This is a genomic window from Nonomuraea sp. NPDC050202, assembly GCF_040656115.1.
In the GTDB taxonomy this organism is placed as follows: Bacteria; Actinomycetota; Actinomycetes; order Streptosporangiales; family Streptosporangiaceae; genus Nonomuraea.
Map to the genome: position 1 here is coordinate 55851 of NZ_JBFALF010000031.1, position 57671 is coordinate 113521.

At 68.2% G+C, this 57671-nt stretch carries 42 protein-coding genes (2 of these 42 cut by a window edge); 23 read left to right on the forward strand and 19 right to left on the reverse strand.

All coding sequences use genetic code 11. The features are described from left to right. The 3 genes in view from AB0I79_RS47365 to AB0I79_RS47375 are tightly spaced (each overlapping or abutting the next) and all read right to left on the reverse strand, a layout consistent with a single transcriptional unit that may run on beyond the window. A protein-coding gene (locus AB0I79_RS47365) for a thiamine pyrophosphate-binding protein (protein ID WP_357888294.1) crosses the window boundary here: on the reverse strand, positions 1-312 show its start. Its footprint begins 1323 nt before the window's first position; only the first 312 of its 1635 coding nucleotides appear in the window; it begins with the start codon at positions 310-312; the stop codon falls past the left edge of the window. Next, the gene (locus tag AB0I79_RS47370; RefSeq protein WP_357888296.1) at positions 309-581 is read right to left on the reverse strand and encodes a hypothetical protein; all 273 of its coding nucleotides are present in this window, start codon (positions 579-581) and stop codon (positions 309-311) included. Before AB0I79_RS47370 ends, AB0I79_RS47365 begins: the two co-directional genes overlap by 4 nt. Beyond that, a complete protein-coding gene (locus AB0I79_RS47375; protein WP_357888299.1) occupies positions 578-2137 on the reverse strand; it encodes an MFS transporter in 1560 nt (519 codons plus the stop codon). Before AB0I79_RS47375 ends, AB0I79_RS47370 begins: the two co-directional genes overlap by 4 nt. 447 nt (positions 2138-2584) lie before the next feature. On the opposite strand from AB0I79_RS47375, the gene AB0I79_RS47380 reads away from it, so the two are divergent. Continuing rightward, positions 2585-3391, forward strand: coding sequence for an SAM-dependent methyltransferase (locus AB0I79_RS47380; RefSeq protein WP_357888302.1), 807 nt, complete (start codon positions 2585-2587; stop codon positions 3389-3391). A gap of 8 nt (positions 3392-3399) precedes the next feature. On the opposite strand, the gene AB0I79_RS47385 is transcribed toward AB0I79_RS47380, so the two are convergent. Then, positions 3400-6258: a BTAD domain-containing putative transcriptional regulator gene (locus tag AB0I79_RS47385; protein WP_357888305.1), complete on the reverse strand. Its 2859-nt coding sequence runs from the start codon at positions 6256-6258 to the stop codon at positions 3400-3402. Between the two features lie 323 nt (positions 6259-6581). Here AB0I79_RS47385 and AB0I79_RS47390 point away from each other — a divergent pair, with 323 nt between their 5' ends. Then, positions 6582-7541 carry a hypothetical protein gene (locus tag AB0I79_RS47390; RefSeq protein ID WP_357888308.1) on the forward strand — a complete coding sequence of 320 codons (960 nt, stop codon included), beginning with the start codon at positions 6582-6584 and terminating at the stop codon, positions 7539-7541. A 662-nt stretch (positions 7542-8203) separates the two neighbouring features. On the opposite strand, the gene AB0I79_RS47395 is transcribed toward AB0I79_RS47390, so the two are convergent. Then, positions 8204-10309: an NB-ARC domain-containing protein gene (locus tag AB0I79_RS47395; RefSeq protein ID WP_357888311.1), complete on the reverse strand. Its 2106-nt coding sequence runs from the start codon at positions 10307-10309 to the stop codon at positions 8204-8206. 157 nt (positions 10310-10466) lie between these two features. Here AB0I79_RS47395 and AB0I79_RS47400 point away from each other — a divergent pair, with 157 nt between their 5' ends. From AB0I79_RS47400 to AB0I79_RS47440, 9 genes are all read left to right on the forward strand, one after another. Further along, complete coding sequence (locus tag AB0I79_RS47400; RefSeq protein ID WP_357888314.1) at positions 10467-10907, forward strand: hypothetical protein; 441 nt, start codon at positions 10467-10469, stop codon at positions 10905-10907. 233 nt (positions 10908-11140) lie between these two features. Beyond that, complete coding sequence (locus AB0I79_RS47405; RefSeq protein WP_357888317.1) at positions 11141-12463, forward strand: Scr1 family TA system antitoxin-like transcriptional regulator; 1323 nt, start codon at positions 11141-11143, stop codon at positions 12461-12463. A 90-nt stretch (positions 12464-12553) separates the two neighbouring features. After that, complete coding sequence (locus tag AB0I79_RS47410) at positions 12554-13363, forward strand: SAM-dependent methyltransferase (RefSeq protein ID WP_357888320.1); 810 nt, start codon at positions 12554-12556, stop codon at positions 13361-13363. 872 nt (positions 13364-14235) lie between these two features. Then, a complete protein-coding gene (locus AB0I79_RS47415; protein WP_357888443.1) occupies positions 14236-14379 on the forward strand; it encodes a pentapeptide repeat-containing protein in 144 nt (47 codons plus the stop codon). Continuing rightward, a complete protein-coding gene (locus tag AB0I79_RS47420) occupies positions 14379-14675 on the forward strand; it encodes a pentapeptide repeat-containing protein (RefSeq protein ID WP_357888323.1) in 297 nt (98 codons plus the stop codon). Before AB0I79_RS47415 ends, AB0I79_RS47420 begins: the two co-directional genes overlap by 1 nt. A 539-nt stretch (positions 14676-15214) precedes the next feature. After that, positions 15215-16048 carry a hypothetical protein gene (locus tag AB0I79_RS47425; RefSeq protein ID WP_357888326.1) on the forward strand — a complete coding sequence of 278 codons (834 nt, stop codon included), beginning with the start codon at positions 15215-15217 and terminating at the stop codon, positions 16046-16048. 102 nt (positions 16049-16150) lie between these two features. Then, a complete protein-coding gene (locus AB0I79_RS47430; protein WP_357888329.1) occupies positions 16151-16432 on the forward strand; it encodes a hypothetical protein in 282 nt (93 codons plus the stop codon). A 405-nt stretch (positions 16433-16837) separates the two neighbouring features. Beyond that, positions 16838-17392, forward strand: a complete 555-nt coding sequence (locus tag AB0I79_RS47435) for a hypothetical protein (protein ID WP_357888332.1) — start codon at positions 16838-16840, stop codon at positions 17390-17392. Between the two features lie 1615 nt (positions 17393-19007). Then, entirely contained in the window at positions 19008-20510 is a 1503-nt protein-coding gene (locus AB0I79_RS47440; protein ID WP_357888335.1) for a helix-turn-helix domain-containing protein, read from the forward strand. A gap of 1532 nt (positions 20511-22042) precedes the next feature. On the opposite strand, the gene AB0I79_RS47445 is transcribed toward AB0I79_RS47440, so the two are convergent. The 3 genes from AB0I79_RS47445 to AB0I79_RS47455 all read right to left on the reverse strand — a co-directional run bounded on the left by AB0I79_RS47445 (position 22043) and on the right by AB0I79_RS47455 (position 26496). After that, the gene (locus AB0I79_RS47445; protein ID WP_357888338.1) at positions 22043-23065 is read right to left on the reverse strand and encodes a hypothetical protein; all 1023 of its coding nucleotides are present in this window, start codon (positions 23063-23065) and stop codon (positions 22043-22045) included. After that, entirely contained in the window at positions 23066-24151 is a 1086-nt protein-coding gene (locus AB0I79_RS47450; protein WP_357888341.1) for a ParA family protein, read from the reverse strand. A 1547-nt stretch (positions 24152-25698) separates the two neighbouring features. After that, positions 25699-26496 (reverse strand): hypothetical protein, encoded by a 798-nt coding sequence (locus AB0I79_RS47455; RefSeq protein WP_357888345.1) that lies wholly within the window; start codon positions 26494-26496, stop codon positions 25699-25701. Between the two features lie 175 nt (positions 26497-26671). On the opposite strand from AB0I79_RS47455, the gene AB0I79_RS47460 reads away from it, so the two are divergent. From AB0I79_RS47460 to AB0I79_RS47470, 3 genes are read left to right on the forward strand one after another with little or no spacing between them, the layout of a single operon-like run. After that, the gene (locus AB0I79_RS47460) at positions 26672-27829 is read left to right on the forward strand and encodes a TniQ family protein (RefSeq protein ID WP_357888348.1); all 1158 of its coding nucleotides are present in this window, start codon (positions 26672-26674) and stop codon (positions 27827-27829) included. Next, positions 27795-28343, forward strand: coding sequence for a hypothetical protein (locus AB0I79_RS47465; protein ID WP_357888351.1), 549 nt, complete (start codon positions 27795-27797; stop codon positions 28341-28343). Before AB0I79_RS47460 ends, AB0I79_RS47465 begins: the two co-directional genes overlap by 35 nt. A 10-nt stretch (positions 28344-28353) precedes the next feature. Continuing rightward, on the forward strand, positions 28354-34608 hold the full coding sequence (locus tag AB0I79_RS47470; protein WP_357888354.1) for a tetratricopeptide repeat protein: 6255 nt from the start codon (positions 28354-28356) through the stop codon (positions 34606-34608). Here the strand turns inward: AB0I79_RS47470 and AB0I79_RS47475 are convergent. Further along, the gene (locus tag AB0I79_RS47475; RefSeq protein ID WP_357888357.1) at positions 34605-34844 is read right to left on the reverse strand and encodes a DUF664 domain-containing protein; all 240 of its coding nucleotides are present in this window, start codon (positions 34842-34844) and stop codon (positions 34605-34607) included. The genes AB0I79_RS47470 and AB0I79_RS47475 overlap by 4 nt on opposite strands. A 969-nt stretch (positions 34845-35813) precedes the next feature. Next, positions 35814-37283: an FAD-dependent oxidoreductase gene (locus AB0I79_RS47480; RefSeq protein ID WP_357888446.1), complete on the reverse strand. Its 1470-nt coding sequence runs from the start codon at positions 37281-37283 to the stop codon at positions 35814-35816. A gap of 373 nt (positions 37284-37656) precedes the next feature. Between AB0I79_RS47480 and AB0I79_RS47485 the strand changes: the two genes are divergently transcribed. Together AB0I79_RS47485 and AB0I79_RS47490 are read left to right on the forward strand one after the other, a co-directional pair. Next, complete coding sequence (locus AB0I79_RS47485) at positions 37657-40398, forward strand: AAA family ATPase (RefSeq protein ID WP_357888360.1); 2742 nt, start codon at positions 37657-37659, stop codon at positions 40396-40398. 131 nt (positions 40399-40529) lie between these two features. Then, positions 40530-41153 carry a TetR/AcrR family transcriptional regulator gene (locus tag AB0I79_RS47490; protein WP_357888362.1) on the forward strand — a complete coding sequence of 208 codons (624 nt, stop codon included), beginning with the start codon at positions 40530-40532 and terminating at the stop codon, positions 41151-41153. A 145-nt stretch (positions 41154-41298) separates the two neighbouring features. Here the strand turns inward: AB0I79_RS47490 and AB0I79_RS47495 are convergent, their stop codons facing one another. Then, positions 41299-42180 (reverse strand): SDR family oxidoreductase, encoded by an 882-nt coding sequence (locus AB0I79_RS47495; RefSeq protein WP_357888365.1) that lies wholly within the window; start codon positions 42178-42180, stop codon positions 41299-41301. A 227-nt stretch (positions 42181-42407) separates the two neighbouring features. Between AB0I79_RS47495 and AB0I79_RS47500 the strand changes: the two genes are divergently transcribed. Then, positions 42408-42542, forward strand: a complete 135-nt coding sequence (locus AB0I79_RS47500) for a hypothetical protein (RefSeq protein ID WP_357888368.1) — start codon at positions 42408-42410, stop codon at positions 42540-42542. 100 nt (positions 42543-42642) lie between these two features. On the opposite strand, the gene AB0I79_RS47505 is transcribed toward AB0I79_RS47500, so the two are convergent. The 5 genes from AB0I79_RS47505 to AB0I79_RS47525 all read right to left on the reverse strand — a co-directional run bounded on the left by AB0I79_RS47505 (position 42643) and on the right by AB0I79_RS47525 (position 48075). Beyond that, positions 42643-43005 carry an SPW repeat protein gene (locus AB0I79_RS47505; RefSeq protein ID WP_357888371.1) on the reverse strand — a complete coding sequence of 121 codons (363 nt, stop codon included), beginning with the start codon at positions 43003-43005 and terminating at the stop codon, positions 42643-42645. Between the two features lie 812 nt (positions 43006-43817). Beyond that, positions 43818-44201 (reverse strand): DUF6009 family protein, encoded by a 384-nt coding sequence (locus tag AB0I79_RS47510; RefSeq protein WP_357888374.1) that lies wholly within the window; start codon positions 44199-44201, stop codon positions 43818-43820. Beyond that, positions 44198-45727: a phage/plasmid primase, P4 family gene (locus tag AB0I79_RS47515; protein WP_357888376.1), complete on the reverse strand. Its 1530-nt coding sequence runs from the start codon at positions 45725-45727 to the stop codon at positions 44198-44200. The genes AB0I79_RS47510 and AB0I79_RS47515 overlap by 4 nt, the downstream gene beginning before the upstream one ends. Continuing rightward, on the reverse strand, positions 45724-46920 hold the full coding sequence (locus AB0I79_RS47520) for a bifunctional DNA primase/polymerase (protein ID WP_357888379.1): 1197 nt from the start codon (positions 46918-46920) through the stop codon (positions 45724-45726). The genes AB0I79_RS47515 and AB0I79_RS47520 overlap by 4 nt, the downstream gene beginning before the upstream one ends. A gap of 1029 nt (positions 46921-47949) precedes the next feature. After that, positions 47950-48075, reverse strand: a complete 126-nt coding sequence (locus AB0I79_RS47525; RefSeq protein WP_357888382.1) for a hypothetical protein — start codon at positions 48073-48075, stop codon at positions 47950-47952. Between the two features lie 104 nt (positions 48076-48179). Between AB0I79_RS47525 and AB0I79_RS47530 the strand changes: the two genes are divergently transcribed. The 4 genes from AB0I79_RS47530 (at position 48180) to AB0I79_RS47545 (ending at position 51945) form a co-directional block, all read left to right on the forward strand. Then, on the forward strand, positions 48180-48467 hold the full coding sequence (locus AB0I79_RS47530; RefSeq protein WP_357888449.1) for a GNAT family N-acetyltransferase: 288 nt from the start codon (positions 48180-48182) through the stop codon (positions 48465-48467). Positions 48468-48836: 369 nt separating this feature from the next. Then, on the forward strand, positions 48837-50024 hold the full coding sequence (locus AB0I79_RS47535) for an MFS transporter (protein WP_357888385.1): 1188 nt from the start codon (positions 48837-48839) through the stop codon (positions 50022-50024). A 198-nt stretch (positions 50025-50222) separates the two neighbouring features. After that, on the forward strand, positions 50223-50972 hold the full coding sequence (locus AB0I79_RS47540) for a hypothetical protein (protein ID WP_357888388.1): 750 nt from the start codon (positions 50223-50225) through the stop codon (positions 50970-50972). 271 nt (positions 50973-51243) lie between these two features. Then, positions 51244-51945 (forward strand): TetR family transcriptional regulator, encoded by a 702-nt coding sequence (locus AB0I79_RS47545; protein ID WP_357888390.1) that lies wholly within the window; start codon positions 51244-51246, stop codon positions 51943-51945. Here the strand turns inward: AB0I79_RS47545 and AB0I79_RS47550 are convergent. After that, on the reverse strand, positions 51932-53152 hold the full coding sequence (locus tag AB0I79_RS47550; protein WP_357888393.1) for a cytochrome P450: 1221 nt from the start codon (positions 53150-53152) through the stop codon (positions 51932-51934). The two genes, AB0I79_RS47545 and AB0I79_RS47550, sit on opposite strands and share 14 nt — an antisense overlap. 108 nt (positions 53153-53260) lie before the next feature. Next, on the reverse strand, positions 53261-54361 hold the full coding sequence (locus AB0I79_RS47555; protein ID WP_357888396.1) for a pyridoxal phosphate-dependent aminotransferase: 1101 nt from the start codon (positions 54359-54361) through the stop codon (positions 53261-53263). 331 nt (positions 54362-54692) lie between these two features. On the opposite strand from AB0I79_RS47555, the gene AB0I79_RS47560 reads away from it, so the two are divergent. Further along, positions 54693-56264: an alpha/beta hydrolase gene (locus AB0I79_RS47560; protein WP_357888398.1), complete on the forward strand. Its 1572-nt coding sequence runs from the start codon at positions 54693-54695 to the stop codon at positions 56262-56264. A 131-nt stretch (positions 56265-56395) separates the two neighbouring features. Here the strand turns inward: AB0I79_RS47560 and AB0I79_RS47565 are convergent, their stop codons facing one another. Further along, positions 56396-57343 carry an alpha/beta fold hydrolase gene (locus tag AB0I79_RS47565; RefSeq protein WP_357888401.1) on the reverse strand — a complete coding sequence of 316 codons (948 nt, stop codon included), beginning with the start codon at positions 57341-57343 and terminating at the stop codon, positions 56396-56398. A gap of 89 nt (positions 57344-57432) precedes the next feature. On the opposite strand from AB0I79_RS47565, the gene AB0I79_RS47570 reads away from it, so the two are divergent. Next, a protein-coding gene (locus AB0I79_RS47570; protein WP_357888404.1) for a TetR family transcriptional regulator crosses the window boundary here: on the forward strand, positions 57433-57671 show its beginning. It continues 541 nt past the right edge of the window; only the first 239 of its 780 coding nucleotides appear in the window; its start codon is at positions 57433-57435; its stop codon lies off the right edge, out of view.

Sequence of the window (57671 nt, forward strand, 5' to 3'; positions counted from 1 at the left end):
GAGCAGAGGGGTGCGGCTGGTGACCGCGTCCAGGATGCCGGGCAGTGCGACAGCCAGCGCATCGCTCGCCGTCAGCACCAGCACCGCTGGCCGCCTTCCGCTGGCCAGGGTGGAACCGCCGGCCATGGCCACGGCTCCGGCCTCCTGCCGGGCGGCCACCACCCGTACGCGCTGCGGAGTCAGGGCGGCGGCCAGAGCGGCGGTGTCCTCTCCCGCCGTGGTGAACACGTCGGCGATGCCGAGGCTGGCCAACGCGGCGCCGAACGCCGCCGCCGGGAAGGCGGGCTCGCCGTGGACGGAGTGGCTGCTCATCGCGCCGGGTCCTGCCCTGCGGCTGCCGGGGAGGGCGGGTTCAGCGCGGCGATGAGGGCATCCAGGTCGGCGATGCCCTGCCGGGCGTAGGCGATGATGGCGCGCAGCCGCTCCATCGAGCGGATGTCGGTGGTGCGCAGCATCGGCAGGGTATCGAGATGGGCGTCCCAATGTCCGTGCCGCTCGGGTCCGGACGTGCCGGCCACGCGCCGCTGGTAGGGCGGCCGGTGGAGCGATCGTGGCGGCGATGCGGTGTCGGTGATCGTCATGCGAGTCCTCCAGGGGGCGGGACGAGGGGGGCCAGGCTGGATCGGGCAGCCCACATGGGGTTGTGGGAACGGGGGCCGGTCAGGCAGGCCAGTTCGGCCTCGGCCGCGCTGGCGATGGCCTCCAGGCGAGCGCGCTGGCGCAGCAGCGCTGCCCGCAGCTGGTCCGCGTCCACCGGTACGGGGGGCATCGCGTTGGTGGACGCGGACGACGGGAGGGCAGGCGCCGCCGCGGCGGTCCTGGCGGCTCTCGGCCCGGTCCGCAGGCGACGCACCAGGCCGGCCAGCGCCAGCAGCAGGGTCACGGCGGTGACCCCGGCAAGCACGTCGGGGTAGCGGGCGGACAGCTCGCCGGGGTAGCGGCCCAGGTAGGCGAGCGCGACCGCAGGGCCGATCGCTCCGCCGAGCATGCGGGCGGTGGTGAGGGAGCCCACTGCGAGCGCGAACCGGTCGGCGGGTACGCCGGATGTGCCCGCGATGGTCGCGGTCGTGGACAACACACCGAAGCCGCAGCCCAGCAGCGTTAGCCCGGCCGCTGCCGCAGCAGAGGCTGGCGGCACGACGTAGAGGGCCAGCAGCGCCGCCGCACTGAGGTAGCCACCTACGTAGATCGTCCATGAGGTGCCGACGCGACGGGCCAGCTTCCCGGTCAGCATGCTGACCACGGCGACCGCGGCGGACAACGGCACGAGCGCGAGCCCCGCCTGTGTGGGAGACATCCCCGTCTCGCGCAGCAGCAGCGGAGCCACCGCGAGAACTGGGAACGCGGTCAGCCCGTACAGCAGCGAGGTCGCCATGCCCCACCCGAATCCAGGGCTGCGCCACAAGCCGGCGTCGATCGCGCCGGCGGGGTGCCGCCGGGCGTGGACCGCGGCCAGAGCGAAACCGGCCGCCGTCACCGCGGCGGCGGCCGCCGCCGCGGGCGAGGTCCACCCCCACTGGCCGCCCAGGGAGATGAGCAGCACCAGGCCGGTGGTGCCGGCGACAAGCGCGGCCATGCCCGGCAAGTCCAGGCGAGAACGGCGTGACCGGGGCCGTGACCGAGGTACGCCGACGGCCAGGAGGAGCAGTGCGGCGGCGGTGGCGGCCAGTGGCAGGTACAGCGCGCGCCAGCCGTGGCTGTCGAGCATCCAGCCGCCCAGGCCATGCATCAGCAGGCCGCCGCATCCGGTGGCCGCGCTCCACAGCGCGGCAGCGCCGCCGCGCCGGCGCGTCTCGGCAAGGCTGGCCAGGAGCAGCCCCAGTGCCGACGGCAGCATCATGGCCGCGCCCACCCCTTGGGCCGCCCGCCCGGCCAGCAGCACGGGCCAGGAGGGGCCAAATGCCATCGCCGCGGCACCCGCGGAGAACAGGGTCAGGCCCGCGACCAACACGCAGCGCCGGCCGAGCAGGTCTGCCAGCCGCCCTCCGGCGACCAGCAGCCCGGCGATCGCGGCCAGGTTGATTGTGGTGAGCAGGCCCAGATGCGGCAGCGGGACTCGGACGGCGATGGGGTCGCGGCTGAGGACCGGAAGCACCAGCGTGGCCGCCAGGGTATCGGCCATGACCAGAGCGGTCACGGCCGCGCACACCATCTTGGTCAGAAAGCCTGAGGGGCGGCGATGCGAGAGGGCCATCTCAGGCTGGGACGGCGCGGCCACGGTCATCGTGCGCCCGCTCCCGGCCACCGCGGAAAATCTCCGCGCAGACGCTCCTCTGCCGCGCGCGTGCCACGAGGACACATGACCGGTCGCCCCTCAGGGGGCACGACCGCGGGGGCGTGCCACAGTGAAAAGATCACCGCCGCACCGTAATCGCCAGGGGTGTGAGTGGAGTTGCGATCCGGTGTTGACAGGGGTCCATGTTCGGTGAGAACTCGACGAGATTGGTCAATTCCATGGATTCGCCCGACTACGCGAGCGCCATGCGCCGGCAGGCCGCCTTCGGCCCTGGCCAAGCCACCGCCAGGACTCTACGATCATGAGCCGGGTCCAAAGATCAGCAAAGCACCGTCACTAGGGAGCACCGTGGCTGACGATCCCGTCTCCGAGCCAGCGCCGATGTCCGTCTCGCCTGCCCGGCTTTACGACTACCTTCTCGGTGGCACGAACAATTACACGGTCGACCGCAGGGCGGCGGAGGAGGCCCTGAGACACAACCCGAGCCTCGCCACGCTTGCCCGGGCCAACCGGGCGTTCCTGATCGAGACCGTGCGCTTTGTCGCCCAGCAGGGCATCCGCTACTACCTGGATGTCGGTTCGGGCTTGCCTACCGAGCTGAACGTGCATGAAGTCGCGCAGAGTGAACAGCCGAGCGCCCGCATCGTCTACGTCGACAACGACCCTGAGACCCTTGCCCACGCTCAAGCGTTGATCGAGGGCGATGAGCAGACCGGGTACATCCTGGCCGACATGCGCGACCCGCATGGTGTCCTGACCCATCCCGAAGTGGTGCGGCACCTCGATCACGCGCAGCCGTGGGCTCTGGTGTTGTGCGCGGTGCTGCACTTCGTTGCCGACGCCGACGACCCCTACGGTGTGGTCTACCGGTACATGAGCGAAGCGCCCCCCGGCAGCTACATGGTGTTCTCGCACGTCAGCACCGATATCGACCCGGACCTGTTCGAGATCATGAAAGCCTCCAACTCCAGCCTGCGGGTTCCCTACAGCTACCGCACCGTTGAGGAGATCGCCCGCTTCTTTGCCCAGCCCGGCTGGGAACTCGTCGAGCCGGGCCTGGTGGATGTGCAGAGGTGGCGCCCTGGGACAGCGCTCGAGAACTACCCCCGCTACGGTGCGCGTGTTCTGGGAGGCGTGGCGCGGAAGGCGGCGTGACGGGCGGCTCAGCAGGTCGTGCGCACCGGAGCAGGACGGGCCGAGAGCTTGGCGCGGCATCGACCGGCGTGCTCGCTCCTGCCCTCGGCGTCGCACAGCGCGGCGGCCCGGGCGTAGTGCTCGTCGGCGCTGTCGTGGCGGTTCATGGCTGCCATGGCGTCACCTGCACCTTCCTCGGCGTGGGCCTGGCCAGCCCGGTGCCGCGCTCGGCGGCTCAGCTGGGCGGCACGTTCGAACAGCGCGAGTGCCTCGCGCGGGCGGTGGGCGGCGAGCGTGACCTGGCCCAGGGCGAGCAACGCCATGGCCAGGTAGCCCTGATGGACGGGCCTCGCGGCCAGCTGTTCAGCCGCGGCTAGGGCCTGGCCGCCGACGTCGAGCGCCCGTTCATGCTGCCCTTGATCCCGGGCGGCCAAGGCCAGGGCTCGCAGCGCCAGCAGTTCTGCGTGGGCATTCTTGGCGGTCCAGGCGATGTCAAGTCCCCACTCGGCGTCGGCTTCGGCCTTGGCCAGGTACTCAGCACGTCGATCGCCGGCATCAGTGGCGACGGCGATGCGGCGCCAGCAACTGGAGCGCAGCGCCAAGGAGCGGGCCAATCCGTGCCGGTCGGACATGGTTTGCCAGACGGACACACACTGATCCAGCAAGGGCAGCGCGCGGAAGACGCCGCCGGTGCGGTGCAGGATCAGCAGCGCGAGACGGTGGCGTGCCTCCGTCGCCCAGCGAGCGTTGACCGGTTCGACGACCTGCAGGACTCGCCGCCACATGTCCTCGGCTTCGTCATGGCGACTCTGCCGAGACAGATACGAGCTCACACGCAGAGCCAACCCCATCGCGTGCAGGTGCAAATGCTGATCGCAGGCGATGCGGACCGCGTTCAGCAGGTTGCCGACCTCGACAGCCAGCCAGCTGTCCGCATCTTCCATGATCAGCCGTCGCGCGGGCTCGGGACCGAACATCGACAGGGCTACCGTTGAGGACAAGGGCGGATGACAGGGTGCACGAGCGATGTGAGCGTCAGCCAGGCTGACCAGTTCCAGCCAGCCCAGCAGCAGGCGATAGATCGCAATATCGTACTCGTCGGGCAGGGCGGCCAACCGCTCAGCTCCGAAGGCACGCAGCAGATCGTGTTGGCAATAGCGCCTTTGCCCCAGCGCGTCGGCTGCGACGGTGGTCAGCAGGCTCTGGCGGGTCAGCATGCCCAAGACTTCCTCCACCTCCTCCACGTCGCTGCCCGGCCCCAGCATCAGCATCGCGACCTCCCAGCTCGCGAATCCAGCGGGCCCGAGGAGGGAGACCAACCGGAAGATGCGGCGGGCCTGGTCCGGCAGCGCGTCGTAGCTGTCGCTGATGCTCGCCTCGACCGCCACCTCCTCGGTGGCGAGCATGGACATCCGGCGTTTGCGGAGCTGGTCGGAGAAGGTCCGAAGCGGCCAGTCCTGCTGGGCCGACAGACGAGCTCCCGCGACTCGGACGGCGAGAGGAAATCCGCTGCACAGGTCCGCGATGTCGGCGGCCGCCGCAGGATCGGCCTGCAGGCGGTCGGCGCCGATGATGTCGCCGAGCAGGCTGAGCGACTCGTTCTGGTTCAGCGGGCCCAGCCGGACCGTACGGATGCTGATTGTCGCGGTCAGATGCGAACGGCTGGTGAGCAGGACGGCGCAACCCGGGGTGCCCGGCAGCAGCGGGTGAGCCTGGTGCATGTCGCGGACGTCATCGAGTACCACCAGAACGCGGCGGCCGGCCAGGAGCGAGCGATACAGGGCGGTCCGGCCGCTGACCGTGGCGGGCAGCGTGTCCGGGGAGGCGCCCAGCGCGGCCAGCACCTCCGCTTGGACCTCTGCGGTGTCACGAGGTCGCTCCGAGGTGCCAGCCATGTGCACGTAGATCTGCCCGTCGGGAAAGGCGGGCCGCAGCAGGTGCGCGACCTGAAGCGCAAGGGTGGACTTGCCCACCCCAGGTGGTCCCCAGATGGAGGCGAGGGGCACGCCCGTCGCCGTCGCCGACAAATGCCCCTTCAGGAGCTCGATCTCCGGGACGCGGCCGGTGAAGTCCGTCACGACCGGCGGCAGCTGGGCGAGCGGCAGGTCAGCCGCCGGCGCCGACGGGCAGGGTTCAAGGCTCACAGTCGGGACGGGCGCAGTCAGCTTGTCCGCTGCGATATCGTCACGCAGCTGACGAAGTCGCGCCCCGGGTTCGGCTGCGGTATCTCGTGCCAGCAACGTCGCGATGGTGTCGTAGCGGTGGAGAGCCTCCACACGGTAGCCCGCCCGATACAGCGCCGTCATCAACAAGGCGTTCAGCGGCTCCGACAGCGGGTCCTCAGCCAGCTCCTTGCGGATCTCCGGCAGTAGCTGGTGGTGCTCGCCCAGCAGTAGCCGCGATTCGAGCAGAAGCTGTTGTGTCACCTTGCGCTGCCACAACAGTTCCTGACGCCAGGTCGCCAGGCGGAGCGGATCGTCGGGCACGTCCGCCAGCGGCGGATCCCCCCACAGATCAAGGGCCTTGCGCAGACAGGGCACCGCGGACCGGTGATCACCTGCCGAGATGAGCTCTCGGCCCTGTTCGGCCAGCCGGCGATACTGCTCAAGATCGAAGGTGTCGGCGGGGTTCAACTCGATGCGGTAGGCGTGCGCCCTGGCCGGAGGAACCCGACCGTTCAGCAGGCGGCGAAGCTGCGACAGGGCGGTCTTGAGGCTGTTCTCCCGTCCCACGGCATCTCCCCAGACCGCCTCCATGAGCGTTTCTGCTGACACCTCGCCGGGCCAGGCCAGCAGCAAGGCGGCCAGCAGCGGACGCCGGGTCCGCGGGATGGGAACAGGTGCTGCGCCGCCGTGGACGCGCAACGCTCCCAAGATCGCAAACTGCATGTCGCCCTCCTTCCGCGCACGTCGGGGCGCCGCTGTAGGCATGGCATCCGCGTCCGGGAACACCCCGGCGTTGAGCCGCAAAAGCACGCCGGCCTCAGGAGCCGTCGATTGCGAGCAGGCATGAAGAAGTCGATGTGACCACTGTTGTTCCGGAGGCTACAGGGGTCCTTGTTTTACGCTCCTAGAATTGTCGTCAGGCGATCTCGTGTCAACTATTTGACAATAGATCATTCACGCTTTTGAATCGAAGCCGGGAAGCACCGCATGCCGCTGTCCCGCCGGGCCGGGCGAGGTTCCGGCCGGCAGCGCAGGAGGAGAGTTCCATGACGGTTCACGATCGGTCCGACACGTTCGTCCTACCTCGTCTGAGCTGCCCCTTCCCTGTGGCCATCAGCCCCCACCTGACCACCGTACAGACCGGCACGCAGCAGTGGATCGCCACCTATGAGGTCCTGTCGGCCTCGCAAATGCGTCATTTCACCCGCGCGCTCTACGGTGAGCTGGCCGCGCGTGTCTACCCGTATGCGCGCCTGCCCCTCCTGCAGCTATGCAGCGACTGGCTCGCCTGGCTGTTCGCCGTCGACGACGTCATATACGAAACCGACGAGCTCCGCACAGTGACCTCCATCCCGGAATGTCTGCAAGTGTTGAGCGGCGAATCGTCTGGCCGATCGGGATTCGGACGGGCCCTGGCCGACGTCCGTACCCGCATCGCCTTCGTGGCCACCCCAAGCCAGGTACACCGGTGGGTGGCCGCCACCCGCGAGTACCTGCTGGCCCAAACGTGGGAACTGGCCACCCGAACCTCCGACCACGTGCCCTCGCTGGAGGCGTACCTGACCATGCGGCGCCTGACCGGCGCGATGGCCACCGTCTACGCACTGATCGACGTAGCGGCCGAAGCACCCCTCGACGCCGAGCTGTGGTCCGAGCCGATGGTGCGCTCCGTCCGCCACCATGCGATCAACGTCGTGGCGTGGGACAACGATTTGATCAGCTGGCGCAAGGAGAAGAACGCCGCCAACGGCGTCAACAATCTCGTCGCGGTCATGGCCGCGACCGGAGGGCTGAGCATGCCGGACGTCGTGGACAGGATCATCGCTATGCGCGAGAAGGCCGTGACGGGTGTCGTCGAGCTGGGTCAGCTCCTGATCAGTCGGCAGGAGGCACCCTTGACCGCCTTCGTCCACGGATTACAGGCCTGGATCAGCGGGTCGCTGGCTTACTCCATGCACAGTCCGCGGTACATGTCCGACACTGCGCCAGCCGGGGACGTCGCCTGATCAGACGCGCCTCTGAGACCGCGAGAGGCCCTGTCTTGCAACGTCAGGGAGGGGATTCCACGATCGACCAGGGCGTGTCGATCAAGATCTCGAACTGCCACTAACGAGGCGGCTGTCACCGACCGCCATTCGTTGGGTCGGTTAGAACATGGCGGAAAAGGTCGGACGCGATAACGCGACGTTCGCTGTTTCCGCAGGTGGCGGTGCCCGGTAAGTATCCCTGGCAGCCAACTCTTGGTGCTGCTGGCGGCGTACGGCCAGCAGCAGCGTCACCGCGGCGCCGACGCCAGCACCGGCCGCCAGCGTGGTCCGTACGGCCTCGATCTGCGTGGAGACCTGCTTGTCGATGTCCAGTCAGCCCACGTCCTGTAGCAGCCAGGCGCTGGCGCCCCAGACCGCCGCGCCGACCAGCAGCGCGGCTGGAAGAGCCCACCACCACATCGAGCGCGGCAGCCGCAGGTCTGGTGGGCGGGCTGACGGCTTTGGAGAGCGAGAGAAGGCCCATAACCCATTCCACCCCGCCGGACCACGCTTGCCGAGGCGAACGCTCAAACCGTGAACAGCCACGAAATGGCGGCTGGTGAATGCCGCGTTACCGGCACCCCATCTCCCACCGAGCGATCACTTTCATCGCCGCCAGGGCGTCCCCGGCTGGCACCTTCTCAGCGGGAGATAAGATCGAGAACATCGACTGATGTGGGTGCGCCAGCCTCTCCCAGCGCAAAGCCGATCCCGTCGGTCAGGCTCAGCGAGGCACCGTAGGAGCGGGCACGCTGGTAGGCCTCCTCCCCAATGAGACTCTTGACCAGCAGGGTGCAGCGGGTGTGATCGTCGGTAAACGGGGGCGATCCCATCATGGGCAGGCCGTACTCCCGCCAGGAGACGTCGGCGACGCCTTGCAAGACCGCGGCCGTGGACGGCGGGTATCCCGCGTGAACCACCAGCTGGGACAGCGCCTCCAGGCACAACACGATCCCGAGCACATCCTGGAATCGCTGCTTGATCTGCAGCGCGGCGTGCAGCGAGACGATCGCGTCGTTCGTCCGATCGAGGGATCGGTAGGCGAGCGCCCGCACGTACAGAGCGTAGGACCTGAGCCACAGTTCCCCGGTGTCCTGGCAGTGCCGCAGACACTGGGCCAGCAGCGGCAGCGCCCTCTGTGGATCATCCCGCATGATGATCGACAGGGCGAGCTCGACGACGGCCGGCAGCAGACCGGGGTTGAGATGGCCGAGGTCGCCGCGCAGGTACTCCAGCGCCTGGCCCAGATACTGCCCGGCGCTCTCAAGGTCGCCCGCCAGCAGCGTCGCGGTCCCGAGCATCTTCGTGGCGACCACAACCCCTTCCGGGTAGCCGATGGCGATGGCCTCCTCCCGGCATCGCACGGCGGCCGCGGTGGCCCGGCCGAGATCGCCCTGGGCGTTGGCGAGGTAGGCCTCCGTCCACAGCACGGCGCAGCGTGTCGTCGATGGCACGCTGTTGACCGCCAGGGCGTGCTGGAGGTGATGCCGCCCCTCGGCCGAAAAGCCGCAGGCGACCCAGAGCCACCACAGGCTACTGACCAGCTCCAGCCCACCGGCCGCCTCGTCCGGGCTCGTCAGGCTCCAGTCCACTGCCACGCGAATGTTGGACAGCTCCGCACGCATGCGTTGAAACCAGTGCACCTGCCCGGACCCCGACCACGCGACCTCACCGCGGCGGGCCAGATCCAGGTAGTAGTCGCGATGACGGCGGTGGACCTGGTCGCTCTCGCCGAGCTCGCGCAGCCACATCGCGCCGTAATCGCGTACGGTGTCCAACATCTGGTAGCGACCGCCGCTGTCGTGCCGCAGGATGCTCTTGCGAACCAGCTCGCCGAGCACGCCGGCGATGAGCTCGGCCGATGGCCTGCCCCCGCAGACCGCCTGAGCGGCGTCAGCGTCGAAGCCGCCGGCGAACACCGACAGCCGGGCCCACAGCAGCTTCTCAGCCGAGGTGCACAACTGGTGGCTCCAGCCCAGAGCGGTGTACAGGGTGCTGTGCCGATCTGCGACGTTCTGGTCGACCTTGTGCCACACCTGGCCGCGTCCGATCTGGGCAAGGATCTCTGGCAGTGACAGCTGCTGCAGCCGCGCGGCGGCCAATTCCAGAGCCAGCGGGACGCCCTCGAGACGCCGGCACACCTCGCGAGCCACCGGCATCTCGCGCGGGCTCACCTCCACGCCCACCTGGCGGGCCCGGGCGATGAACAGCTCCAGCGCCTCGCCCGCGTTCTCGTCCGTCTCGCTGATGCACATCGGCCCGACCGCGACCAGATGCTCCTCAGCGAGCCCAAGAGGTACACGGCTGGTGGCCAGGATCCGCAGGCCCGGCGCCGCATCAAGCAGCGGGGCGACGAGGTCGGCGACGGTGGGGTGCAAGTGCTCGCAGGTGTCCAGGACCAGCAGCAGGTGGCGCTGGCGCAGGTACTCGATGAGGACTTCGTGTACCGCCCGGGCCGAGACATCCGCGAGCCCGAAGGCCTCGATCACCGCAGAGGTGAGGAGGTCGGGATTGTCCAGGGCCGACAGCTGCACCAGCCAGACACCATCGGGGAAGTCGGCGCGCAGCGCGTCCGCGACATGCAAGGCGATGCTCGTCTTGCCCATGCCCCCGAGGCCGTAGGCGGTGACCACACGCGATTGCCCGATGGCGCGGGCGGCGCGGGCGCATACCTTGCCGCGGCCGATCAGTGCCGGGACCGGGCGCGGCAGATTGCCCTGATGGCGATCCAGCCATTGCAGCCCCATGGGCGAGCACCTCCCGTACGGTTGGAGCCGTCGCACCTCACCCGGCGAAACGGACGTAATGAACCGAAGCGATCCCTTTCGAGGCTGGCAAGATCACCGGTAAAGCGCTAAGTTGCGGATCAGGGACCGTACATGCTGACGCAGGAGGAGCCCCCCGATGGCCGTACCGGTGTCGCCTGCGCGCATGGCGGCGTGGCTGGACGACCTCATGGGCGATGACTGGGACAGTGTGCGCGCCCTGTCGGAGGCGATCAAGAGCGACAACGGCGGCCAGGGCCCCAGCCACCAGACCCTCATGAACCTGCTGGATCCCAACCGGACGACCAGGGTGGAAGAACACACCATCGCCGCCATCGCGGCCTTCTTCCGGCAAGATCCCCACAGCGTGGAGCGGGCACTCGGCATCACCTTGAGCCCCAGCAGCCAGGTCGTGCTGCAGGTCAATCGCATCGAGGGCCTGCGCGAACTCGCGATCCTGGCCGCCCAGCTGCCGGCCTGCCAACTCCTGGAGATCCAGGAGAAGATCCGCCAAGCGGTGGCCAACGGCGCGAACCAGGAGCCCGCCTCGACCGCGCCCGTGCCGCGCGACTCCGCCTGACGCGCCCCTTGACATCCTCAACTTGATCTCAGGCAGGGGAGCGATCTGGCCGATGCCGTGGCAACAGGTCACCAGACTCTCCCTTGAGACGGGCGGACAATTCGGTTCTTTACGCTCTTGTCAAGGCGATTCGATCGTGCCGTCCCAAGGTTTGTCAACCCATAGAAAACAGTGTTCACTGAACGTGCGGTCGGTTCACCTGTTCGCATTCCGCAGAGAGCCTTGGAGGCGTCGTGGGCACCTTCGCCGAACGGTTGGATCACGCTCTCAGTAGCTGCGAGTTTCCGGCCCAAGAAGTGCTGCGCCAGCTCGAACTCCGTCACGACCTCGTCATCAGCAGGAGCTATCTCAGCCTGCTCCGCCACGGGCACCGGAAAACACCCAGTCCGGAACTCCTCAAGGCCCTTGCACAGACGTTAGACGTGTCCGTGGGCTGGCTTGTCGGAGACGACGTACCGCGCGCGCGAGCACCGTTGCCACCGCCCGGAATTGCCTCCGCGGAACGCATCGCCGCCGACTACATGAGGTTGTCCACCACCTCCCAGCGCGCGATCGGCCACATGCTGCAAATGATGGGCCTGGCCGAAACCGGTCAGCCCCTACCTCCACCCGCCGGCGGACGGGCGCCATCGCCGGTCACCACCAAGGCGGTGCCACACCACGTTCCAGGAGTCCATCCCTTCTCCCCGCTGGAAGCGCACCAGGCCCGCATACCACCTCAGCTGGGCAACCTCCTTGGGCAACGACTTCTGCACCTGCGCCTCAGAGTTGAAGCGTCGATGTCGGACGCTGCAGCGGTGCTCGGAACGACCGCCTCAGTGATCGAGGAGTTCGAGGCCGGGACGCAGGCCGTTCCGCCACACGACCTGGAGGTGCTGCTGACACGGTACGGCGTCACCAGCAGGCCGGAGCGCCGACTGGTGATGGAGGTGGCGCGCGGCAAGCACGGCGGGGCCTGGTGGCTTCCCGCATTCAGCATCATGCCGCTGTGGTTCGTTGCCATGCTGGCCGCGGAGAGCGACGCGCGTGTCATCCGCGGATACGGCGCGGAGGGTGTGCCAGCCCTTCTGCAGACCGAGGACTACGCTCGGGCCGCACGGCAGGCGGCACACCACCCCGAGCCCGCGACCGAGCAGGTCGAGTTGGCCGTGCGGCTCGTCATGGAACGCCAGAGCCGCACCATCGACTCAGGCGAGACCAAGCTGTGGATCATTCTCCGCGACACCGCGCTGTACCACATGCCTGGCGGGCGGGACATCCAGGTTGACCAGCTCACTCACCTCATTCACCTGGCCAAGCAGCCGCGGATCGCCTTGAGGATCAACGGGCGAGGCCGCGGCCGGTATCATCCTCGCGGAGGATCGTTCACGATCTACCAAGGGCCTGGCCCGGTTCAGGTGTATGTGACGGAGCTGCATCGAGATTCCGTGTTCGACGACCTGGCCGATGTCGATCCATTTCTGGCCGCGCATTATCGACTCGACATGTCGGCCGAATCGCCCGAACGCACGATTGATGTGCTCAGTGGAATTCGTGATCAGATTTCCCGCTGGTGATCGGATACTTTTGCTGCCCCGGGCAATCGATCATGCAGGTTGCGCCCCCGCAGCGCACATCAGGAAACCCGACGATTCCTAAGGACCCCCATGACGCAGCCACCATGGACCGAAGCCATCAAGCCCCACCAGCCCAGCGTCGCGCGCATCTATGACCTCTTCCTGGGCGGTAAGGACAATTTCGCCTCTGATCGCGCCGCCGCTGAAGCAATCAAGGAGAAGGTGCCCTATTTCCAGCCGACGGTGAGGGAGAACCGACGCTTCCTGCAGCGCGCCGTCCGGTTTCTGACCGACGCGGGTGTGCGGCAGATCCTCGACATCGGCACCGGCCTGCCCACCGCGGGAAACGTGCACGAGATCGCCTCACAAGCCCGCGTCGTCTACGTGGACTACGACCCCATCGTCGTCCACCATGCCAACGCGTTACTGGCCACTGAAACCGACCGCGTACGCGTCGTCGCCGGGGATGCCCGCTGGCCAAACAACATCCTGACCCATCCCGACGTGAGAAATTTTCTGGAGTGGCGGGAGCCCATCGGCCTGCTCATGGTAGGCCTCCTCCACTTCGTGACCGACGATGACGGTGCCCACGACATTGTCGAGCAGTTCAAGGCAGCCCTCGCGCCCGGAAGCTACCTGGTCATCAGCCACGGCACCTACGACTACAACCCCCCGGCAGAGTGGGTGCAGACCGTCCAGGATCAGTACCGGCCGAGCAACGCCGAGCCCTTCATGCGGCCGAAGGAGCAGGTCGAGCTCTTCTTCGCCGGGTGCGACATGGTCGAGCCCGGCCTGGTCAACGCCACGCAGTGGCGTCCCGACGGTGAATCTGAAGGTCTGCCGCCGGAGCAGATTGCACTGTACGGCGGCGTCGGCAGAATCCGTGCCGACGTCTGGTGAGGCTGTAGGATTCCGCGATCCTGGAGTACGCGCGGTTAATCATTAGCGTTGTCCCGCAGATCCTGCCGCTTGGATGCGCACTGGAGTGCATGACCCACGAGTCGGCGACAGAACACGACCAACTCGCTGTTGCACGGCCCTCAGCTCCGAACGTGTCCCCAGCCGCCAGGTAGCTGATCTATGGGTGCCATCGGAATACGGGCAGAAACGGATCGCAGGGGCGTACCGCTGGCTCTAGTCGTGGACCTCGATTCGGGTCACGGTGGCAACCGTGAAACCTGTCTCTGTGGTGGTGGCCGCGGCCGGCGTAGTGCTGGTAGCGGGGATCGTCTGGGTACTGGGCCCGGGGCGCGCTGGATACTTGAGTACGTGGACGGAGTGGCGATCGGCGGCCCGGCCGGGCTGGCCGGCAAGGATCTGGCGGCAGCCCTGGACGCCGTGCGCGGCCGGGTGCTGGCCGTGGCCACCGGTCTGGCCGCGCTGGTCGCGGTGTTCTACATCGCGCGCAACGCCGACACCGCGCGGCGCACCTTCCAGCTTGGCGAGCGCGGCCATGTGACCGACCCCTACGGCAAGGCCGTTGAGCAGCTCGGCAGCGACCAGGCCCCGGTCCGCCTCGGCGGACTGCACGCCCTGGAACAGCTCGCTCAGGACAACTCGGACCCCGAGCGGCCGCCATCGCTGGCGTCTGTACGCTTCCCGGTCGCGATCCTCACGGAGAGCGCCAGGTCCGCCTGGCTGCCCAGCGCATCCTCGCTACTCACCTGCGGCACCAGGACCCGCCCACCCGCCGCTGGTGGCAACCTCGCGGCGGCGATCCCAACGCCCGCCTCTGGCCCGGCATCCGACTCGACCTCACCGGCGCCACCCTCATCAGCCTCGATCTGCGTAAATGCCGAATCAGCGATGCCCTGTTTGACGGGGCGGCCTTCACTGGCAATGCCTGGTTCCGTAATACGACCTTCACCGGTATGGCCGGATTCAGCAGGGCAGTGTTCGCTGGCCCCGCTGAGTGATGTTCACCGGTAACGTCTGGTTCAGCAACACGACCTTTTCTGAGGACGTCCGGTTCGACGGCGTGACCTTCGCCAGCAACGTCGGGTTCGAAAAGGCGACGGGGTTGGAGAGAGCAGCTTTGACCGGTGCGCGAGTAGCGTCGGCGGCCGAAGACACCTGGCGAGTGTGGCCGCCAGATTGGCAGGAGGAGCCAGGCGGGGCCGAGTGGGGAACATTGCGCCTGGCAGCGACGTCACCGGCTGGTGGGCGACGTCGCGGTCCGGAAGGTGCCAATCCGACGGAAGAAGACGATTGACATCTTGGCGAGCACCGCGACCTGCAGAAACGTGCAAGATTGCGTTGTTCCGCCATGTTCGACGCAAGCGTGGCGAGTTGCTCGACACCGAGGACCACGCTGATGGCATATGCCGTGCGCGTCGAGCAGTTCGCCACGGCTGGGAATCGGTAGTGGCCGCCACCCCGCCCGTAAGGAACGCCAACCCGGGAAGTGAAGGTCGGCGCGCGGATCCCGACGAGGACTACACGGTCTTCCATGCGACCCTGACGTGACAGCAACCGGACCACAACCGCGCCAACACCACCGCCGTCTACGGTACCGGCATGATCCACTACGGCCCGCCCAATACCCCCGGCCTGCCGCGAGTCCCTTCGTCCTCCACCTCTTCCTCCCCCCCGAGGCCTGAGGGACTCCCAAGATCCCGCAAGAAACTCGGCATCACCCACCAGCACGCAGCCGCATCGCCTGCCGCGTATGCGGCGCTGATCCCGCGTCTGCCCTCCAGTAGCCACGGATCGCCCCCGCACACGCTGTGGAGCGTGTCTCCTCTGGCTCCAGTGCACCTCGGCCTGGACAAGCTGGTCATCCTCCAGACATGGCTGATCGAAGCTGGAGCCGAGCACACGGTGCTTCTCGCTGACCTGCATGCCGCCCTGTGCGGAGGCGTCACCCCTGCTGCCATCGAGCGGCGAGCTGACTGCTACGAGTACTACCTGACACAGGTGTGTGGAATGCCGGCCACCATTGTGCGGGGCAGCGCCTTCCAGCACTCCCCCACCTACCAACTGCAGCTGGCGCGGCTCCTGGACAACGGAACCACCCTCCGGGCGGACGCCAGCCCCGAAACCCTCGCCAGGGCCGCCGCCATGCAGACCCTCGACCCTCGCTTTCTCGGCGTCGACGCCGTCGTGCTCGACCAGGACGGCCCGACCTCACTCCCCTGCCCGGTAGACAGGCACCAGGGCGGCGACCGTCCCATCCCGATCTACACCCCGCCGCTCTACTGCACCACCGGCCGGCCCCTGTGTGAAAGCACGCCTCACACCCGCATCACCATCCACGACAACCAGCACGAACTGGCCCGTAAGGTCAAACAGATGTATGCCCCGCCAGCCGGCCACACGCTGGCGCAAGGCAGCGTCAATGCGGTGCTGGAGTACTTCCGCTGGTCGGTTTTCCCCTGGGTCACCGATGCCGTCCCTGTGCACATGACCGACGGCGGCTACGCCTTCTTCACCTCCTACGCAGACCTGGAGCTCGCCTATGCCACGGGCGGCATCCAGCCCAGCGACGCCAAGACAGCGCTGCTGATCATGCTGTCGGCCAGGTTGCAGAAGATTCAGGCCCACCTGCCTTCCCTTCCTGGCCCCGCCTCAGACGCCGCGCGATGAAGACACGGAGCACCAGCCAGACCAGCCGACACGCTACGCATGTCGACTCCCGGGAATGTCGAGCACGGCCCGAGAACCCGCCATGTCAGACGGAGATCCAGCATGGTCGAGGACGCCTTGCACCTGACCCATCACCTGCTTACGCCCTCTCCACCTCCTGCGGAGCTGAACACTCAGGGACTGGCCGATTTCCTTCGCGGCTTCTTCGGCCCGCTGTTCCTGGTCACCGTCTCGGTGGTGGCGTTGTTCTTCCTGTTCACTCGCGAGATCACGCGATTCGTGCAGTTCCTGGCTGTGGCCATCACCATCGGGGTGATCTTCTACGTGCCGAACATCATCGAGATTCTTGCCAGGGGCATCGCCGGCGCCTTGGGATTGACATGACCCATCCCCTGCGAGCAACTCCCAGCGTGCTGCCCCGGCACCGGGGCAGGACGGCACAGGTTTGGCCACGACCTCCTTTCCCGTCCCGGCAATTCCGAAGACCCGGCGCACGATCATGGCCGCGCAGAACGCCTGGCCTCTGATCGGCTGCACGGGACTCGACAGCCTGGCCGAGCGCCGAGATGACGATCGACGTGCGGGCTGGCCTGCACGTGTCGTCAGGGGGACAGCCATCCGGGCCGGTAGGGACTTCATTGGCTTCCGCGATCAAATACGAGACATTCGTGTGACGGAGTGCTGATCCCATGGAACTGCGAGCAACCATACGAATCGCCTGCGCGGCTCCTCGCAATCTGATTGTTTGTGCGCTACGGTCTCGATCATCAGTGATGGGAGGGGATAGCGATGGCACAGCTCAGCAAGGGACAACGGGATACGTCGACGTTCGCGGTGCCGTCCGAGCTGAGGGGCCGCATCGAGGATGCTGGGAAGCGCCATGGCTACACTCAGTCCGGCGTCTACCTGGCCGACCTCATCAGTGCCTTGCATCCGGAGCAGCGCAAGGATCCAGAGCTCGCCGCGTCCGTCGAGTCGGCGATTCCGATGTTGCTGGGATCCGCACAGGTGCCGAGGTCCAGCGGGAGGCACGTGTTCACGTTCCGTACTCCGCTGGGTGTGAAGCCCCGTATCAAGTCCGCGTACAAGTCCTACGGCTATTCCCGCATGACGGCCTACCTCGTGACCTTGATGAGCGCTTTGCATCCCGAGGAGCAAGAGGACGGTCACAGCGACAAGGCTCACGGCGGCCACGGGCTGACGCCCGAGGCGGCTTACTCCCTCGTCAGCGTCCTGCTGAGCGGCGGCGTCGACACTTCGGTAGCGAATGTCCGATCCGCTTATCAGCAGCAGGCGTTGCTGGACGCCTACGACGCCGAACGTCCTCGGCAGACCGCCGCTTAGACCTGCCGGCACTCCGGCAAGAGGAGGCATTCAGACGCCGACGTAAGCCGCGCCTATTTCGGCGCACCTGCACAAATGCAGAGAGCCCTCGCGCTAACTGGCCTGGAAAACCTTGCGCGAGAGCTCTCTCTACACAAAACAGACGACCGGCCCGGCTCGTGTCGGCTTCGGCTTTCGCGTGCCTGGCCGGTGTCCAGAAGTCTCGGAGACCACGATAGACGATGGATCACCGGGTCGGCCAGTCGTGCGCTCAAACGGCGTGTTCGGCGTGTCCGGTCCCACGACGATCTTTACCGCTCACGCCTGCCCTAAACGGGACACGCCGCGGAGCGAAGAACCCGTCGCGCAGTCGCCCTGTGATGGGGCTGGCCTCGCGCGGGCACAGCGCGCTCGACTCGCCTGGTCGGCGCGGCTCGGTGGCGGCATCCGTCCGCTGGCACCGCACCGTCTTGCGATGACGTGCGGGATGACCGGCTCCTCTCGTGCCCTGACCTTCTCGGGGCCTGTGCGCCCCGTCACGACGGGCACGCCCCTCGCGGGGCCCCGCTGGCCGTGTGGCCGTTCAAGCTCGCCGTCGTGTTCCCGCGACCGGCGCACCCGCGATACGCCCGCTCGGAGCCGCCCCTGACCTAGATCACCCACTGCCCGGAAGAGACATACCCGGGCCCACCACCACCCATAACGCACTCCAGGCGCCGACCACCGCCCACCAAGGGCCGCCGGCACCTGTATTTCGTGCACCCCAAACCCGCAGGAGCACACCGTGAGCCATGCGTTCTGTTCAGCATGCCCAAAAGCAGGCATGGGCGCCGCAGTTGCCGCTGACGGTGCCTGCGGTGCTGTTCGGCAGGCTTCTCCACGGCCTCCTCACGCATGCTCGCTCGCCCTACGGCCACAGGGTCGCTGCCTGGCCGTGTGGCCGCTCAAGCTCGCCGTCGTGTTCCCGCGACCGGCGCACCCGCGATACGCCCGCTCGGAGCCGCCCCTGACCTAGATCACCCACTGCCCGGAAGAGACATACCCGGGCCCACCACCACCCATAACGCACTCCAGGCGCCGACCACCGCCCACCAAGGGCCGCCGGCACCTGTATTTCGTGCACCCCAAACCCGCAGGAGCACACCGTGAGCCATGCGTTCTGTTCAGCATGCCCAAAAAGGAGTCGGACTCCCTTCGTCGTCACCGCGGCCGAGGATCTGCCGTGGCCCCCCCGTCCGCACCGTCCACGGCTCGCAGGGCCTGGCAGGCGCGGCAAGCCTGTCGCCTGCACCCGGTCGATAAACGAGCCCGCCAAGGGTGCGGCCGGCGGACCGCAAGGGCACGCGCCCGGCTCTGTGCGGCTCTGCGCGGCCCAGATCGCATCCTGTTCACACCAGCGGCGCTCAGGAGGCGTCACAGGCCTCGAGCCTGCCCTGCGCGAGTTGTTCCGCGGTTTCCTCGCTTCCCTCTGCGGGGTATCCGGACGGCGGGGCCGACGCTGCTGTGGGGATGTTCGCCACTCGGGTAAGAGCCTTTTCCTGTTCGGCTGCCGGAGCAGCGTCGGCGGCCTGCGCCTCCTGCAGGTCCCTACAGCCGGCAGTGCCCGCTTCGACGAGAACGCGGCAGGGCTCGCCCCATGAGCGCCAGGTTCTACCAAGTGCCTCGCTCGCTGCTGCGCAGCCGCGAGCACAGCGGCTTGGCCGTGGCCGCGTGGTGCCTGTATGAGAGCCTGCAAGCCGCCGACGGTGGACGACGGCCGTCGCGTGCGCGCCGCTGCTGGGTGGCCGAGCAGCTCGGCGTCAGCGAACGCACGCTGGACCGGGCGCGTGCCGAACTGCTGGCCGACCACGGCGACGGGCCGTTCCTCGTGCGACGGCTGCGGGGCCGTAACCGGTCGGCGCTGCACCGCGTTCTGGGCCTGCCCAAGCAGACGCGGCTGCCGTACGCCGCAGTGCCCGCCTGGAGCTTGAGCCGCGTCCATGCCGGTGCCGGCCGCTCCGAGGGCCAGGTGTGCCCGGAGACGTGGCGTGCCTACGCCGTGCTGTGCGACCGGCTGGACGCCGCCGGACACGACCTGACGATCGCCAGGCTGGCGGAGTGGCTGGGCTGCTCCCCGAGCACCGCCCGGCGTCGTCTGCACGCGCTGGAGGCGGTCGGATGGGTGCGGGTCGCCCGTGCGGACGGCTTGTGGATGCATGTGCGGGTCATCACCGATGAGCAGCACGTCGACCGGCCTTCCGCCGGGGAAGTGCCTGATGAGCGGGCGGTCCGCGACAGGTCGATCACCCCTGCCGCAGGCGGCGAGTCCCCTCTTGCACTCATGGCGGCACCGCGCATGCCAAGCACGGCAAGTCACCCCCTGCCAGATGTGGCTGTTCCAGGGGAGGCACCTTCAGACCATTCATCTCCAGAGGATTCACCCGCAGACGAGCTTGACCCTCTCGCCGCAGGCGAGCTGCAGCACCGTAAGAGCGCTCATCACGTGTCGCTGCGCGAGAGGTCGAAATCCGGCAGCGATGAGGGTGACGATGCGGCTGTACGACCGTCCGGCTCGCCGGCACGGGCTTGCGGGACGCCGAGCGTGATGGCAGCGATCCCGCTCGAGTGGCAGATGCGCATGTCCGAGCCGGAGCGAGAGCGGGTTCTGTCCGCGATCGAGGCCGAGATCGGCAAGGGCCGGACCGTCGCCGAGATGACCGCGCGAGTGCGGCGCCGCCTGGCCGTCTGGCACGGGCGGCAGGTGCGCCGCCCCGTGGCGGCCGCGTTGACCGTCGTACGGCGTGGCTATCACTGCCCTCGGCCGGAGTGTGAGGACCACATGCTGCCTTCAGGTCATCCCTGCCAGGCGTGCGTCATCATCGGAGCACAAATCAACGAGGCACGGTCGGCGCCGCCCGCTGTGACGCGCGCTGTGTCACCTGCCACGTCACCTGCGGCCTCTCCGGGCATCCAGCGCGGTCGGCTGTTGGACTCTGCGCCGGCACCGTTGCGGGACCACAACCCGCCCTCGCCAGGATTCCAGCCCGGCGATTACGCCGACGCCCGCCGCCGGGGCCTGGCTTTGGCCCGCCGCCAGCTTCAGGCGCGCGGGTTGCCCACCGTTGACAAGCTCACCTCACGCTGGCGAAGGAGCGCCTGACGAACGACGACACGAACCACACAACCTGACCGTCGGCTTGGCCAGTGTGTTGTCGCTGACTGCCGGCTTGAATGCGCCGGTCCGCAGTGTGAGCCTGCCTCCATCCGCTGGAAGTGGGTTGACGCAGCGTGGCAGCACCCTCGGCTGGACGGTCGAGGAGTGTTTGTCGGCCGATGGCGGGACCCAGCCCGGATCGCGGCCAGGGGCGGCACCACCCACCTCTCCCCCGCTCATCGGCCTGATCCAGCACTGACATGCCTGTTCGCGCGCAGGCGCGAACAGGCGTTGATCGCCATGGCGACTCATGGGCGGCACAGTCGCCGTGACAACATGGCCGCCGGGTACGCATACGGCGTGATCCCCATGGTGCTGGGGGGCCTGTTAGCCAAGGACGGGGACAAGCCGATCTTCGGGGGCATAGCCCATCGAGGATTACCACGGTGACAATGAAGGAGCCCGCCCCTGACGCCCTGCCTGCGACCGCCGGCAGAGGCGGTGACGGGAGTGCAGCGCGGCGGCAGGACGCACGGACAAGGTCTGAGCGGTAGCGCGGGAGCGAAATGTACCTGGGACACCGCTACTGCCGCGGAGGAAGATCTGAGGAAGAGAGCATTGTGACGGTCACTGTCCACCAGCGCGTCTGCTATCAACTCCCTCCACAGCCAGGCTGCCGACAATATCCGCGCTTGCAGCGTCGGCCTTGCTAGAGCACGGGTCGCCATCTTGAGAACGGCCGCGGTAAGGCTGCTCTGACCGCGCCTTGGTCAACACCGCCAAGTGCAGGCGGGCTGACCACTTCGCCCGCTTCCAGAGCCTCCATGTGATCACACCGTCAGCACCGCCGGTTCACCCTTGGCTCAAGGAGCGCAGCGCTGACGGAACCATCGTCGGCACCACCATCCGCTTCGAGGCGCCTCTGTCATCGACCTCGTCATCGACCTCGTGGGCGACGCGCATGAAGGGACCAGCACCCGCTCGCTCAAGGCTTGTGTCCTGCCGGCTCGATGGTTGCCATCCCGGCCCGGTGTTTCCTCAGCGTTGGCCCCAGACCGCCGAGGCTGCCGGCGTGCACGTCAACTCGCGCCTGCTTGGGGCCGGACCGTGCCGCAGTGGTCACGACCGCAGGCCTGGTCGAGTCGGTCATGTCGCCGTCGAGGGTGAAGGAGAACCTGCCCCGTTGAGCAGAACGATACGGCTGAAGGGCTGCGGCGAGGGCGGCCGCAACCGCAGGCGCTTCTCGGCCTCCTGGGTAACCAGCAGATCTCAGTCCCTTCCGGCAGGCGATATACCGGGCACAACTGGGCGTGAATGAGTCGTTATGTCAGGTCGGCTCGCGGAGATCGCGCGGTGTGCGTCGCGGGCGAAGTTCCCAATCGATGAGCGAGGGGATGTGTGTGTTGCTGTAATACCGCTTGTGCATTTGTGCACAAGCGGTATTCGTGTGGACGTGAGGCACCGCCCTTCGCCGCGTCTTCCATCTCGGAGTCGACGGTGTGGATCAGGCGGTTGCCCACATGGGACTGAGGCAACTCTCAGGCTGAACCTGAGGCCTCCTGCTCCAAGCCGTCAAGGAAAGCCTCGACGCATGCGTTGAGAATGTGCCCGAGCATGCCCTTGTACGCGACAACCAACGTCAGTTGGTCTTTCAGGTCATCGATCCATACGCCCACGTCCGAGGTGAGGGTATAGGTGTTGGGTTTCGGCAATTCTTCATGCGACGTACGGATCCTGAAGCTTTGCCCCATCTGGACGAGCACGTCAAGGGGCTGCTGACGCGCTTGGCGTAGGGCAGCGTCAATGTAGTGGCTGGGGGACAGAGCAGGCCGGCGAGTCCCGGCAGTCAACCGTCTCTTATCGGCGACAGACTGCCTAGCCAGACGTGACGCGAGGCTGCCGTTGAGACGTACGTTCCGCCCGGCGCTGCCTACCGCTGGATTGGCGGCATCGCTATAGCTCTCGTAGAGGCGGAGATAGTTGGGCGGCAGCGATGCGAGCCTCTCCTTGATGGGAGCGGGAAGTTCAGCCGGCCGCGGCTGAAAATAGCCAGAGGTAGCACCGACGGGAGACGATCGGCGCTTCCGCGTCGCCGTCACTGTCCCGGTGATGCTTCCGTCCAAGGGTTCTTCCCGAACGGTTCTCTCCCCGCTCGGTGCCTTGCTGACATCTTCCGCCGACATGACCGGCTTCTCAACTTGTGGCGACGTCTTGCCGGTGTCGGGAGCGGGTCGGGGTGAGAACGAAGGTGAGGGTGAGGGAACCTGCCGCTTGACTTCGTGCTCCTCCGCAGTGGCTTCGGGCACCGCCTGCACAGGTACAGCATCGACATCCTCGGCGGGCTCGGCTGGCGGCGTTTCCTGGGCGGTGTCCGGCCGGGGGTTCGCCGACACGGCCGTCGAGGCATGCTGATCCTCCTGTCGAGGGACCTGTTCTCGGGGCACCTCTGCCGGGGGATCGGCCACCACAACCGCGGATTCCTGCTGCTGAGGGGGCTGCAGATGCCCGAAGCCTGTTACCGGCTGCCGCTGCAGCCGCCCCCTTCTGTTGCCTGCTGCCACTTAGGCCACACCCTTGGTCATCACGTCGGTCTGTTCCTTCTCCGGCCATGCTTGGCGCCATGCCGCGCGCAGCTCGCCGGCCAGCGGGTGGCCGATCTCGTCGAGCATCCGCAGCGCAATCGCCTCGGCCACCTGGCACACCTTGGAGGCGGGTTCCCTCTTCTCGGACGTACCGAGGAATGCTGAGACGGGCGCCGCCATGTCGTGGGAGTCGCTCACGACGATGGCCTTGGGAATCTCGAACGGCCAGATGGGGGCGTCCCAGTGCTTCTGCTTGGCCGCGTGCGCCTGGGCGGCGTCGGCGGTGAGCGCGCGAGCGGTGGTCTGGCGCGGCGAGTAGGCGTTCCAGACCAGCCCCATCACGTCGATGTCGTCGTGGTAGTAGTGGTCACGCACGTCCTCGACCAGGCTCATCGTCTCCGGGATCGCATCGACGCCAAACTTTTCGGCGTTCGTCACGAACAGCACCTTCTTCGCCGCCTTCGCTGACTGCACGCCCAAGGCTCGTGCGATGGCCGTGTCGATGAGAACGACATCCCAGCGGTGGGCCGGCGGGACACCGCCGGGCTCGGCCGGCAGGTGCAGCGTTTGGGCGAGGCGCTCGAAGTCGGTGGGCTTCCACGACGTGGGAAGGTCCTCCAGCCCCTTGTAGGAGGGGATGAGCCCGATCTTGCCGATCTTGCCGGCGCGAAGCGGGCCTCCCCGGTGGAACGGCATGTCGAGCGGATACTGCCAGCCAGCCGTGTTGATGAGGAGGATCGCCTCGTCGGCCACGCCCGGTTCGCCTGACTGGATGACCTCGATGACGGTATTGACGTCCGGTTCTTCGAGGGTGCTTCTGCCAATACGTGCTTCGACGGCGCGCATCAGGACCTTACGGCCGAGGCCGGTGCAGGCGTTGCCTTGAGGGTCCATGTCGATGATGAGGACGTTGAGCCCGAAGCGGATAAGCGCATCGGCCAGCAGGAGAGTGAGTGTGCTCTTCCCTGCTCCGCCCTTGCGCATCATCACGCTGATCACGTGCTTCATGTCCGTGATGCCGCGCGCCATCCACTCGGAGACAACTTGCTCTACCTCGTAGATCATCTCGGGCGGTGGTTCGACTGCGGCGCCGGCGGCAGGTGGGTGGGCCGTAGATGTCACAGGGGACTCCCGAATCTGCTGAGCGGTATCACGTCGCCGATCTTAGCGATGACCCGAGCATGATGGGAGGCGACTCGCGGGAGTTAGGGGGAAAAGCAGCTCAGCGACCAGAGCTGGTGTCGGATTTCGTCGGGTGGGGTTGGATACGGAGGAGTTCTTGTGCGTTGCCGTCTTGAGATCCGTCCTTACGGTCACTTTGGATGGCTCTGGCAGAGCGGGTTGTTCGTTCGAGAAGTCTCGCCCCAGTGATGCGGCGTCATGCCGCGCCTGAGCTTCAACCGGCTCGCTCTTGGACGGGCTCACATGTCAACGACTGGATTACTGCGGCTATGGGTTCCCCTCCGACTGGAGCGCACTAAACTGCCGGACTCATGCGTCGCCTTGCTTCGTTCTTCGATGCGTAGCGGACAAGGTCCCACCCAATCTTGGGCTTATGTGGTCATTCTCGCTGGGAGGCGATCTGGCTCTTATTTACGTTGTGTTGCTGTGTGTGTTTCAGCAAGTTCACTTGTGAAACAGCAGGTCAGAGCCACTTTTAGCTTGTCTGTGTAGTCCGATCGGAGAGCTGCGAACCACTGCGACAGGTCCTTCGGGGAGGTCATGGAACCGTTGCGGGACCACCTCGGATCCCATATGTGGTCCTTCAGCGCACGGTTCGGGACGCCTCTCCGAACGACGTCGAAAGTTACCCATAAGTAACCCTCTATGAGCTGCAGAAACGCGCCTGAGCGTCGAACAGGCCCAGTCTGGATAAGAGATACCGGGGAGGTGGTCTCTTCCCTCCAGAGGGCTCTACAGTCCCGTACGTGACACGGGGAGGCTGCTCGCATGGCTGTGATAGTTCGCGTCGCGGGCGAAGGGGCCAGCCCTCGAGTTTCGGCGAACGAACTGCCTGAGAACCCTTCTTGGCGACGTTGGGTTGAGCCATCGCGCGTATTGGCGGCCGGTCGGGGATTCTGGTGTCGGCGGGTATGAGGTCCAAGTGATCGCGGATTCGCTCGGATCTCAGTATTCGTGGGTACTTCAGCGCTCGGCCATCAGCTCAGTAGTAGCGCCTGGCGGCTGGCCTTCTTCCCGGCGGATCGCCTCACCTGCCGGGGGAGGGTGTCGCATGTCACCCCTTGCTGTCATCGCACGAGGGACGGCCTGGGAACCACTACTGTCCTGAATGGCACCGTCGCCTTTGCCTGCCGTGGTCTACCACATGATGGGCCGACCCCCACGATGGTGGCCCTGACATGTATCGCCTGCCGCGAGCAACGGCGCGCCTCGGCCACCTCCATGAGTCACCTCACGCCGCCGCGGCTTGCGGTGACGTGCTGCAGACCGGCCGGTGACCCCCATGGCGGCAGGCGATGGCGCTCGGCGGTGAGCTGCCGCACCATGGCTCATCCACCCTGGATCTGGATCTGAGGACGACATCCTCTTCACGGGCCGCCCGGCTGTCGGCCGTCCAGCCCGGTGCATGACCCCTGTCATACGCCGTGGGCTCACACGTTCCCGAATCGGGCATCATGGTGACCGGCGGCAAGTGTGGCGGCAGCGGGATACACCTCTCCCAGCTGCTCGCGGAAGGCCGCATAGCGATCCTCTTGCAGCGCGTCCACGATTTCCTGCATCCACCAGCCGATCTCGCGCAAGACAGAGTAGTGAGCCGGCGACAGTGGCCACTGCATCTCTCTTACCGCCCGCCGCAGACCGATCAGGCATTCCGCCATCTCATCGTCGATGAGATGGTCGGCGTGAGAGCGCGCGGCCACCAGTTGCGCGGCCGTCTCCCACAGCGCCAGCGCATGGCGGTCGTACCAGAGTGCTTCGGTGGACGTGTCTTGCGGTCGCGTTCTGGACAACCGGTGTGCTCGCTCCAGTCGCTCGCTGCGGCCCAGCCCCAGCCGGGCCGCCCGGTGCCGGAGCAGTCGGTGCTCCACTGCTTGCCTGCTCCGCACATTGAGTGGTGGGGCCATGCGGATCATGGCTATCTGCATGGCGCAGCCCAGTTCCAGCAGTTCGTGTTCGAGGTGCTCCACTTCATCGGGACGATGAGGGCAGTGGAGACGTACATATCCGAGTACCCAAAGGGCGTCGAGAACGTCGTTTGATCTCACCCAATCCGGGACCTTCCGGCAATGGAGGACATGTTTGATCACGGCCAGCGGATGCTCCGCTGGATCGTTGCTCTCCAGTGCCTCCAGGTCGGGATCGCGTACTTGCCTCCGGCGTTGTACGATCCGGTCAATGGCCTCCTGACCTGCGGTTTTACTGACTTGAGGCAGGGATCGCTTAGGCATGTCAATAGTGTATTGACATGTGTGATCTTGTCGAGCGAGGTGCTGGGTGAGACTCCCAGTTGTTGTCTGACGGCCTTGCAGATGTCAGTACGGCACCAGGGCTGTCAGTGGACCTGGCAGTAGGCCCATCGGAGATGTCAGTAGTCGCGTGTACAGCGGGGGGTCGGCCAGGGAAATGAGGACGGTATGGCCCCGTCGGCTGGCGTTGGTGGTGGCACCGGCGTCCGGCGAGTCGTTCGCGTCGTGGGTTGATCGGATGGCCCTGCGGAACGGATGTCCGGCGTGGACGACTGTCGAGGCGTTAGGGCTGGATATACGCGGGTCAGGTGACGTCCGTTCACTGGCGTACGGCATCGTCACGACGCCGGAGACGCGTAGGGCGATCGAGGCTGCCACAGGCGTGAGCTCCGAGGTTGTGCGTGGGATGCACCTGGAGGTGTTCGACGGTTCGGTCCTGGTTCTGGCAGGCGTCCGCGTGGGCGACAAGGAGTCAGTGCGCCGGGCCGAGGGCCGTGAGTGGGTGCAGTTCTTCGGCAGCCGGGCATGCCCGACATGCCTGGCGGCTTCGAACGGAGCGTGGTCGGCCTGGTGGAAGCTGGGCTGGGCCGCGGTTTGTCCCGAGCATCGGACGCTGCTGGTGGATCTCTGCCCGAGATGCCGCGTTAACTTGCGCCGAGGCGCGGCCGGCCAGCCGGGACGTCTGTCTCGCTCACGGATGCCGGCTCCGTTGCGATGCGGCGCGCTCCTCGGCGGGGCTGTCTGTGATCAGCCGATCCCGCAGATCAGCACGAGCGCGGTGAGCAATAAACTCGCTGATCAGCAACGACTCGTGCTTGAGGTGGCGACGGGTCGCCTGCCTGCGCTGATCGCGGGCCAGGTGGTGACTGCCGGGCAGTGGTTCGCGGCCTTGAAAGCGACGGCGATGCTGATCCGGCTGGGGGTGCCGGAGGTTCTCCCGCTGTTGGAGGCGATGTCTCCTGATGGTCGACGCGCGGTGGCCGCAGAGGCCGCTGGGCAACGACGGAACCGGGCGGGGCCAGCGGGCCGCTTCGGGATGGCTCCGCGAACGGCATCGACTGCAGCGGGACTGCTGGCGGTGGCATCGGAGGTGGCCGCCGCGGATGGGGAGTCGGAGTTGGTAGCCCGGTTGATGCCACTGGCCGGCGGCGCTACGCGAAATCCCGTCGATACAGATCGATCAGCCGGGATCCCGCCGACCTCCAGTCCAGCCGTCTCGAACGCCCTTTCGTTGGCGGGCCCGGATGCCGCTCCAGTAGCTCGCCGAAAGGTCATGCCGCATGGGCGACCTCGTACTCAACGGCGAGAGCAATGATGCGCAGCATCTGGGCCGGGGCCGGGATTTTTGCGACCATCTCTATGACCGGTCACCTTTCGTGAGGATGGCGATGAGCCTTGAATGGCTGGCGGCGCTCGCGGCAGCGGGCGGTACCGCGCTGGTGGAAGCGGCGGCCACAGACGCCTGGCAGATGGCACGTGACGGTTACGCCCGGCTGCTCGGCAGGGGCGACGAAGACCACACGAGGCTCACCGAGTCCCGACTGGACGAACTCGCGGTGCGGGTGGAGAGCGCCGGCCCCGAGACACGAGCGGAGGTGCGCGCTCAGGCACTCACCGCCTGGCAGGTACGCCTGGCGGACCTGCTGGAGGAGAGGCCGGAGGCCGAGGCCGAGTTGCGCGACCTGGTGGCCCGCGTCGAGGAACTCGTCCCGGCGGCCGCAGGGCAGATCTGGATCCAGCGCAACACCGCCTCCGATCACGGGACGGTGAATGCCGTGCAGCACGGCTCGCAACACGTGTACCGGCATTCGCCCCGGAACCCGGCCTGACGCGGGCGCCGTGACCCCGTCGTACCGGCAGGTCAACCAGGCGCAGCCGGGTGGCGTGATCAACGTCGCCCAGCACGGGGACCTTCACGTTCACCAAGGGCCGCCCGCCTACACGCTCGAACCCTGGACGCCCGCGCCCGCTGCCGTGCCCGGCAGGGCCCGGCGGCAGCCGAGCTGGCTGCTGGCCGCTGCCAGCCGCGCCGTCACCTTCGTGGGCAGGGAACAGGAACTCGACGCGCTCGCCGCCTGGCGCGACGCCCCTGACCACGGACTGACGGTGCACCTGCTGCACGGGCCGGGTGGCCAGGGGAAGACCCGGCTGGCGGCGGAGTTCGCGGCTGCCTGCGCGGCTCAGGGCTGGACGGTGGCTCAGGCGGACATCCATCCGTCCCGCGCGCGAGGCCCCTTGCCGCCACCCGAGCCCGGCAGCCCCGCGCCCGACGACCGGGGCCGCCTGCTGATCGTGGACTATGCCGAGCGGTGGCCGGTGACCGAGCTTCACGCCCTGTTCGAAAACGGCTGGCTGCACTCCGGCGGGCCCGCTCGCGTCCTGCTGCTCGCCCGCCCGGCCGGGCACTGGTGGCACTCGCTCGAATACCACCTCGTCGTGGCGGGCACGCAGGGCACCAGCGCGACCGCGCTGCCGCCACTGGCCGCAGACACGGCGGCAGCCGCGGCGATCTTCGTGACGGCGCGCGACTGCTTCGCCCGGATCCTCGAGGTGCCGGACGCCGGTTCGATCGCTCCGCCCGGATACCTCGGCGGGGAGGGGTTCCGGCAAGCTCTCGCCGTCCAGATGGCCGCACTGGCGGAAGTGGACGCCCTCCGGACCGGCGAGGACGCGCCGCGGGATCCGACCGGGCTGGCCATCTATCTCCTGGCCAGGGAGCGGGAGTACTGGCGGGCCCTGCGCGACGGCGGCCGGCTCACCACGGTGGAGGACGTCATGGCGCACGCCGTGTACACCGCCACGCTCGTCAGGCCGGTTCCCTACGAGGCGGGCGAGGATGTCCTGATCAGGCTCGGAGTGGCCGCCTCCGCCGAGTCGGCCGGGCAGGTCCTGCGCGACCACACGTTGTGCTACCCCTGCGGCCGTCCGGCCTCGGTCCTGGAGCCGCTCTACCCGGACCGGCTCGGCGAGGACTTCGTCGCGCTGTCCACCCCCGGCCACGACGCCGGGTATCCCAGTGACCCGTGGGCGGCCGGCGCCGTCGACCGGCTCCTGCTCGCGCATGGTGAGGAGGAGCCCGGATACGCGGGCGCCGTCGTCGCGGTGCTCATCGAGGTGTCCAGACGCTGGCCGCACGTCGCCACCGGCGTGCTCGCGCCGCTGCTCCTGGCGCGGCCGCGGCTGGTTCTCGCGGCCGGTGGCGCCACGCTGGCCCGCCTGGCCGACCTGGACCTCGATATCGCCGTACTGGAGGCGGTCGGTGATTGCTTCCCCGAGGACGACGTGGATCTCGCCGCGGGCATGGCCGCCGTCACCCAGCGCCTCGCGGAGTACCACCTCGCTCGTACGCGGGAGCCTCTGGAGCGGGCCGACCTCTACGTCGTGCAAGGCATCCGGTTCGAGGGGGCAGGGCTGTTCGCGGAGGCCCGCGGGGCCTTCGGCGAGGCCGTCAGGCTGCTGCGCGACTTGGTCGCGGCCGACCCTGACGCGTACGAGCCGGTTCTGGCCGGAACCCTGCGCCGTCTGGGTGCGGCGCTGGATTCGCTCGGCCCCGGCCAGGCGAGTGACGCGCTGTCGGCGGCCCAGCAGTCCGTGGGTATCCTGCGCCGCCTGGCCAGGGTCGATCCTGCGGCTCACGAACCGGGGCTGGGGGACGCCCTGCACACCCTGGCTATGGTGCTGGGCAACCAGGGCCGCAGCGCCGAGGCGCTCGCGCACGCCGAGGAAGCGCTGGCCATCCGCCGCAAGCATGTCGATCCGGAGAGCGAGGAGGAGCTCGTCCACCTGGCGATGTCGCTCAACAACGTCTCCAGCGGCCTCGCCGGTCTGGGCCGACATGGAGAGGCCGTGGAGCTCAGCCGACAGTCGGTCGAGTTCCACCGCCGGATGGTGGACGCCGGCCGGGTCCCGCGGTTCGATCTGGCGCTCGCCGTGGCGAACTACTGTATGAACCTGTCGAGTCTCGGCAGGACGGACGAGGCGCTGGCGGCGGGCCAGGAGGCCGTCGGGCTGTTCCGGGCGCTGGCGGCCGCCCTGCCGCGCCGGTTCGACGATGGCCTGGCCCAGTGCCTGTCCGATCTCGCAACCGTTCTCGTCGCCATGGAGCGGCTGGAGGAGGCGATTGGCTGCCTGACGGAGGCGGTGAAGGCCGCTCGCAGACAGGCCGCCGCCGACGTCCTCACCCACGGGCCGTTGCTCTCCCGGCTCCTGTGCCGTCTGAGCGAGCTGTGGCGGAAGACAGGCCGGCCGCGAGAGTCCCTGGACGCGGCAGTGGAGGCCGCCGAGGTGACCCGCGCTCTTACGGACGACATCACGCCGTCCGAGCTCAACTCCGCGGATGCGTTCCTGGCCGCCGCCTTCGCCCGAGCCGAGCTGGGGCAGCACGACGCGGCCGTGGCCGACGCCCGCGAGGGAGTGGCGGCCGACCGGAAGCTGGTCGCGCTCAACCAGGAGGTGTACGCGCCCACGCTGGCGGGCGCGCTCCTCGACCTCGCCGTCGTTCTGCAGCAGGCCGGCCGTCCCGCAGAAGGGGTGGTGGCCTGCGAGGAGGCGGTCGCGATCTACCGCCGGCTGGCCGTCGTGGAGCCCGCGACACACCGGGAGACGTTCGCGGGTGGCCTGCGGGCTCTAAGCCGCTACCTGCACGACGCCGGACGGCTCGCCGAGGCGATCCAGGTCGGGGTGGAATGTGCCGGCTTGTACGGCGAGCTGGCCGCGGACGATCCTGCCCGGTGGCGGCCCTCGCACGTGGACGCCACGGCCAAGCTCGCCGATCTGCTGGCCGAGAGCCGGCGATGGAAGGAGGCCACCGGCCGTTACGAGGAGGCCGTCGCGTCGCTGCGGCCGCTGGCCGAGACCCATCCCACGGCACACGTGCCCCACCTCGCCGGACTCCTGCAGGACGCGGGCATCGCCGCCCTGGACGCCGGGCGTACCGCCGATGCCGTGCCCCTGCTGCGCGAGAGCGTGGCGATCTGGCGGGACCTCGATCGCCAGGAGAGCCTCGGCCATGCCCTCGTCGAGCTCGCGATGGTATTGCTGGACGCCGGCGAGCCCGCCGATGCCCTCACCACCGCGCTGGAGGCGACGGCCTTGATCAGGGAGCTCGCGGCCGCCCATCCCGATGCGCACCGGGCGGAACTGGCGTACGGGCTGGACGTGCTCGCCGACGTGCACACGGAGATGGACGCGCTGCCCCAGGCCCTGGACGCCGTGGCGGAGTCCGTCGAACTGTCACGGGTCCTGGCGCGGGAGGACCCTGAGCAGTATGGAGCGAAACTCGCGCGGCGGCTCGGCGGCTACCGTGACCGGCTGTCCGAAGCGAGCCGGCACGAGGAGGCGCTGCCGGTGGCCCTGGAACAGGTGGAACTGATCAGGCGGGACACCTCGCTCCCTCCGGAACGGCTCGCCGACTCGCTGCTGGCATGGTCGGAGGAACTGACGAACGCCGGACGGCCGACCGAGGGGGCCGATGTCGCTAGACAGGCCGTGGACCTGCTGCGCGGCGCGGCCGACGAGGATGGCGACTACCTCCTCTGGGCTCTGCACTCGCTGGCCTGGTCCCTGGGTCGGGCCGGGCGCCACGAGGAGGCAGTGGGCATCGCGACGGAGGCCGTCCGGCGGCTACGCGTCCTGGTCGCGCGGGATCCCGACGGTTACGGCGAGAAGCTGGGGAGCGTACTCGCTGATCTCGGCACCAGCCTGGCGGCGGCCGGAGAGCCGGAAGAGGCCGCGCGAGCACAGGCGGAGGCCGCCGCGCTCGGAGCGGACGAAGAGGAACAGGAGGCCGGCACCCCGGTCCAGCGCGACCCGGACGATCCGGTCGAAATGGCGGGGGCGGAGGTGCGCCGCGCCCGCCTGCGGGGCTCGCCGTACCTGCTCTCACAGGCCCTGGCCGGGCTGCGGCGGTCGCTGCTCGACCATGGGCGCCCCGAGGAGGCCGTGCTCCGGCTGGACGAGGCCGTGGCCCTGCTGGCCGGCCTGACCGTCACGGACCCGCACACCTACGAGCTCGAGTACGCCGCCCGCCTGACCGACCTGGTCGAGGACCTGATGGGGCTGCGCCGATTCGACGAAGCCGAAACGGCACTGCTCGACGCGGTGGCCTTGTATCGCTCGCTCACCGGAGAGGGCGGTCGTGACGCCGAGGCGTTCCGTCCGGGGCTGCGCTTCGCCCTGGCGCGCCTCGGCGCGGTGCGCACTACGCGCGGCCGGCACGGTGCGGCCGTCGGCTGTCTCGAGGAATCCCTCGCGCTCAGCCGCGGCGGCACCGACCTGTGGACTCTCGCGGAAGAGTCACTGCGATACGGCCGGTGCCTCGCCGCGCTGAAACGGCACGCCGAGGCCGTGCCCGTGCTCACCGAGGCGGCCGAGTGCTTCGCCACGCTGACCTCCGAGCGGGGTGACACGGCCCGGCACCAGAGGGCACAGGCACTGAGCCTGCTGGCGGACAGTCAGGCGGTCGCCGGCCACCCGGCGGACGCGCTGATCTCGACGGAGGAAGCCGTCGCCGCACATCGGCGGCTCGCCGCCGGCGCCCCAGCCGCCCCCCGCGCCGATCTGGCCACCGCGCTGCACAACCTCAGCAACCGGCTGGCGACGGCGGGCCGGGTGCGGGAGGCCCTGACAGCGGCGCAGGAGTGCCTGACACTGAGGCGGGAGAGCGCGGAATCAGGGACCAAGATGATCACCGCGCTGGCCGTGCTGGCCAACCGGCTGCACCTCGCCAGACGCTCCGCCGAGGAGGAGAACGCGCTGCGAGAGGCCGTCACGCTGGCGCGGGAAGGCATACGATCCGACGCGACGACCTACGCTCCCATGCTCGCCCTGGCCCTGTCCGAGTCGGCCCGGCTGCTCGCCTTTCTCGGACGCCAGGAGGAGGCACTGCCCACCGCCCGATCCGCCGTCGCCCTTTGCCGGGAGTTGTTCGACGGCGCGCCGAAGGACGACACGGAACACTATGTCGTCCCGTCGCTCGCAACCTCTCTGGAGGTGGAGGCGCTGTCCCTGAGGATGTTCGGTGACCTCGCGGGCGCGCGAGCCGCAGCTGAGGAGGCGGTGGGGTGGTGGCGCTCCACCGCGCGGACCGCGGCCCTCGCGGCCTCGCTCGGCTCGCTGGGCGACGTGCTCACCGACCTGGGAGCGTGGGCGGAGGCCATAAGGGTGCGAGAAGAAGCGGTCCAACTGCTCCGCGATCGCGGGGGGTATCCCATCCACGTGGCGTGGGCCTGGCGTTCGCTGGGTGAGACCCTGTTGCAGTCGGGACGGCCGGAGCAGGCCGTCGCGCCGCTGCGGACCGCGGCCGGAGTCTTCCGCGACCTCCACCCCGTGGACCCCGACGCGCTCGCGGGGAGCCTGGAGATGTTGTCCGACTGCTTCGAGGTCCTGCGACGGGCGCCGGACGCGCTGGCGGCATGCGAGGAGGCCGTGCGGGTGCGCCGGGACCTGCTCGCGCCGGCCGAACCCGCCACGAGCGTCGCGCTGGCGAAGGCCCTGTACAAGATCTCCAGTCTGCTCGCCGTCTCCCTAGGCCGTCTCGACGACGCCCTGGTGGCGATGGAGGAGGCCATCGAGCTGTTCCGGCGGCTCGCCGAGCACAGCCCAGCCGAGTATTCAGGCGAGGTCGCATGGGGCCTGCGCCATCTCGGCTGGTGCCTGATCGACATCGGACATTACGAGGAGGGCGCGGCACGCTGCGAGGAGGCCGCCGGCATCCTCCGCCGCTTCTCCCTGTCCGCCCCGGAGACCGCCGAGCCGCTCCTGGTCCGGGCCCTGTTCGATCAGGCCAGAGCGCTGAGTCTGCTCGGCCGTCCGCTGGAGGGGATAGGCAGGTTGGAGGAGGCGATGGTCATCCACGAACGCCTGCCACCCGACACGATGATGAGCTCCCTGGCGCCCGATCGCCTCACACTGGTATCCGAACTGGGCGCGCAGCTCACCTTGCTGGGCTGGTTCGGGCACGCTCTGCCGTACGTCGAAGAAGCCGTCGGCATCTTGCGAGGCCACGTGGATCGCGGCGAGAAGGAGCACCGGCCGGCTCTGAACGACGCGCTGAGGGAATTGAAACGGTGCCGCCGGGCGCTGGCCGACCGCTAGGTCAATGTGGCTCGAGATCGTTTCCCTGCTCTCCCGGATGGGCGGTCGGAGACCTCGCCGAAGTACCGGGCCTCGACGCTGGCCACGTGTTTGACCAGGCCGAGGAGGTTGGTCCCGGTCGCTGTCAAAGGTCGGCGGGCGTCGTATTCGGACAAGCCGTCGAGTTTCCAGAGCAGCGCCTTGCGGTCCCGCCGCAGTCTCCCGTGCAGATTGTCTTTCGCGAAATCGTCGATCATGGGTCACGATTCTGTCAGGCTGCGCCGGTGGGCTCAGATTGCGAGCTGCCTGGCGTCGGCTCCGCCAACTACTCGCTCACAGCCACATCGCAGACATGCGTCGAAGCACCGAGTGGCCGTCTCAAGCGCGAACTGGCCACCTGAAGCGCTCAGTCACAGCATCCCTGCAGCGAGTACGTTCACAGTTGATCTTCGGCTCCGTACTGTCAACTTCGATGACGCAAGCGCTGGTACTTCGATATCAGTCGAAATGACAGTGCCCAGGTCAGAAGCATCTCTCACTGCCATCTTCGATGCTTCCAGACAGTTGTTGTCTGACGGCTGTCCCGTCTCACCAGACCTGGCGCAGTCTCAGGAGATGTGGCGCAGTTTGATGATCAATCTCAGCGAGATGGCGCACTCAACAAGCGGAACCGGGACGTTTCCGCCCTCGACCTGCCCACTGAGGGCAGGCTCCCATTCCATGATCATGCGCCAAGGTGGATGAGACAAACGGCCACGTGCGCCAACTTCAGCGAGACGCGCCCCCACCCGCGGCCGTCTCAATCGAGTTGGCGCATCGCAGGCCAGAGCACCGCTCGTACGCCAACTCAACGGAGAAGGGACACCCAGGGATGTCAGTGGACCTGGCACGAGACCATCGGAGATGTCCAGTAGGCGCGTGTACGGCAGGAAGGTTCGGCCCGGGGACGGTCTTGCCTCGGCAGCTGGCGTTGGTGGTGGCACCGGCATGCGGCGAGTCGTCCATGTCGTGGGTTGATCGGATGGCGCTGCGGAACGGACGCCCGCCGTGGACGATGGTCGAGGCGTGGGGCTCGATGTTCGCGCGTCGAGCGACGTTCGTGCACTGGCGTACGGCGTCGTCACGACGCCGGAGACATGCGGGACGATGGAGGCGGCTACAGGCGTGAGCTCGCCGGGGTTCCCTGCATCGCCCGCAGCCGCTTGACGTGTCCCGGTATGATGCGGCTACGGCGTGGCCAACCCTGTCTGGGCTGTTCCGCACCACCGGTCCAGTGCCTCCCTGACGGCTGCGCGATCTGGCTGCTGGCCTGCCCAGGCGACGTAGCCGTCGGGCCGGACGAGTACGGTAGGCCCCGCGGCAGCTCCTGCGGTGACGACATCGGCCCGAGGATCGCTGATGCGGGCTGTGCCTGGGGGGACGACGAGAACGAATCGGCCGGCGCGCAGCGCTTCGAACAGCCGCTGGGGCGACTGTGGCCCATCGGCCAGCGGTAGGTCGGGAGCGCGCCTGCCGGTCAGGTGGTGCGCGTGGGACGGCGCCGGGTATCGGATGCCGATCCCTGACAGGGCGCCCAGTGCCACGCGCCGTTCCACGGCCCGGGTTCGCAGCGCGGCTCCGCTCACCGCGTTGCGGATCGCGCGCGATATCGGTGATCTGAGCAGGGCCAGCCGCATCAGAATCCCGCTGGTGCGCAGCACTTGCCGCCCGACAGGATGGCGCTCGCGTTCGTAGCTGTCGAGCAGTCCCGCGGGAGCGGTGCCGTGCACGGCGGCGGCCAGCTTCCAGGACAGGTTGGCGACGTCCTGCAGACCGGTGTTCATGCCTTGTCCGCCCGCGGGCGAATGCACGTGCGCGGCGTCACCGGCGATGAAGACACGCCCGACCCGGTATCGCGGCGCCTGCCGCTCCTCACTGTGGAACCGGGACAGCCAACGCGGGTCGTGCATGCCGAAGTCGGTGCCGCGCGCCTTCCTGGTGAGCCACCGCAGCTCTTCCAGGTCGACCGGGGCGTCGTCCGGCAGATCACCATTGATGTTGCTGCGGCCGATGATGCGGTACCACCCGTCGCCGAACGGAGCCATGAACACGAACCCCTCACGGACGGAGTTCACCGTCAGCACCCCCTGGGGTGCGTGCGCCAGCCGCACGTCGGCCAGAATGACCGACCGCGCCACCGATCCTCCGGGGAAGGGCAGTCCGATGGCTTCGCGGACGCTGCTGTGGTGTCCATCGGCGCCGACGACGTAGCGGGACCTGTAGACGCGCAGTTGGCCGTCGGGTTCTCGTACCTCCAGGTCGACGCCCTGGCCGTCCTGGCGCAGCCCGGCCATCTCGTGTCCGGTGAGCAGCCGTGCGCCGTGCGCCAGGGCCCGTTCGCGCAGGGCGCGTTCGATGTTGTACTGGGGCGTGACCAGCATGTAGTTGTGGGTGCTCGGCAGCCGGGTCATGGCCGCGGTGACGTCGTCCCACAGGGTGAGCCCGGCCACCTTGTTACCGGTCGCGATCACCTGGTCGGCCAGACCGCGCATATCGAGCACTTCGAGTGTGCGGGCGTGCACGGCGAAGGCTCGAGAGATTCTCAGGTCGTCGACCCGCCGCTCCAGCACCGTGGTCGTCACCCCCGCCTGGGCGAGGTCGCCGGCCAGCAGCAAGCCTGTGGGACCCGCCCCCACAATGATCACATCCGTGTCCATGTCTGCACTCCCGAGCCGAACGGTACGGTACGGTTCGACAGTAGCCAGTGATCCTGACCGGCGAAAGCACGCCAGCGCCTCACTGGCCCGGAACCGGTCATCCGACAGATCCGGGCGACGCTCCCCGCTTTCCCCCTTTTGGCCCACAACCGTGCGTCGCTACGCCTGGTGCGATGCACGACACGTCCTGCCATCGGCTCCCGCCTGGTCACGGCCGGAGCCGGCCACGCTGCTGCGCCCACCTACAGGTCATCGGCGAGGCACACGGCCGCCTGTCAACAGCATGGGCCGGGACCAGTCGTTCGACAGATTCGCCGCCGGGCCAGGCTCGGTAGCCTGTGCCGGAACGCAGTGTCGGGGGAGATGATCCTTCATGCTCATCGGGCGGGCTGAGGAGCGGGCGGCCATCGATGGGTTGCTCGCGGACGTGCGCGGCGGTCGCAGCGGCGTGTTGGTCTTGCGCGGAGAAGAGGGCATCGGCAAGACCGCGCTGCTGAGCTACGCCGAGGCGCGAGCGGGTGAGCAGTTTCTGGTGTTGCGCGGCGCCGGTTTCGAGGCGGAAGCAGAGCTGCCGTATGCGGGGCTGCATCTGTTGCTGCGCAATAGCATCGACGCCATCGCGGCACTACCCGGTGAGCAGGCTCGCGTGCTGCACGGCGCGCTCGGGCTGGAACAAGGGCAGGCAGGCAGCCGCTTCCTCGTCGGGGTCGCCGTGCTCAACCTGCTGTCCAGCCTCGCCCGGCGACACCGGCTGCTCTGCCTCGTGGACGACGCGCATTGGCTGGACGCGCTCTCGGCGGAGGCGCTGCTGTTCGCCGCCCGCCGGCTCGGCGCCGGGAGCATCGCGATGATCTTCGCCGCCTCCGGTGACGTCTGCGCCTTTCCCGCCGCGGGCCTGCCGGAGTTGCACCTGACCGGCCTGGACACTGCTGCGGCCGCTGAGTTGCTCGCCGAGCATGCCGCCCGGCTGTCCCCGCGTCTGCGGGGGTATCTGCTCCAGGAGGCGCAGGGCAACCCGCTCGCACTGATCGAGCTGTCGGCGATGCTCACTGCCGAGCAGCGCGCTGGTGACATGCCGATCTATGCCGTCGGTGCCGCACCGGGGGCCGCGCCCAGCCGTGCCTGCCTTGCCTTCCGTGACCGCCTGGCTGTGCTGCCGCCGAAGACCCGCACGTTGCTGCTGGTGGCGGCCGCCTATGACGTGCGGGCCCTCGATGTCGTCCTGCAGGCGGCAGGAAAGCTGGGTGCGGGAGTGGAGGACTTGGGCCCCGCCGAGTGTGCCGGTGTGATCTGCAGTTGGGACGGGACGATCGCCTTCCGGCACCCTTTGATGCGCGCGGCCGCCTACCAGTCGGCGTCCACGGCGCAGCGGATGGCGGCCCATCGGGCGCTTGCCGAGGTCCTGCGGCAACGTCAAGACGCCTACCGCTGGGCCTGGCATCTTGCCGCCGCCCAGCTGGGGCCGGATGAGGAGATCGCGGCGGCGCTGGAGTCCAGCGCCGAGCACGCGCGTGGCAGGGGAGGATTCCCCGCTCTGGCCGCCGCCTTTGAGCGTGCGGCACGTCTCAGCCCCGCCCCTGCCGACCGGGCCCGCCGGCTCGCGGTGGCCGCTGCGGCTGCCGCGGACGCCGGGCAGTACGAGCGTGCCATCGCGCTGGTGGAGGAGGCGGCGCCGGAGGCCGAGGATCCGGTGGCGTTGGCGCACCTTGCCCGGACCCGGGCCATGGCCGCGATGGCGCATGGTCATCCGGAGACCGCCCAGAGCCTGCTGGCCGGAGCCGCCGACGCCGTCATCGGTCAGCGCCGGGATGTGGCCATCCGGCTGTACTTGGAGGCGCTTACCCCCACTGGGATGAGCAGCGACTACGCCGGGCTGGCGGAGAGGGCCGCTCGCGCGTCTCATGCGAGCCTCAGCACGGAGACACCATCGCTGGCCCGAGCTCTGGCGGGAGCGGGCCGTCTGGCCGCCGAAGAGCCGCCCGCAGGGTTGTCCTGGCTTGGCGACCTGATCGAGGGCCTACGCGACAACGCCTATCCGCTGGACCTGCAAGAGCGTGCCCAGCTGGCCATCTGGGATCTGGTCATCGGTGATGACGTGGCCTCATACGAGCGTGCTGCCGCCATCGAGCGCGAGTGCCGCCTGCAGGAGGCGGTCGGTCTGCTTCCGCTGGCGCTGACTTTGCTGGCCCGCTCGCAGATGTTCCTCGGCTTGCACCGTGACGCCCTGTCCAGTGCGAAGGAGGGCCTGCGCATCGCGCGGGAGAGCGGCCAGCGCTATCAGGCGGGGCTCTTGACCGGCATCATGACGTATGTGGCGGCCCTCGAAGGAGACGAGGCGCGGTGCCTGGGTCTGGCCGAGGAGATCGCTACGGTTCAGGACGCGGCGACTCGCAACATGCGCTGGGTCGCGTTGAACCTGCTGGATCTGGCGCTGGGACGGCCGGACAGGGCGCTGCGCAGGGCGGAGGAGTTCGTGATCGGCCCCGCCGTGCGCACCGTCATGGTCATGCACCGCATGCCCGACCTCGTGGAGGCCGCCTTGCAGGTGGGACGGGAGGATTTCGCGCGAGCGGCGGGTGAACGTGTTCGGGTGTGGGCCGCGCACACCGCCCAGCCCTGGGCCGAAGCGCTCGCGCTGCGCTGCCAGGCGCTGCTGGCACCGGAGGAGGAGGTTGAACGGCTCTATCAGCGAGCGCTGCGTTCGCATCTGCGGGGTGGCCGACTGTTTGAGCGGGGCCGTACCGAGTTGCTCTACGGGGCTTGGCTTCGGCGGGCGCGCCGCCGCTCGGACGCTCGCGCGCATCTCCAGCCTGCGGCGGAGATCTTCGACCGGCTGGGTTCCCGTCCATGGGCTGAACGCGCACATGCGGAACTGCGTGCCGCGGGGGAGCGACGTATCTGGCGGCAGCCCGGCAGCGGCGCACAGGACAGGCTCACCTCCCAGGAGTTGCAGATCGTCCGCATGGCGGGCAGCGGGATGAGCAACAGGGAGATCGCCGCGCAGTTGTTTCTCAGCCCGCGGACCGTCGGTTACCACCTCTACAAGGCCTATCCGAAGCTCGGGGTGGCCTCGCGCGCCGAGTTGTCACAGCTCGACCTGGACGAACAAGGCTGAACACGTCCGGACCGGCACGGCAGGCACGTAACAAGCATCCCCGATCACGGTTCCTGCCCGGGGTTCGGCACGGCCCGTTTCCGGTCGCCCGATGTAGGGTCGAACCGTACGGTTCGGTACGAGGGGGTTCGATGCACCGGCATGATCCTGATGACAGCAAGGTGCGCAAGATCCGGCGAGCCGCCGAGAGGTTGTTCCTCCGCCACGGCTTCGGCGGTGTGAGCACGGCGGCCCTGGCCAGGGAGGCCGGCGTGTCGAAGGAGACGCTGTATTCCCGCTTTCCGAGCAAGGAGGCGGTGCTGGCCGATGTCCTGGCGCACCTCATTCCCGCGGGTGTGCCCGACACAGCTGCGACGGCCCAGCCCGGCACTTGGGGTGATCTCGACCGGGCGCTGCGCCATCTGGCGTACGCGCTGCATCGAGCGCTCTCCCGGCGCCAGTACATCGAGCTGGCCCGTATCGTGATCGCGGAGACTCCGCGGCTGCCAGAGGCGGGGGAGACCTTCCGCCGGGCGGTGCCGGAGCACGCGTTGCAGATCACCGCGGAACTCCTGGCGGCCGGCCGGAAGGCGGGGCTGGTCGGCGATGTCGACGAGATGACCGCCGCCCGCATGTTCGTCGGTCCTCTGGTGGTCCACGCGCTGATGGGCGTCTTGCTGGCCGCCCCACGCGAGCAGGAAACCGGTCCCGAACCCATGGATCTCGACGCGCATGTGGACCTGTTCCTGCGTGCCGTCGCCAAGGACGCAGGCTAAGGCGCTCTTTCGGGGGACCGGTGTCCCTTCGGGCGCGCCCGGGCGTGCGGTCATGTGACTCCCATGACCGGTTGTGGAACCGACGACACCGTGCCGGCCTGCGTCAGCCTGCACCTGCCAGATGCAGGGGGCGACGCGCAGACCGCTAGGAAGCGCTGCCGAATTTGGGCGGCAGCCCGAACAGCTTGAACCTGATCTGGTCGAAGGTGCGATCCGGGAGCCAGCGGGCCACGAACGCCAGGAGACCGGAGTCCTTGCCGACCTTGTACCGGGTGGCCGGCTTGGCGGCGGTGAGCGCCCGAAGCACTACCTTGGCGACCGCGTCGGGGTCGCTTCCGCCTTGTTCCCTCGCGTAGCCCTTGGCGGTCATCGCCCGGTAGTTCACCGCGTAGTACGCGCGCTGAACCTCGGTCATCTGCTCCAGCACCCCTTCGGCATCAGTGCGCAGTTTCTCCACCGCCGCGGTGCGGATCGTGGCCGGCTCGATCAGCACGGTGTGGATGCCCCACGGATGCAACTCCATCCGCAGCGCCTCGGTGATCGAGGCGAACGCCCACTTGGAGGAGCACAGGGGTGCGGCGAACGGCAGGGTCAGCCGGTCACCGATGGAGCCGATGTTGATGATGCGTCCCTTGGCCCGGCGCAGGGCGGGCAGGAACGCCTGGATCACCGCCACCTGGCCGAAAACGTTGACCTCGTACTGCCATCGCAGCGTTTCCAGCGGAATGGCCTCCACGGGCCAGGTCAGGCCGATGCCGGCGTTGTTCACCAGGCCCGCCAGCGGCAGTCCCGAATCCTCGATGACCTTGGCAGCCTCTCGGATCGCGGGCTCGTCGGTGACGTCCAGGATCAGGGGCGTCACTGCTCCACCGGCCTGGTGTTGCAGCGCCGCGCCGTCGGCCTCCTTGCGCACGCCCGCGAAGACGTGATAGCCGGAGTTGGCAAGCCTGATGGCCGTGGCCTGGCCGATGCCGCTGGAAGCTCCGGTGACCACGACTGCTCCGCGGCCTGCGTTGTGGGTCTGCATGACCGTCCTCCGAGAACGTGACTGCCTGTGCTGGTCACGCTAGTGAGTGCCGTCCCGGGGCGAATCCGTCACATGACCAGCGTCGGGGCATGGCGGTCAGGCCGGGATGTCCTCCATTGCGCTTGCCGCAGCGGCCGGTGTGGACCGGTCACCTGCCTGATGCGGTCGCGCCCCGGGAGCACCTAGCGTTCTGGTCACCTGATCTTCTTGCCATGAGGAAAGGAGCCATGCTGGTGATCAAACGTCTGCTGGGTGCGGCGCTGATCGGCTGCGTCCTGTGCGCGGGCGCGGTGTTGTGGGCCCAGGCGGCCCAGGCCGATGCCATCCACACCGAACCGCCGACCAACTGGACCCCGGACTGACGTCCGGCGTACCGGCATTCGCCCAGGGGCGGTCCGCCCAACGTGGAACAGCCCGGGCTTGGCCCGGGCTGTTCGGCGTTGGGACTTTTCGGCACCGGCGTCACCGGCGTACCGGGGTGGTTCTGCCGGCAGCCGCGTTCTTGGTAGCGGGCAGGGCCCACAGGGCCAGGCAGGCTACCAGGAGGCCGCCGATCCAGGACGTCCACGCCGCCCCGCTGAGCCCGGTGTAGGAGATGGCCCACGGAGCAATGATCAGCAGCACTGCCCAGGTGACGTTGGTCCACTGGCTAGCCCCCGACGCCGGCTGGGCCAGAGACCACAGGGCGGTGCACACCACCAGAGCACCCATCACGATGAGCGTCGACGCCGAGCCGGTGTCGGTGGTCGTCCACACCGGGGCGAGTGCCAGGTACAGGCCGATCACCAGATTGGTCCAGTCCTGCCACCGTGTCCATGGCTTCATGACATCCTCCTTGTTGGATGAAGCCGATCTCTGGCCAGGCCTCTTGACGGAGGCCTTGACACGCTCAACGGTAGGGTCCGCCGCTCATCCTACGAATCTGTCACGTGACGAGGTCGGTGACTGGTCTGTCGCTCTGCGGCTCTTCAAGTGGGGGAGGGGCTGGCTGGCAGGCGCGCCGGCGGAGGTACAGAGAGGGCGCTCGAGGCGATCGCCGTGACAAGGTCGTTGACCATGTTCACCAATGCCGCAAGCTCCGCAGCGCCATCCAGGCCGCCGAAGATGGTGGCGTCAACGGGCTGCCGGGCCGCCGTCGGTCGGCCCTCTCGGGCGGCGCCGGAGGGGCGGTGATCAGAGATTTCGGGACAGAAATCCTGGCAGTGGGTCATGAGAAGGTCTCCGCAGGAGCCTGACGAGAGGCCGGCGAGCGGACGGCCCCTGCGCTCTCCGGCCGCCGGACCTGGCCGGATGGCGGGCCTGGCCTGCCGGGTTCCGACAGCGAGCCGACTTACCCGGTGCGCCAGCACCACAGCGGTGTTCCGAAGCTGATTGCTGGTCGACGCCCCGTCGAGCGGTCCCTGTCAGGGCAGCCCGACCTGCCCTTCAGCGTGAGTGCCGGTTCGCCGGGAACCTCGGGTGAGGGCGTCGGGAACGGCGTCGCCGGAATCCAGGGGCTCCGGGCAGCCGGGTCACGGCTGCCCGGAGCGGTGCGCCAGTGGGACTGTAGAGGCCGGGCGTGCCTCGCGTATCAGTCATGTGACCGGTCCCCTGGCGCTGACCGGAATCCGCGCAGGGGGATATCGGTGCGGCGCCGGTCAACCGCGGTCGCCCGCCGTCGAGAGCGGGCCGCCTTGGGATCGTTCGGTTTTGTCGCCGGTCTCCCCGGGGGCCACGGTCCGTGGGTCGACGGCCTCCGAAGGCGCCGCGGCCGCATACGTGCCGTCGGGCTGCTGGTCCCGGTCATGCGGCGCCAGCCAGAAGACGCGCCGGACGAAGGAGCCTGAGGCTCGTGACGCCTTGGCCTCGGCGCTCAACTCGGCGTAGCCGACCAGACGGCCCGGACGATGGTAGGGCGGCTTGCCTCTCCTGCGTGCGACGCGATCCAGGCTCTGGCGGACGTAGTCGAGGGCGCTGATGTCCTCGAGCCACACCAGGTTCTCCTCGTGGGCGAGGTCTTGAGGTTCGATCGGTTTGCTCACCGCCGCAACTCCTCGATGTCATCGGCGAGCAGTCCAATACCCGGATAGTACTTACGTGAGTTGGACAGGAGCATCTCCTTCGGCGATGTCATGCCGAGTGCGTCGCGCACCCGGGCGGCAAATGCGCGAGCGGAAACCGGGGTGGCCCCTTCACTGCCGCACCACCGGGTATAGGCCTGGTACAGCTGTGCCTGCTCCGCCCGGAGGCCCGAATCACGTCTGTCGATCTTGCAAGCCTCGTCGAGGAACCTCCCCACCACATCCTCCGTCGCTTCGTAGGCGTCCGTGGCGACCCGGACGCGGTGAGGGCCGCTGAGGTTCTTGTCGCCTCCCAGGTAGCGTCGTGCTCCGTCGATGAGCCACGCCACGATTCCGGGCCCTTCCTCTTGCACCAGGATGCGGGCCAGGTTGTCGATCTTGCGTTCGTCCGGAACGACGCGTTCGAACGGGACGAGCCGCAGGCGGCGCCAGAACGCGGGGCCGCCACTGGCGACCTCCGGGCGATGGTTGCCCAGCAGCCACAGGTGGTGGGTGGGTTTGAAGCTGAAGAAGTCTTGCCGCATACGCCGGGCTTTGATGGTGTCGCCGCCGGTCAGTAGCTTGACCCTGCCCTCGTCGAATCTGTCGCCGGGTTTGAGCTCCGAGCAGACGATCAACCGGCGGCCGTGCAGCTCGGCCAGATCGGTGGGATGACCCTCGAAGGCTTTCGCCATCAGGAATCCCGGCGGGGCGGCGTCGCCGTAGTCTCCCAGGAGTTGCAGCATGACCTCCAGGAGCACGGACTTGCCGTTCTTTCCGGTACCGAACAGGAACGGCATGACCTGGGCCCCGACGTCACCGGTGATGGAGTAACCCAGCAGCAGGTGCAGGAAACTCGCCGTTTCGTGGCCCTCGTCGTCATCTCCGAAGGTGTCACTGAGGAAGCGCTGCCAGCGCGGGATCGGCATGCGTTCCGGAGCGACGCTCGTCGAGCGGGAGTGGAAGTGGCGAGCGGGATCGGGCTTGGTCAGCAGGCCCGTCCTGAGATCGACGACACCGGCGGGTGTGCACAGGACATAGGGGTCGGCGTCGAGCTGATCGGGATTCAGTACCATCCCGGGGGCGGCCTTGGCCTGGGTCAGAAGGGCGTTCATGCCGGCCGTGGACAGGGATCGGCGCCGGTGCCGGGCGAGTTCGTTGGCGCTGTAGCCGCCGCTGGGGTCGAAAGTCGCCAGTTGCTCGGCCATCTCGCCGGCCGCCCACATGACGGTCTCGGTCTCGTCCAAGGTCCACCGATGATGGTGCCAGCGGTGCCACCCCAGTCCGGGGACATAGCGATAATCCCGGCCGTACAGCGACACGAAGAGCTTGGCGTTGCCCCGATCGGACAGGGAGTCCGGCAGGAGGCCCTGTCGGGTCACCGTCGCTGCCTGCGCTGCGGTCTGCGGCGCGGAAGGCTGGGCCTGCACGTCCGTCAGTGCCAGATCCAGCATCTGCTGAGCTACCGCGGTGGGATCGAAGTCTCCGCTATTGGTGAGGCTGGTCATGAGCGGCCCGCTGGATGCAGCGGCCGTCTGGCGCCGGCCGCCAGGCCGCTTCGGATGATGGGTGCGCAGCGGCGTTCCTGCCCGGGGCGGGCCCGATCAGCTGCTTCGGTAAGCAGGCGGCGCGCTTCGTCGGCGCTGAGATATCCCCCTGCCACCAGACCTCCCGCCGTGAACGCCGCCCGGTTGAGCTTGTCGCTGAACCCGGCTCCTTCCGGCACGGCCGCGCACGCCACCACCTCGGCGATCAGCTTGTGCAGCGCCCTGGCCGCCACGCTCTGACCGCCGGCGGCCACCACCGCCTGCCTGGCGCGGGCCGGGATAACGAAGGAGGGTAGCTTCGGCGGGGTGAGGGAGCCCAGGTGGCCGGTCCGGGTCAGTTCTTGAGCGATCCATTCGGGCAGGGGGGCGGGCTGGCGGCATTCCCCCACGATCGTGTAAGTGCCCTCGCGGGTGCGCGTTCCGGGAGCGACGATGTAGCCGCCTGAAGCGCGGATGTCGACCTGCCAGGCCAGTGCGCGCGCCGGGCTGGAGCCTGATGAGCACCACCAGGTGAGGCCAGGATCAGTGCGATACCAGACATGCAGGCCGCCAGAGGGGGTGCGCACGCGCAAAGTACCGCTGTCCTCGGCGGGGTCGGGCGCTCTGCGGAGCGCGGCCAGTAAAGCCAGCGTGTGACGGCCGGTCGCCAGCCCTCTGAGATCGACGCGCGCGTCGATGGGGATACCGGGCAGAACCCGGTCGCGCGCGGGCACGGGCTTGGCGTGGGAGTCCACGTCGATCACCAGGAGATTGGCGGGGCCGCATGCCACTCCCACCCCGAAACGCGGGTGAGAGCCCCACCAGGAACGGATGAGGCGACCGTCGGTGGTGGCCGCATGGAACCCGTGGCACCAGCGGCCCGACCGCAGGCAGGAACAGTGGCTCAGGGAGTGATCGGGTGCCTGACACGTGGAGCAGTTCCCCGCAGGCGTCTTGCGGCCGGGTGCGAGCGGATGAACCGGCCAGCCCTGCTGCGCGCACCATTGAGCGACCTCCAGTGACGCAGGAGCGGGAGATTCCACGTCATCCCTTCTGATCGTTGTGTCCGCCCACGGGGCTGGCTCGTTGTCAGGGCTTGGTGCCAGGCCGTGGGGAGGCCAGAGCGACTCAAGCGACTGACAATTGCCAATGTGGTGAAACAGATTAGCGGACATGGTTCTGTCCGCGCGGTCCGCGCGGCGAGGCAGGTATACCTGTTTTGCCGCCGCCTGCGGCTGTCCGGCTGATCGCGGCCGAGCCCGCTCCGGCGGCCGTGCCGCTGGTGAGTGTCTTGGGTCGCTCCACTCGCGCACGGAAGAAGCTCCTGGCCAGAAGCTGTTTCTTCCGAGCCGAGCGACTGAAGCGACTCAAGCCTGCACTTGGACGTGACGAGCTGGATCAGTCGGCTTATAAAGAGACCTTGCGGCCTTGACGGTCGCTTTGGTCGCTCCACCGGCGATGTCACGAGCCACCACAGAGACTCATCAGGGAAGCGACCGAAGCCTGTAGTCGCTTCAGTCGCTCTGGTCGCTTCAGTCGCCGATTACATCGCCGCAGGTCAACAGGCTCAGCTACTTCAGAGAGCGACTGAAGCGACTCAAGGCCCAGGTCTATAACGCCAAGATTTCATTCGAGATTCTCACCTGATAGATACCGAACCTGAGTCGCTTCAGTCGCTCAGCACGGCCCCTATAGGCGCTTGAGCAGGGAAGACATGAGCGACTCAAACCAGAGACCGGACGGTTCACCGAAGGTCATCCGCCAGTTGAGTAGCTCACTAGGGGTCTTTTCGATCAACCAAGAAGAGATGCTGCCGTGAGCGACCCCCGGCTCAGTTGCTCACTTCCGGGGGTCTGCGCCGCGGTCGCGACGGTCATGGTGCAGCCGGGCCAGGACCACGCGACGCTTCCGGCGTCCAACGACATGGTTCGTGCCCCGTCCCGGATGCGCGACTCGTCTCGCGACGGGCGTTTGTTCCCTGCCGGTGCGTCAGAGAAGGCTTCCGTTGACCTTCCCCACAGTCGAGGAGCCGCATGGCCCACCGCTGTCCCCTCATTCGTGGCAGCACTGGCGATCGCCGCAACGCAGGCCCCCGTCCCGCCCGTCCTAGTGGTAGCCAGCCCTGTCGAACGGGCACGTCAGCTTCACCGCGAGGGAAGACGTGTCCGTCTGCCAGGCAGAACCTGACAAGAACGTCGCCGACGTCACGTCATTCGGGCCAGGACGTCCTTCACCATCTCCATGCGCCAGGTGACAGGCGGCTGGACAGAGAACGCCACCATGTGGAACGCCCGTCCGGCGTTGGACGGCACGGTCATCACCTCCCGCACCGGCTTCACCTCCGGCGCCGGGGCCAGCTTGGATCTCTCGCCGGTGATCTGAGGCGGCGCAGGCCATCGAGAACCGGGGCGACCTGCTCCCTACCGTCGCGGCCATCGCCGAGTCTGACGGTTCCGTCGCCGGGTTCACCGAGCTGGTCGTCCCGGGAGAGGGCAAGGGCGATGCCCAGCACTACGCTGCCGGCGTGCTTCCCGGACATCGCGGGCACGGCCTGGCCCGCTGGATGAAAGCCGAGGCCATCCGGCAGGCACGCGAGCGCTACCCGGACCTCGCCGGCCTGCTGACCGACACTGCCGACAGCAATCGCCACATGCGTGTCATCAACGACGCGCTCGGCTACCTGCCGGCCCACCAGAGGGTGACACTACAGCTCGACCTGTAGCGGCGGCAGCCTGCCAGCCGAGGTCCTTTCGCCATCGGTTGGTGAAGAGGGGCGCGCTCACAAAACGCCGGGTGACCTACCGAGGCCTCAACGTCACAGCACGCCTGAAGTGACAACCTCCAGAGGGCCGCTGGGACATCGACGGGCGCAGACCAGTCGGATGACAGATTCTGCTGGGGCCGTTGTCGTCTAGGTTGCTGATGGGAACGGACGCCTCTCCATCACGATGTGGCGGCATACGCGATCGAAGGAGGTTCCCATGAGGGACAACGGCTGGGACTGACCTTCCCTGTCCTGTCGGGTGGCTTCCGCTCTGTGCGGCCTGGCGTGCGATGAGCACGCCAGGCCCGTCGCATGACTGGTGCAATAGTGATCAGATACCGGGACCTCTTCGCCATCGGAGAGTTCCGCTACCTCTACGCAGGTCTGGCACTGTCCTACCTGGGTGACAAGTTCGCCGCTCTGGCGATGACCGTGTTGGTGTTCGACCGCACGCAGTCCAGCCTTCTCAGCGGTCTGGCGCATGCCTCCGCCTTCCTGCCCGCTCTCCTCGCCGGTCCCCTGCTGGGCGGTCTGGCTGACCGTTTCCGCCGGCGGGAACTCATGATCGTGTGCGACGCCGCCCGCGCCATCCTGGTGGGTGCGCTGCTCATCCCCGGCATGCCGATCGAAGGGGCGATAGCGCTGCTGTACATCGCGGCTCTCTTCTCCACGCCCTACATGGCCGCACGGTCGGCGCTCCTGCCGGAGATCCTGCACGGGCAGGCCTCCGTCACGGGCAACGGGCTGCAACGGATCACCTACCAGCTCAGTCAGGTGGTCTCGTTCGCGGTAGGGGGAGCGCTGCTGAGTGTGGTCGAGCCCGAAGGGGCACTGCTGTTCAACTCCCTCACCTTTTCCTTGTCCGCGGCGCTTACCGCTTACGGCGTACTCTCGCGTCCCGCCCCGGCTTCCGCGGGGCCACGCACGTCAGCCCCGGCAGGTTTCCGGGTCGGTTTGCGGCACGTCTTCGGCGATCCCTGGCTGCGCAACTGTCTGATGCTGGTCTGGCTGGTGTCAGCGTGCGTTCACGCGCCGGAGGCGATCGTCTACCCCCTTGCCGTCACCCTCGGCGGCGCCGCCCCTCTGGCCGGCATGCTGCTCAGCGCCACCGCCCTGGGCTTCGCCACCGGGGCTTTCCTGCTCACCCGCGTCCTGACGCCGTCGGTGAGGGATCGGCTGATCGTGCCGTTCGCGGTCGTGGCGGGCGCGGCACTGCTGCCTCTGATCACCGTGCCGCCGACGCCCGTGGTCATCGTCCTGCTCTTTGCCTCAGGCCTCGGCTGCGGCTACTCGGCCCCGTTGAACGCCTTGTTCGTCCAACGGGTGGCACCCGCCTACCGCGGACGAGCCATGGGGGTCGCGATCGCCGGCCTTACCGGCGGCCAGGGCTTGGGCTTCCTCCTGGCCGGTGCATTCACCGCCATCGGCGTGCCGCCAGCGGCCGGCTTCACCTTGTGCGGAGCGGCCGCCGTGGTCGCCGCGCTCGTCGCCGGCCGGCTGTGGAAGCGCGCCTGACGAACTGGAGATATCCCCTGAGGAGGATCGCTTGCCGAGCCACCTTCACGGTGAACGGCGCTGCCCTTGCCAAGTCGCCCTTCGCTCAGGTCGGTCTGCACACCCTTGACCTGGCCGACCCGCGATACGGGGCCATCATGCGATGTCGGCTCAGTGACATGTGGCGATTCTGCGCCGCCGCCGATCTAGGGTGCGGGCATGTCATACGTGCTCCATGCTGTTGTCAGCGACTTCGATCGTCTCCGGTTGCTGTCGGGCGATTTACCGCGGGCTGTGGTGGCACCGCTCCGGCAACGCTTGGGGCTGCTGCCGGTGACCGGAGAGATCTTCGACGAGTTGTCTGACGTATGGCGGGGGGATGGGCCCTTCAAACTCATGTCCCCGGCGTTCGCCGCGAGGCTGAAGGACTGGTCACGTGGCGGCCGTGTCGCCTACGTGGAGGCGGATTTCTTCGGCGGCGACGGCAGCCAGAGCGCCGCCTTGTGGGAGAACGGTCGTCAGAGCTGGGGTCCCGAGCATGCCTGGATCCCTTCAGGACCACGCGAGAGCTGGCCGATCAACGCCGTGCTCGCGCGCCTCGGGGCGCACGGAACAGGTGCGTTCGACCTCTTCGACACGGTTGGCTTCGCGCAGGAGCGCGACATGGAGGGGTGGCGCTGGGCGGGCCTGCGTGCCCTCGACGCCCCCGACTACGACGCTTGGGAGGCGCTGTGCCGCATGAAGGAGGAGGCTGATGCCCGCGTCGCTGCCGAACGTGATAAATACGTCAAGCGTGGCGATGTTCCCGTCATACTCGACGGCAAGGCGGTGATGGAGGTGCTCGGCATCCCATCATCCCCTTTGGTGGGGGCCGCGATCCGTCATCTGCAGGAGGTTTACCTCCAGCGCGGCTCCCTCGCCTTCCACGAGGCCGTTGCCGAGCTTCGCCGCTGGGCTCAGAGCCTGTGAAGCGTTCGATGAGATGCACGATCGAACGGTCACGAGGGCATGCACCCCGCTCAGCCCGTCACCGCGGTAGGAGCCCCACCCTACGGAGATGACGCGCTCATGTGGGTAAGTAAGGAGCCGACTGGACAGCCGGAACAGCCACGTCAACGGCAGCAATCGGGGCCTGGACATCAGCGGAAGTGCTTTGGCCGCCCTCGCATCGAAGCCTGCCTCGCATGCCGACCGTTAGGCTGCGCGTACTCAAGGGTGCACCACAGATCGGAAGAGCTCGATGAACAAGATGGGCCGTCGTCCGGGGCCGTCGACCACGAGGGGTGAGATTGTGGCGGCTGCGGCGGTGTCGTTTAGTCGTGTGGGGTTTGAGGCGACGAGTGTGCGGGGGGTGGCGGCGGATGCGGGGGTGGATCCGGCGTTGGTGCGTCGGTTTTTTGGGGGGAAGGAGCAGTTGTTTGGTGCGGTGATGGTGTCGGTGTTTCGGCCGGAGGAGGCGGTGGTGGGGTTGTTGCGGGGGCCGCGGGGGCGGTTGGGGGAGCGGTTGGCGGGTTATGTGCTGGATGTGGTGGGTGAGGTGGAGGCGCCGGGGCCGTTGCTGGGGTTGATCCGGTCGGCGGCGACGAGTGAGCGGGCGGCGGCGCTGGCACGGGAGTTCCTGGCCAAGGAGATGCTGGGCAAGCTGACCCGCTCGCTCGGGGTGGACCATCCCGAGCTCCGTGCCGGCCTGGCTGCCAGCCAGTTGGTGGGCTTTGTGATCGCCCGGTATGTGGTACGGGTGGATGCCCTGGTAGCGGCGGGACGCGAGGAGCTCGTCGCCTGGCTCGCTCCGGCGCTGCAGCGCTACCTGACCGGCCGCGCCCCGCTACCGGCAGACGGCCACCGTGTCGCGCTGCTGCCGGCCGCCGCACCGGCGTCCCCCGAAGCGGGAAGCGACACGGCCACGCCGACCGGCAAGGCGCCAGAGGTCAGCGGCCCGTGAGATTCACCGGCAGACTCTGCAGTCCTCGAAGCGTCGTCCTGCCGTTCCACTGAGCCGGCCCGTCCGGGGCCATCGCGGGGAACCTGCGCATCAGTGCGGGAATGGCGATCCGGCCTTCCAGCCTGGCCAGAGCCGCGCCGAGGCAGTGGTGGATGCCGGAGCCGAAGGCCACGTGCTCGCGCGCGTTGACGCGGTCGAGCTTCAACTCCTCGGCGTCAGCGCCCCATTGGTCCGGATCACGATTGGCCGCCGCCAGCCCGACCAGGAGCAAAGAGCCCGGTGGGATGACCGTGTCGTGCACCTCGTACGGCTCGATGGTGATCCGCACCGTGACATGAAGGGATCCACCGTAGCGGAGGAGTTCCTCCACAGCGTTGGCGTCCAGGTCCTCCTGCCGGCGCAGCAGGTCGGCCTGATCCGGACGGTCCATCAGCGCGAGGGCGGAGCTCGAGATCAAGTGGGACGTGGTCTCATGCCCTGCGCTGTACAGCAGGATGACCTGCTCGACCAGTTCCTGCTCGCTCAGCACGTCTCCGGCGTACTCGGCCGCGAGCAACCGCGTGATCAGGTCATCCCCCGGGTGATCCCGCTTCCACGCGACGATCTCAGCGGTCAGCGCTCTCATCTCGTCACGCGCGACGGCGAAGGCACGCAGCTTGTCAGGATCCAGGGTGAACTCGATCGATTCTGTGAGCAGAGTGATCAGCTCGCGCAGCCGGGTCATGTCCGCCTGCGGCCACCCCAGCATGTCGGAGATCACTCGAAGCGGCAGGGGAAGCGCGTAGTCACTGACGAGGTCGACGGTGCCCCGCTGAGCCAGGTCATCGAGTGACGCCTCCACCAGAGCGCGAATGCGCGACTCCAACCGCTGGACGGCGCGAGGTGTGAACGCCTGGGACACCAGCCGGCGCAGCCTGGTGTGGTCCGGGGCGTCCCGCTGCAGCATGGACACCCGCTGCTCGGTATCGGCGTAGTCGGCGACGGCCCGCGCCTGGACGATGGGGCTGTCGCCCGCCCTCCACGGCTCGACCGACACCGGGCCCCGCAGCACGTCGACGACGTCGTCATAACGCGACAGCAGCCAATAGCCCCAGGGGCTGTGAAAAACGGGCGCGACCTCCCGCACACGCGCGTAGTGAGGGTAGGGGTCCTCGGCGAATCCCGGTGCGAGAGTATCGAAGAGGGCGATCGCCTCCTCGGCCGTCATCTCTGCCATGCTGCACACCCCGGCACATGTCGTTGGGCATCTGAAGAAGGCCATCAGCTTAGGAACCGGTGCTCACCGGCCGCATCTGTCGCATGACCGGTCCCGCCGTCACGCCAGCGCCGCCTCCACGCGCAAGCGAAGGTCCGACAGCCGGCTCACCGGCTCATTGCTGAAGACCAGGCGCACGTGCCGGGTGGCGACGGCACCGCCCCAGGCGGTCATGGGGGTGGCGGCGACTCTGCCGCGGCGCAGGAGCCGCTGCGACAGCAGCGCGGCGCGCATCCCCAGTGCTTCGGCGTCCAGCAGGCAGGACCATCCGCCCGCGGCGCGGACCACAGGCAGGCCTGCCAGTTGATCCAGCATGACGTCATGGCGCAGCTGGTATTCCCTCACCGCCTCGGGCACGCCCGCCCCGGACGGGTCGGTGAGCGCGGCAGCCGCCCCGTGTTGGGCGAAACCACTGGCCACGGTCGTGTTGTAGATGACTGCCATGCGGATGCGTCTCATGATGTCGGCAGGGCCGGCGATCCAGCCGATGCGCCACCCGATCATCCGGTACTCCTTGGACACCGATCCGATCACGATCGTCCGCTCGGCGAGGTCGTCCACCCGGCAGGGATGGATGCGGGGGTGGCCGTCGAAGACGACGCGTTCCATGGCGGCGTCGTAGACGAGGTACGCGCCCGTCCTGTCACACACCTGCGCGACCGTTTGCCAGTCGTCGTGGTCGAGAACCACGCCGGACGGCATCGACGGGGACATGAGCAGCAGCGCCGCGGCTTTGGGTGACTGTCCCAGCGCCTCCCGGTCGAGCCGCCAATGGCCCTTCTCCACGCGCAGTGGCACCAGGGACGGCCGTGCTCCCGCCAGCCATACCCGTTGCAGCAGGCCGGCGTAGGTGGGGTCGGTGAGCACGACGCGATCACCCGGCTCGGCCACCGACAGCAGCACGGGCATGACTGCAGCGGTGCCTCCGGAGGTGATGACCACCTGACCGTCCGGGTCGTAGGTCCGGCCGGTGCGCCTGTGCAAGTCGGCCGCCACCGCCTCGCGCAGCACCGGAAGACCGGTCAGGGGCAGCCAGCTGTTACCGGTGCCGCCGGCCAGGGCCTTGACCGTGGCCAGCACGGCGACATCCGGTGGCGCCAGGTCGGTGTCGAGATTTTCCAGCCGCAACACGTCCGGATCATCGCCCGCGGCGGCGGCCACCTGGTCGAGCCCGATGGGCTGGACGGACTTGAAGCGACGGTTGGAGCGCACGCACACCTGCCTCATGGACCTGAGCGAGAGCACCAGCTTGACCGCCGTGGCGGTGAGGCGAATCCGTCAGGCGACCGGTCCTGCGAAGACGTGCGTGGCGGAGCGGTGCAAGCCCGTCCTGTTGGCTGGTTGGGGGAGGAGATGTCAGCGGGGTTGACCAGTCGCCTGACTGATGTGCGTGCCGATCTGTGGCATCTAGCATCTCGGGTCGTTGGTCAGCAGCCGGGTGGTGGGCTCGATCGTTCGCCCGCCCTGGTGTTTCCCTGCATGGAGGAATTGGATGAGAAGAGTTCTCGCCTCTGGCGTGGCAGCCGGCGCCGTGGCGCTGGCCGTCCTTCCCGGCACGCCGACGGCGGCGAACGCGGCTTCCGCGGAGCAGTCGGTCGCCTTCGGCTCCTGCCCTGCGGACCTGGCAGCGCCGTACCCCCATCTGACCTGCGCCACCGTGCAAGTTCCGATCGACTACGCCAATCCCGGCGCCGGCCACACGAGCGTGCTGCTGTCCAAGGCGGCGGCCAAGGACCCGTCCAAGCGGCGTGGCGTCCTGCTCATCAACCCCGGCGGCCCAGGCGCGGGCGGAGCCGAGTATGTTGGACGGCTTTCCAAGCCCAACGCCAGTGGCGTGACCCGGCTGCCGAGCCGCGTGCTCGACAGCTATGACGTCATCGGCATGGACCCTCGTGGCGTGGCGCACAGCTCGCCGATCAGCTGTGTCGACCCGTCCTACTGGGCGGGGCCGCAGCCCGATCCGGATCCGGGGGCCAACCGGCTGAAGCTGTGGAAGATCTGGGACGACTTCGCCGCCGGCTGCGGCCGCAACGCCGGAGCGCTGCTCGGTCGGATGGGCACCAAGGACGTGGCCAGGGACATGGACGCCATCCGCGAGAAGCTGGGCGAATCAAAGATCAGTTACCTGGGGTACTCCTACGGGACGTATCTCGGTGCCGTTTACGGCACCATGTTCCCGCAACGCGTCGACCGCATGATCTTGGACAGCAGCGTCGATCCGACGCCCACGCGGATGTGGTACCAGGCCACGCTGGCCCAGAATCCCAAGGTGCAGCGTCGTCTGGAGGAATGGCTCGGCTGGGTTGCCAAGCACGACGACGTCTTCGGTCTCGGCAGCACCCTTGATCAGACGCGAGCGGCGTGGAACGCCACCCTGAGCGACTTCCGCACAACGCCGCATGGGCAGGTCGGCGGCAGTGAGCTGCTCGGCATCGCCTACGGTGCGACCTTCGGTGAGTCGTTGTGGGTTCCCCTGGCGCAGGCGCTGAGCGACTATGTGGTCAAGGACGACGACGCCTCCCTGGTGGCTCTGGCCGCCCCGGCCACCGACGCGGCCACGGAGAACGGCATCGCCAGCTTCAACGCCGTCATCTGCCGCGACGCGGCCTGGCCGGCCGAGACCATCGAATATGAGCGTGACGCGGGCAGGTCGGCTCAGACGTCCCAGTTCGCCTACTACAACATGTGGAACAGCGGCTCGGCGTGCGCGACCTGGAGCGTCGCCAACGAGACACGTGTGCTGCCCACCGGCGACGGCCTGCCGCCGATTCTGATGTTCAACTCGATCGGCGACCCGTCCACCCCGTACGAGGGCGCCCTGAACATGCACAAGGCCCTGCCCAGCTCCGTGCTGGTCACCGAGCAGGACTCCGGCAAGCATGGTGTGTTCGCCAACCCGGTCGCCTCCACCAACCCGGCCGCCCAGCGGATCGGGGAGGACTACCTCGTCGACGGGCTGCTGCCGGCGGGGGACGTCAGCATTCCCGGGCACGCGCTTCCCGTGCCGACCAGCGCCCGCGTCAGCCAGGCGCCGGTGCCCGGCGTGCTGCCCCAGGTCGAGTAGCGCGAGCCACTCCGCTGTGCAGGGGCACGGACCCGAGAGGTGAGGGGTGGCCGGATTGCGCCGCCCCTCACCTGCGGGCTTCACCAGCCCGGCAGGCGCTTGCGGCTTCGGCTCTGACAAGCCGGGGAATCTCAGAGGCCGGCGGCGTTCCCGCCGGATGCGCGGCCGAGCGAGCGCTGCTGGCCCTGCCGCAGCTGGTGGCGCAGGAAGGCGATCTGATCAGTGAGCACATGTTCGCGCGTGTCGGCGTCGGTGTAGAAGGTGAAATGTGTGCCAGGGTAGCTGCGCAGTTCGCCGTGCGGGGCTCGGTCCGCCAGGGCCCGGGTCGTCTCGATGGGTGTTTCGTGGTCATCAGCCGCGACGCAGACCAGCAGCGGCATGGTGAGCCGAGCCGCAGCCTGGTCGGGGTGGTAGCGCATCATGTCCAGCAGCGCCCGGGGGGCGACCGTGTTGCGCCACAGGGTCGTGGCTTCTCCGCTGGAGAGCGCTTGGATGTGCCGCTCGGCCTCGTCGGTGGCGGTCACGGCGAGCTCGCCAGGCCTGCCGACCATGGGGATGTAGTACGGCGAAAGGCCGAGCTTGCCGCGCACCGCGTCCCAGATGATGGCCCCCAGCAGACGCAGCGTCTGCCCGGTCGAACGTCCCTCGACCCGCTTGGGGAATCCGTTGAACGGGATTTGCGCCACCACCGCCACGATGGCCGGGTCATCGGCGGCCGCCGAGATGACATGCGCGCCGCCGAGCGAGTTTCCCCACAGCATGACGCTGCCCGGGTCGATTCGCTCGTCACCGCGCACGAAGGCGATGGCGGCGCGCAGATCGTCTTGCTGGCCGTCGATGTCGGCGAGCTGGCGTGGCTCGCCGGCGCTCTCACCGAAACCGCGATAGTCGAACACCAGGGCCGCCATGCCCTCGGCGGCGAACCGCTCCGCGTGCGGGAAGAGCCGGTCCATCGTCCCGCTGAACCCGTGGCACAGCACGACGCACGGCAGCCGCCCGCCGGGCGCCGTCGGCAGGTAGAGATATCCCGTGCAGGTCGTGCCGCGGGATTCGAAGGCAACCCGCATCCGTTCGCTCATTCTCGCCACCCCCAGAAACTAACCGTTGGTAAGCATGCTAAACGACGAAGTTAGACTGGTGGTAGGCGGCCGGTGCCGTGAGGAGTCAGATGAGCGCGACCTTCCAGCGGATCCTGGCGGCCGCGCGTTCGCTGTTCGCCGCACGCGGCTACCGCGCCACGTCCATGCAGGCCATCGCGGACGAGGTCGGTATCACCAAGGCGGCCCTGTACTACCACTTCGCCTCCAAGGACGAGATCCTGCGCCACCTCACCTTGCCGCTGCTGGAGGAACTGGAGGACGCGCTCGGCGATGCCGAGAGGGCCGGCGACGCGCAGACAGTGCGCTG

Coding starts and splice junctions, on each gene's coding strand:
- AB0I79_RS47540 (WP_357888388.1), top strand. CDS start 50,223: ATGTCATACGTGCTCCATGCTGTTGTCAGCGACTTCGATCGTCTCCGG.
- AB0I79_RS47560 (WP_357888398.1), top strand. CDS start 54,693: ATGAGAAGAGTTCTCGCCTCTGGCGTGGCAGCCGGCGCCGTGGCGCTG.
- AB0I79_RS47495 (WP_357888365.1), bottom strand. CDS start 42,180: ATGCAGACCCACAACGCAGGCCGCGGAGCAGTCGTGGTCACCGGAGCT.
- AB0I79_RS47440 (WP_357888335.1), top strand. CDS start 19,008: ATGAGCGCCAGGTTCTACCAAGTGCCTCGCTCGCTGCTGCGCAGCCGC.
- AB0I79_RS47370 (WP_357888296.1), bottom strand. CDS start 581: ATGACGATCACCGACACCGCATCGCCGCCACGATCGCTCCACCGGCCG.
- AB0I79_RS47480 (WP_357888446.1), bottom strand. CDS start 37,283: ATGGACACGGATGTGATCATTGTGGGGGCGGGTCCCACAGGCTTGCTG.
- AB0I79_RS47420 (WP_357888323.1), top strand. CDS start 14,379: ATGTTCACCGGTAACGTCTGGTTCAGCAACACGACCTTTTCTGAGGAC.
- AB0I79_RS47390 (WP_357888308.1), top strand. CDS start 6,582: ATGACGGTTCACGATCGGTCCGACACGTTCGTCCTACCTCGTCTGAGC.
- AB0I79_RS47430 (WP_357888329.1), top strand. CDS start 16,151: ATGGTCGAGGACGCCTTGCACCTGACCCATCACCTGCTTACGCCCTCT.
- AB0I79_RS47520 (WP_357888379.1), bottom strand. CDS start 46,920: ATGTCCGCTAATCTGTTTCACCACATTGGCAATTGTCAGTCGCTTGAG.
- AB0I79_RS47545 (WP_357888390.1), top strand. CDS start 51,244: ATGAACAAGATGGGCCGTCGTCCGGGGCCGTCGACCACGAGGGGTGAG.
- AB0I79_RS47465 (WP_357888351.1), top strand. CDS start 27,795: ATGGGCGACCTCGTACTCAACGGCGAGAGCAATGATGCGCAGCATCTG.
- AB0I79_RS47455 (WP_357888345.1), bottom strand. CDS start 26,496: ATGCCTAAGCGATCCCTGCCTCAAGTCAGTAAAACCGCAGGTCAGGAG.
- AB0I79_RS47400 (WP_357888314.1), top strand. CDS start 10,467: ATGGCCGTACCGGTGTCGCCTGCGCGCATGGCGGCGTGGCTGGACGAC.
- AB0I79_RS47410 (WP_357888320.1), top strand. CDS start 12,554: ATGACGCAGCCACCATGGACCGAAGCCATCAAGCCCCACCAGCCCAGC.
- AB0I79_RS47500 (WP_357888368.1), top strand. CDS start 42,408: ATGCTGGTGATCAAACGTCTGCTGGGTGCGGCGCTGATCGGCTGCGTC.
- AB0I79_RS47485 (WP_357888360.1), top strand. CDS start 37,657: ATGCTCATCGGGCGGGCTGAGGAGCGGGCGGCCATCGATGGGTTGCTC.
- AB0I79_RS47460 (WP_357888348.1), top strand. CDS start 26,672: ATGAGGACGGTATGGCCCCGTCGGCTGGCGTTGGTGGTGGCACCGGCG.
- AB0I79_RS47395 (WP_357888311.1), bottom strand. CDS start 10,309: ATGGGGCTGCAATGGCTGGATCGCCATCAGGGCAATCTGCCGCGCCCG.
- AB0I79_RS47450 (WP_357888341.1), bottom strand. CDS start 24,151: ATGATCTACGAGGTAGAGCAAGTTGTCTCCGAGTGGATGGCGCGCGGC.
- AB0I79_RS47550 (WP_357888393.1), bottom strand. CDS start 53,152: ATGACGGCCGAGGAGGCGATCGCCCTCTTCGATACTCTCGCACCGGGA.
- AB0I79_RS47385 (WP_357888305.1), bottom strand. CDS start 6,258: ATGCAGTTTGCGATCTTGGGAGCGTTGCGCGTCCACGGCGGCGCAGCA.
- AB0I79_RS47435 (WP_357888332.1), top strand. CDS start 16,838: ATGGCACAGCTCAGCAAGGGACAACGGGATACGTCGACGTTCGCGGTG.
- AB0I79_RS47490 (WP_357888362.1), top strand. CDS start 40,530: ATGCACCGGCATGATCCTGATGACAGCAAGGTGCGCAAGATCCGGCGA.
- AB0I79_RS47505 (WP_357888371.1), bottom strand. CDS start 43,005: ATGAAGCCATGGACACGGTGGCAGGACTGGACCAATCTGGTGATCGGC.
- AB0I79_RS47515 (WP_357888376.1), bottom strand. CDS start 45,727: ATGACCAGCCTCACCAATAGCGGAGACTTCGATCCCACCGCGGTAGCT.
- AB0I79_RS47475 (WP_357888357.1), bottom strand. CDS start 34,844: ATGATCGACGATTTCGCGAAAGACAATCTGCACGGGAGACTGCGGCGG.
- AB0I79_RS47565 (WP_357888401.1), bottom strand. CDS start 57,343: ATGAGCGAACGGATGCGGGTTGCCTTCGAATCCCGCGGCACGACCTGC.